Origin of the sequence: Caulobacter sp. Root343, assembly GCF_001425745.1 — a bacterium.
GTDB lineage: Bacteria > Pseudomonadota > Alphaproteobacteria > Caulobacterales > Caulobacteraceae > Caulobacter.
Genome location: NZ_LMDF01000006.1, coordinates 1,005,584 through 1,062,306 on the forward strand (window position 1 = coordinate 1,005,584; position 56,723 = coordinate 1,062,306).

General features: G+C 68.4%; 48 protein-coding genes and 1 riboswitch (2 of these 49 running past the window's edge). Of the genes, 28 read left to right on the forward strand and 20 right to left on the reverse strand.

The window, feature by feature from the left end:
- From ASC70_RS12105 to pyk, 3 genes are all read left to right on the forward strand, one after another.
- A protein-coding gene (locus tag ASC70_RS12105) for a LacI family DNA-binding transcriptional regulator (RefSeq protein WP_056050328.1) crosses the window boundary here: on the forward strand, positions 1–639 show its 3' portion. Its footprint begins 381 nt before the window's first position; only the last 639 of its 1,020 coding nucleotides appear in the window; the start codon falls outside the window, past its left edge; its stop codon occupies positions 637–639.
- A gap of 304 nt (positions 640–943) precedes the next feature.
- Positions 944–3,415 carry an exo 1,3/1,4-beta-D-glucan glucohydrolase gene (locus tag ASC70_RS12110; RefSeq protein ID WP_056050329.1) on the forward strand — a complete coding sequence of 824 codons (2,472 nt, stop codon included), beginning with the start codon at positions 944–946 and terminating at the stop codon, positions 3,413–3,415.
- A gap of 22 nt (positions 3,416–3,437) precedes the next feature.
- Positions 3,438–4,868: a pyruvate kinase gene (gene pyk / locus ASC70_RS12115; protein WP_047404313.1), complete on the forward strand. Its 1,431-nt coding sequence runs from the start codon at positions 3,438–3,440 to the stop codon at positions 4,866–4,868.
- 21 nt (positions 4,869–4,889) lie between these two features.
- Here pyk and ASC70_RS12120 read toward each other — a convergent pair whose 3' ends face one another.
- The 4 genes from ASC70_RS12120 to ASC70_RS12135 all read right to left on the reverse strand — a co-directional run bounded on the left by ASC70_RS12120 (position 4,890) and on the right by ASC70_RS12135 (position 8,883).
- Positions 4,890–5,609, reverse strand: coding sequence for a Crp/Fnr family transcriptional regulator (locus tag ASC70_RS12120; protein WP_056050331.1), 720 nt, complete (start codon positions 5,607–5,609; stop codon positions 4,890–4,892).
- Between the two features lie 304 nt (positions 5,610–5,913).
- The gene (locus ASC70_RS12125) at positions 5,914–7,062 is read right to left on the reverse strand and encodes an acyl-CoA dehydrogenase family protein (RefSeq protein ID WP_056050333.1); all 1,149 of its coding nucleotides are present in this window, start codon (positions 7,060–7,062) and stop codon (positions 5,914–5,916) included.
- Complete coding sequence (locus ASC70_RS12130; protein ID WP_056050335.1) at positions 7,062–7,673, reverse strand: 2-hydroxychromene-2-carboxylate isomerase; 612 nt, start codon at positions 7,671–7,673, stop codon at positions 7,062–7,064. The genes ASC70_RS12125 and ASC70_RS12130 overlap by 1 nt, the downstream gene beginning before the upstream one ends.
- 4 nt (positions 7,674–7,677) lie before the next feature.
- Positions 7,678–8,883: an acyl-CoA dehydrogenase family protein gene (locus tag ASC70_RS12135; protein ID WP_056050336.1), complete on the reverse strand. Its 1,206-nt coding sequence runs from the start codon at positions 8,881–8,883 to the stop codon at positions 7,678–7,680.
- A gap of 171 nt (positions 8,884–9,054) precedes the next feature.
- Here ASC70_RS12135 and ASC70_RS12140 point away from each other — a divergent pair, with 171 nt between their 5' ends.
- A complete protein-coding gene (locus tag ASC70_RS12140) occupies positions 9,055–10,707 on the forward strand; it encodes a bifunctional lysylphosphatidylglycerol flippase/synthetase MprF (RefSeq protein WP_056050338.1) in 1,653 nt (550 codons plus the stop codon).
- A gap of 7 nt (positions 10,708–10,714) precedes the next feature.
- On the opposite strand, the gene ASC70_RS12145 is transcribed toward ASC70_RS12140, so the two are convergent.
- Positions 10,715–10,930: a hypothetical protein gene (locus ASC70_RS12145; RefSeq protein WP_047404331.1), complete on the reverse strand. Its 216-nt coding sequence runs from the start codon at positions 10,928–10,930 to the stop codon at positions 10,715–10,717.
- Positions 10,931–11,139: 209 nt separating this feature from the next.
- Between ASC70_RS12145 and ASC70_RS12150 the strand changes: the two genes are divergently transcribed.
- The 5 genes from ASC70_RS12150 (at position 11,140) to ASC70_RS12170 (ending at position 16,836) form a co-directional block, all read left to right on the forward strand.
- Positions 11,140–14,070: an SEL1-like repeat protein gene (locus ASC70_RS12150; protein ID WP_056050340.1), complete on the forward strand. Its 2,931-nt coding sequence runs from the start codon at positions 11,140–11,142 to the stop codon at positions 14,068–14,070.
- A gap of 190 nt (positions 14,071–14,260) precedes the next feature.
- Complete coding sequence (locus ASC70_RS12155) at positions 14,261–15,184, forward strand: sulfite exporter TauE/SafE family protein (RefSeq protein ID WP_056050342.1); 924 nt, start codon at positions 14,261–14,263, stop codon at positions 15,182–15,184.
- A complete protein-coding gene (locus ASC70_RS12160; RefSeq protein WP_056050345.1) occupies positions 15,181–15,957 on the forward strand; it encodes a TIGR02186 family protein in 777 nt (258 codons plus the stop codon). The genes ASC70_RS12155 and ASC70_RS12160 overlap by 4 nt, the downstream gene beginning before the upstream one ends.
- Before the next feature lie 3 nt (positions 15,958–15,960).
- The gene (locus tag ASC70_RS12165) at positions 15,961–16,422 is read left to right on the forward strand and encodes a DUF3429 domain-containing protein (protein WP_047404342.1); all 462 of its coding nucleotides are present in this window, start codon (positions 15,961–15,963) and stop codon (positions 16,420–16,422) included.
- 72 nt (positions 16,423–16,494) lie between these two features.
- Complete coding sequence (locus ASC70_RS12170) at positions 16,495–16,836, forward strand: VOC family protein (RefSeq protein ID WP_056050347.1); 342 nt, start codon at positions 16,495–16,497, stop codon at positions 16,834–16,836.
- Here ASC70_RS12170 and pdeM read toward each other — a convergent pair.
- Positions 16,833–17,540 (reverse strand): ligase-associated DNA damage response endonuclease PdeM, encoded by a 708-nt coding sequence (gene pdeM / locus ASC70_RS12175; protein ID WP_056050349.1) that lies wholly within the window; start codon positions 17,538–17,540, stop codon positions 16,833–16,835. The two genes, ASC70_RS12170 and pdeM, sit on opposite strands and share 4 nt — an antisense overlap.
- Complete coding sequence (locus ASC70_RS12180; protein WP_056050350.1) at positions 17,537–20,092, reverse strand: ligase-associated DNA damage response DEXH box helicase; 2,556 nt, start codon at positions 20,090–20,092, stop codon at positions 17,537–17,539. The genes pdeM and ASC70_RS12180 overlap by 4 nt, the downstream gene beginning before the upstream one ends.
- Positions 20,093–20,254: 162 nt before the next feature.
- On the opposite strand from ASC70_RS12180, the gene ASC70_RS12185 reads away from it, so the two are divergent.
- The 4 genes from ASC70_RS12185 to ASC70_RS12200 all read left to right on the forward strand — a co-directional run bounded on the left by ASC70_RS12185 (position 20,255) and on the right by ASC70_RS12200 (position 24,957).
- Positions 20,255–21,232: a tetratricopeptide repeat protein gene (locus ASC70_RS12185; protein ID WP_056050352.1), complete on the forward strand. Its 978-nt coding sequence runs from the start codon at positions 20,255–20,257 to the stop codon at positions 21,230–21,232.
- A gap of 58 nt (positions 21,233–21,290) precedes the next feature.
- A complete protein-coding gene (locus ASC70_RS12190; protein WP_056050356.1) occupies positions 21,291–24,116 on the forward strand; it encodes an ATP-dependent DNA helicase in 2,826 nt (941 codons plus the stop codon).
- Between the two features lie 57 nt (positions 24,117–24,173).
- A complete protein-coding gene (locus ASC70_RS12195) occupies positions 24,174–24,614 on the forward strand; it encodes a hypothetical protein (RefSeq protein ID WP_047404354.1) in 441 nt (146 codons plus the stop codon).
- A gap of 79 nt (positions 24,615–24,693) precedes the next feature.
- Positions 24,694–24,957 (forward strand): DNA-binding transcriptional regulator, encoded by a 264-nt coding sequence (locus ASC70_RS12200; protein ID WP_235519354.1) that lies wholly within the window; start codon positions 24,694–24,696, stop codon positions 24,955–24,957.
- Between the two features lie 19 nt (positions 24,958–24,976).
- Here ASC70_RS12200 and ASC70_RS12205 read toward each other — a convergent pair whose 3' ends face one another.
- Complete coding sequence (locus ASC70_RS12205) at positions 24,977–26,605, reverse strand: pectate lyase (protein WP_056050617.1); 1,629 nt, start codon at positions 26,603–26,605, stop codon at positions 24,977–24,979.
- A gap of 549 nt (positions 26,606–27,154) precedes the next feature.
- On the opposite strand from ASC70_RS12205, the gene ASC70_RS12210 reads away from it, so the two are divergent.
- A complete protein-coding gene (locus ASC70_RS12210; RefSeq protein ID WP_056050358.1) occupies positions 27,155–27,337 on the forward strand; it encodes a hypothetical protein in 183 nt (60 codons plus the stop codon).
- On the opposite strand, the gene ASC70_RS12215 is transcribed toward ASC70_RS12210, so the two are convergent.
- From ASC70_RS12215 to ASC70_RS12225, 3 genes are all read right to left on the reverse strand, one after another.
- Positions 27,334–27,999, reverse strand: a complete 666-nt coding sequence (locus ASC70_RS12215; RefSeq protein WP_056050359.1) for an aspartate/glutamate racemase family protein — start codon at positions 27,997–27,999, stop codon at positions 27,334–27,336. The two genes, ASC70_RS12210 and ASC70_RS12215, sit on opposite strands and share 4 nt — an antisense overlap.
- A 10-nt stretch (positions 28,000–28,009) precedes the next feature.
- Complete coding sequence (locus ASC70_RS12220; RefSeq protein ID WP_056050362.1) at positions 28,010–29,011, reverse strand: D-cysteine desulfhydrase; 1,002 nt, start codon at positions 29,009–29,011, stop codon at positions 28,010–28,012.
- A 74-nt stretch (positions 29,012–29,085) separates the two neighbouring features.
- Complete coding sequence (locus ASC70_RS12225) at positions 29,086–29,577, reverse strand: hypothetical protein (RefSeq protein ID WP_056050363.1); 492 nt, start codon at positions 29,575–29,577, stop codon at positions 29,086–29,088.
- A gap of 178 nt (positions 29,578–29,755) precedes the next feature.
- On the opposite strand from ASC70_RS12225, the gene ASC70_RS12230 reads away from it, so the two are divergent.
- From ASC70_RS12230 to ASC70_RS12240, 3 genes are read left to right on the forward strand one after another with little or no spacing between them, the layout of a single operon-like run.
- Positions 29,756–30,316: a tetratricopeptide repeat protein gene (locus ASC70_RS12230; protein WP_056050365.1), complete on the forward strand. Its 561-nt coding sequence runs from the start codon at positions 29,756–29,758 to the stop codon at positions 30,314–30,316.
- A 42-nt stretch (positions 30,317–30,358) separates the two neighbouring features.
- Complete coding sequence (locus ASC70_RS12235; protein ID WP_056050367.1) at positions 30,359–30,772, forward strand: hypothetical protein; 414 nt, start codon at positions 30,359–30,361, stop codon at positions 30,770–30,772.
- Positions 30,773–30,779: 7 nt separating this feature from the next.
- On the forward strand, positions 30,780–31,628 hold the full coding sequence (locus ASC70_RS12240) for a neutral zinc metallopeptidase (protein ID WP_056050369.1): 849 nt from the start codon (positions 30,780–30,782) through the stop codon (positions 31,626–31,628).
- A 10-nt stretch (positions 31,629–31,638) separates the two neighbouring features.
- On the opposite strand, the gene ASC70_RS12245 is transcribed toward ASC70_RS12240, so the two are convergent.
- Positions 31,639–33,882 carry a hypothetical protein gene (locus ASC70_RS12245; RefSeq protein WP_056050370.1) on the reverse strand — a complete coding sequence of 748 codons (2,244 nt, stop codon included), beginning with the start codon at positions 33,880–33,882 and terminating at the stop codon, positions 31,639–31,641.
- A 134-nt stretch (positions 33,883–34,016) separates the two neighbouring features.
- A riboswitch (TPP riboswitch) is annotated at positions 34,017–34,122 on the forward strand.
- 73 nt (positions 34,123–34,195) lie between these two features.
- On the opposite strand from ASC70_RS12245, the gene thiC reads away from it, so the two are divergent.
- From thiC to ASC70_RS12280, 7 genes are all read left to right on the forward strand, one after another.
- Positions 34,196–36,034, forward strand: coding sequence for a phosphomethylpyrimidine synthase ThiC (thiC, locus tag ASC70_RS12250; RefSeq protein ID WP_056050372.1), 1,839 nt, complete (start codon positions 34,196–34,198; stop codon positions 36,032–36,034).
- 47 nt (positions 36,035–36,081) lie between these two features.
- The gene (locus tag ASC70_RS12255; RefSeq protein WP_056050375.1) at positions 36,082–37,479 is read left to right on the forward strand and encodes a S41 family peptidase; all 1,398 of its coding nucleotides are present in this window, start codon (positions 36,082–36,084) and stop codon (positions 37,477–37,479) included.
- A gap of 38 nt (positions 37,480–37,517) precedes the next feature.
- Entirely contained in the window at positions 37,518–37,871 is a 354-nt protein-coding gene (locus tag ASC70_RS12260) for a DUF1428 domain-containing protein (RefSeq protein WP_056050377.1), read from the forward strand.
- A gap of 329 nt (positions 37,872–38,200) precedes the next feature.
- The gene (locus ASC70_RS12265; protein WP_056050379.1) at positions 38,201–40,975 is read left to right on the forward strand and encodes a hypothetical protein; all 2,775 of its coding nucleotides are present in this window, start codon (positions 38,201–38,203) and stop codon (positions 40,973–40,975) included.
- 96 nt (positions 40,976–41,071) lie between these two features.
- Entirely contained in the window at positions 41,072–41,458 is a 387-nt protein-coding gene (locus ASC70_RS12270) for a hypothetical protein (protein ID WP_056050381.1), read from the forward strand.
- A gap of 78 nt (positions 41,459–41,536) precedes the next feature.
- A complete protein-coding gene (locus ASC70_RS12275; RefSeq protein ID WP_056050384.1) occupies positions 41,537–41,872 on the forward strand; it encodes a GIY-YIG nuclease family protein in 336 nt (111 codons plus the stop codon).
- Positions 41,872–42,477: a DUF2239 family protein gene (locus ASC70_RS12280; protein WP_056050386.1), complete on the forward strand. Its 606-nt coding sequence runs from the start codon at positions 41,872–41,874 to the stop codon at positions 42,475–42,477. The genes ASC70_RS12275 and ASC70_RS12280 overlap by 1 nt, the downstream gene beginning before the upstream one ends.
- Here the strand turns inward: ASC70_RS12280 and ASC70_RS12285 are convergent.
- The 3 genes from ASC70_RS12285 to ASC70_RS12295 form a co-directional block, all read right to left on the reverse strand.
- Positions 42,432–43,481 (reverse strand): ThuA domain-containing protein, encoded by a 1,050-nt coding sequence (locus ASC70_RS12285; protein WP_056050388.1) that lies wholly within the window; start codon positions 43,479–43,481, stop codon positions 42,432–42,434. The two genes, ASC70_RS12280 and ASC70_RS12285, sit on opposite strands and share 46 nt — an antisense overlap.
- A gap of 7 nt (positions 43,482–43,488) precedes the next feature.
- Complete coding sequence (locus ASC70_RS12290; protein ID WP_056050389.1) at positions 43,489–43,875, reverse strand: VOC family protein; 387 nt, start codon at positions 43,873–43,875, stop codon at positions 43,489–43,491.
- A 197-nt stretch (positions 43,876–44,072) separates the two neighbouring features.
- A complete protein-coding gene (locus ASC70_RS12295) occupies positions 44,073–45,095 on the reverse strand; it encodes an SDR family oxidoreductase (protein WP_056050391.1) in 1,023 nt (340 codons plus the stop codon).
- Between the two features lie 150 nt (positions 45,096–45,245).
- Between ASC70_RS12295 and ASC70_RS12300 the strand changes: the two genes are divergently transcribed.
- Entirely contained in the window at positions 45,246–46,658 is a 1,413-nt protein-coding gene (locus tag ASC70_RS12300) for an MATE family efflux transporter (protein WP_056050393.1), read from the forward strand.
- A 93-nt stretch (positions 46,659–46,751) separates the two neighbouring features.
- Here the strand turns inward: ASC70_RS12300 and ASC70_RS12305 are convergent, their stop codons facing one another.
- Positions 46,752–47,654 (reverse strand): hypothetical protein, encoded by a 903-nt coding sequence (locus tag ASC70_RS12305; RefSeq protein WP_056050396.1) that lies wholly within the window; start codon positions 47,652–47,654, stop codon positions 46,752–46,754.
- Positions 47,655–47,735: 81 nt separating this feature from the next.
- Positions 47,736–49,727, reverse strand: a complete 1,992-nt coding sequence (gene mdoH / locus ASC70_RS12310) for a glucans biosynthesis glucosyltransferase MdoH (protein ID WP_056050398.1) — start codon at positions 49,725–49,727, stop codon at positions 47,736–47,738.
- Positions 49,728–49,979: 252 nt separating this feature from the next.
- On the opposite strand from mdoH, the gene ASC70_RS12315 reads away from it, so the two are divergent.
- The gene (locus tag ASC70_RS12315) at positions 49,980–50,360 is read left to right on the forward strand and encodes a copper-binding protein (RefSeq protein WP_235519356.1); all 381 of its coding nucleotides are present in this window, start codon (positions 49,980–49,982) and stop codon (positions 50,358–50,360) included.
- A gap of 3 nt (positions 50,361–50,363) precedes the next feature.
- Here ASC70_RS12315 and ASC70_RS12320 read toward each other — a convergent pair whose 3' ends face one another.
- Positions 50,364–51,389: an NADP-dependent oxidoreductase gene (locus tag ASC70_RS12320; protein ID WP_047404401.1), complete on the reverse strand. Its 1,026-nt coding sequence runs from the start codon at positions 51,387–51,389 to the stop codon at positions 50,364–50,366.
- A gap of 114 nt (positions 51,390–51,503) precedes the next feature.
- Between ASC70_RS12320 and ASC70_RS12325 the strand changes: the two genes are divergently transcribed.
- Both ASC70_RS12325 and ilvD read left to right on the forward strand, forming a co-directional pair.
- Complete coding sequence (locus tag ASC70_RS12325) at positions 51,504–52,421, forward strand: Gfo/Idh/MocA family protein (protein ID WP_056050400.1); 918 nt, start codon at positions 51,504–51,506, stop codon at positions 52,419–52,421.
- 163 nt (positions 52,422–52,584) lie between these two features.
- Positions 52,585–54,315, forward strand: coding sequence for a dihydroxy-acid dehydratase (gene ilvD / locus ASC70_RS12330; RefSeq protein ID WP_056050402.1), 1,731 nt, complete (start codon positions 52,585–52,587; stop codon positions 54,313–54,315).
- Positions 54,316–54,439: 124 nt separating this feature from the next.
- Here the strand turns inward: ilvD and ASC70_RS12335 are convergent, their stop codons facing one another.
- Together ASC70_RS12335 and ASC70_RS12340 are read right to left on the reverse strand one after the other, a co-directional pair.
- Positions 54,440–56,407: a potassium transporter Kup gene (locus ASC70_RS12335; protein ID WP_056050404.1), complete on the reverse strand. Its 1,968-nt coding sequence runs from the start codon at positions 56,405–56,407 to the stop codon at positions 54,440–54,442.
- A 128-nt stretch (positions 56,408–56,535) separates the two neighbouring features.
- Positions 56,536–56,723 carry the final stretch of a hypothetical protein gene (locus ASC70_RS12340; RefSeq protein ID WP_056050406.1) on the reverse strand. The gene runs 772 nt beyond the window's last position, so the window shows 188 of its 960 coding nt (coding positions 773–960); the start codon falls outside the window, past its right edge — the gene reads right to left on this strand; it ends in the stop codon at positions 56,536–56,538.

A 56,723-nucleotide genomic window follows, 5' to 3' on the forward strand; every position in this document is an offset into this window, starting at 1 on the left:
CTCAGTGACCATCCGCTGGTTCTGGCCGCGCTGGAGCAGGAGGGCGTGCCTTACGTCCGCATCGCGCCGGGTGGCGACATCGATCGCGCGCCGTGGGTCAGCATGGACGATCGCTTGGCTGCCTTCGAGATGACCAAGCACCTGATCGGCCTGGGCCACAAGGACATCGGCTTCATCATCGGCCATCCTGATCACGGCGCGTCGCATCGCCGCCACCAGGGCTTCATCGACGCGATGCGCGACGCGGGCCTGCCCATTCGCGACGACCGGATGGAGCAGGGCTGGTTCTCGTTCCGCTCGGGCTTCGAGGCGGCCGAGCGGCTGCTGGGCGGCGCCGATCGGCCGACCGCGATCTTCGCCTCGAACGACGACATGGCGCTGGGTGTGATGGCCGTGGCCAACCGGATGCGCCTGGACGTGCCCCAGACCCTAGCCGTCGCCGGCTTCGACGACACGCCCGGCGCCAAGATCACCTGGCCGCAGCTGACCACCGTGCGCCAGCCCATTTTCGCCATGGCCGGCGCCGCCGCCGACATGCTGATGCATGGCGTCGAGCAGGAAGAGGGGGCGCCGCCGCCGTCCCGCCTGCTGGATTTCGAGCTGGTGGTTCGAGAATCCACCGCGCAGCCGGCCGATTAGACGCTTTTCGGGTCGCCGGGACGTGTTACCGCAATCATAATGTTCTTGACAGCGCTGTCCGATCTACGTGACATCAAGGCGATCAAGACGGTCGCCCACGGAAAGGCGGCGTCAGGAGGAAACGCCATGACCTCGCCTGGCCTGACCAGCGCCCGTCGCACCTTGTGTGCACGATCACTCCCCTCCAAGCGGACCTGACCGCTTTTCTTTCGCTCGGCGCGGTAACCCCGCAAGCGCCGCGCCGAGCGCCTTTCTCGACATTTCGCGAGGTCCGCCGGGGGGCGGGCGTATCCTGGGAAACATCATGTCCGTATCTGGTCGTCTCGTCCGCGCCTCCGCGGTGGCCCTTATCCTTGCCGGCGGCCTGGCGGGGACCGCTTCGGCCCAAACCAATCCGGCCGCCGTCGCGCATCCCGAGATCTGGCCCAAGGCCGCCAGCCCGGCGGCGATCACCGACGCCAAGACCGAGGCCTTCATCACCCAGCTGATGAGCAAGATGAGTGTCGAGGAGAAGGTCGCCCAGACCATCCAGGCCGACGGCGCCTCGATCACCCCGGAGGAGCTGAAAAAGTACCGCCTGGGCTCGGTGCTGGTGGGCGGCAACAGCGCGCCCGACGGCAACGACCGCGCCACGCCGCAGCGCTGGGTCGAGTGGATCCGCGCCTTCCGCGCCGCGGCGCTGGAAAAGCGCGGCGGTCACCAAGAGATCCCGATCATCTTCGGCGTCGACGCCGTACACGGGCACAACAACGTCGTCGGCTCGACGATCTTCCCGCACAATATCGGCCTGGGCGCGGCGCGCGATCCCGACCTGATCCGCCGGATCGGCGAGGCGACCGCCCAGGAAATGGCCGCCTCGGGCGCCGACTGGACCTTCGGCCCCACCGTGGCCGTGCCGCGCGACGAGCGCTGGGGCCGCGCCTACGAGGGCTATGCCGAGGACCCGGAGGTCGTGAAGACCTACTCCGGCCCGATGACCCTGGGCCTGCAAGGCGCGCTGGTCGCCGGCAAGCCGCTGGCGGCGGGCCACGTGGCCGGGTCGGCCAAGCACTTCCTGGCCGACGGCGGCACCGAGAACGGCAAGGATCAGGGCGACGCCAAGATCTCCGAGGCTGATCTGGTCCGGCTGCATGCCGCGGGGTATCCGCCGGCCATCGACGCCGGCATTCTGTCGGTGATGGTCTCGTTCTCCAGCTGGAACGGGGTCAAGCACACCGGCAACAAGAGCCTGGTGACCGACGTGCTGAAGGGGCGGCTGGGCTTTCAGGGCTTCGTGGTCGGCGACTGGAACGCCCATGGCCAGGTCGAGGGCTGCACCAACACCAACTGCGCCCAGGCCTACAACGCCGGCATGGACATGATGATGGCCCCCGACAGCTGGAAGGGGCTCTATGACAACACCCTGGCCCAGGTGAAGGCCGGCCAGATCTCGATGGCGCGGATCGACGACGCGGTGCGCCGCATCCTGCGCGTGAAGGTCAAGGCGGGGCTGTTTGAGGACAAGCGCCCGCTGGAAGGCAAGTACGAACTGCTGGGCGCGCCCGCGCACCGCGCCGTGGCCCGCGAGGCCGTCCGCAAGTCGCTGGTCTTGCTGAAGAACCAAGGCGTGCTGCCGCTGAAGAGCTCGGCCCACGTGCTGGTGGCCGGCGACGGCGCCGACGACATCGGCAAGGCCGCTGGCGGCTGGACCCTGACCTGGCAAGGCACGGGCAACAAGAACAGCGACTTCCCGCACAGCCAATCGATCTATGGCGGCGTCGCCGAAGCCGTGAAGGCCGGCGGCGGCAGCGCCGAGCTGTCGGTCTCGGGCGACTTCAAGACCAAGCCCGACGTGGCCATCGTGGTGTTCGGCGAGAACCCCTACGCCGAGTTCCAGGGCGACATCGCAACGGCCGAGTACCAGCCTGGCGACAAGACCGATCTGGCCTTGCTGAAGAAGCTGAAGGCCGCCGGAATCCCGGTGGTTTCGGTGTTCCTCAGCGGCCGCCCGTTGTGGACAAATCCCGAGATCAACGCCTCCGACGCCTTCGTCGCGGCCTGGCTGCCGGGCTCGGAAGGCGGCGGCGTCGCCGACGTGCTGGTGGGCGACAAGGCCGGCAAGCCGCGCCACGACTTCCAGGGCAAGCTGTCGTTCAGCTGGCCCAAGCGCGCCGACCAGGAGCCGATCAATGTCGGCGACAAGAACTATGACCCGCTGTTCGCCTACGGCTACGGCCTCAGCTACGCCAAGCCAGGCAAGGTTGCGGCGCTGTCGGAAGATCCGGGAACGGCCTCGGCGGCGGTCAATGTCGACCGTTACTTCGTCGCCGGCCGGGCGCCCGCGCCGTGGACGATGAACGCCGCCGGGACCGTCTCGCTGAAGACGGTGGACGCCGGCGCGCAGGAGAACGCCCGCCAGGCGACGTGGAGCGGGGAGGGCTCGGGCGCCTTGACCGTCATGGGTCAGCCCGTCGATCTTTCGCGCCAAACGACCGGCGACATGGCCGTGATGATCCGCTACCGCGTCGACGCACTCCCAGAGAAACCCGTTTCCCTTGGGATAGTCTGTGGCGAATCCTGCGGGGCGGCTGTAGACCTGACGTCCACGTTATCAGGTGCGAAAATCGGCGAATGGCGTACGGCCAAGATCAAACTTTCCTGCTTCATGGCCAAGGGCGCCAGGATGGAGCATGTTTCATCCCCGTTCGCCTTGTCGACCATGGGGCGCCTGACGCTGTCGTTCACGGAAATCAGGCTGGCGTCCAACGAGGGCGACGCCTTCTGTCCGCCAAGCTAAATCATCAAGAAGGAGCGACGGCATGATCCGCGCCCGTCGCTCCCGCATCGTCGCCACGCTCGGCCCCGCCTCCAGCTCGCGCGACATGATCGTCACCCTGGCCAAGGCCGGGGCGGACGTGTTTCGCTTGAACTTCAGCCACGGGGCCCACGAGACCCACGCGGCCGTCTATGCGGCGATCCGCGAGGCCGAGGCGATCGTCGACCGCCCGCTGGGCATCCTGGCCGACCTGCAGGGCCCCAAGCTGCGCGTCGGCAAGTTCGCCAACGGCCCCGTCATTCTGAAGGCCGGCCAGGCGTTCCGCTTCGACAGCGATGCGACCCCCGGCGACGAGACGCGCGTGCACCTGCCGCATCCGGAAATCCTGACCGCCATGCGGCCCGGCGCGACCCTGCTGCTGGATGACGGCAAGCTGCGCATGACGGTGACCGACGCCGGTCCCGGCTACGCCAACACCACGGTCGTCAACGGCGGCAAGCTGTCCGAGCGCAAGGGCGTGGCGGTGCCGGACGTCGTCATCCCGATGTCGCCCCTGACCGCCAAGGACCGCGAGGACCTGGCCTTCGCCCTGCGCCTGGGCGTCGACTGGATCGCCCTGTCGTTCGTGCAGGCCCCGGAAGACATGGCCGAGCTGCGCCGCATCGTCGAAGGCCGCGCCGCCGTGCTGGCCAAGATCGAAAAGCCCCAAGCCCTGAAAGTGCTGGGTCCGATCCTCGACCTCTGCGACGGCGTCATGGTGGCCCGTGGCGACCTCGGCGTCGAAATGGCCCCGGAAGAGGTGCCGGTGGCGCAGAAGGTCATCCTGCGGGCGGCGCGCGAACGCGGCATCCCGGTGATCGTCGCCACCCAGATGCTGGAATCGATGATCAGCTCGCCCACGCCAACCCGCGCCGAGGCTTCGGACGTGGCCAACGCGGTCTACGAGGGCGCGGACGCGGTGATGCTGTCGGCGGAATCGGCGGCCGGCGAATATCCGGAAGAATCCGTTTCGATGATGAACCGCATCATCGAACGCGTCGAACGCGACCCGCGCTGGCCCGAGCTGATGCAGGCCGAGCAGCGGCACGACGACGACGACGCCGACGTGCTGGTGGTCGCCGCCGCCGGCGCGGCCAAGGCCGGCTCGACCAAGTGCCTGGTGGCCTTCACCACCACGGGGGCGACCGCGCGCCGCCTGGCTCGCGAACGGCCGCTGCAGCCGGTGCTGGCGCTGTCGCCCGACATCAACGCCGTGCGTCGCATGGCCCTGGTCTGGGGTGTCGAGCCGCGGGTCAGCGCCCAGCCCGACAGCCTGGAGGTCGTCACCACCGACGCCTCGAGCAAGGCCCTGGAACTGGGTCTGGTCGCGCCGGGCGAACGCCTGCTGGTCGTGGCCGGGACGCCGTTCGGGGCTCCGGGCGCCGCCAACCTGCTACGCCTGGCCCATGCGCCCGCGCCGGCTCGCCGGCGCTAGCTTAGGGAAAAAGGAGGCCGGCTAGTCGATGAACGAGGCCGGCAGCAGCCGCTCGTAGCCGCGCCGCACCGCGCCGTAACACTCGCAGGCCACGGTCTCGAGGCCGGCGCGGTCCATGATGTCGACCACGCCGCGCCGATAGCGGATCAGGCCCTTGGCCTGCAGCGAGCCGGCGACGGCGGTGACGGTCGTGCGCTGGACGCCCAGCATGTCGGCCAGGAATTCCTGCGTCAGGTTGACGGTGTGAGTGTCGATGCGATCGTGGCACGACAGCAGCCAGCGGCAGAACCGAGCCTCGACGGCGTGCAAGGCGTTGCAGGCCACCGATTGGATGGCGTGACCGAACAGGGCCTCGTTGTGGCGATCGACGAGATCGCGAAGCGGCGCGCTGCGCGTCCAGACATCGTGCAGAGGGCCGGCGGCGATCCGCAGCGCCGAGCCTGGCGCCTGAACGATGGCGCGCGACAGCGACTGGCGCGGGGCCACGGCGGCCATCAGACCCAATGCTCCTTCGCGACCGATGGCGGCGGACTCGATCGCCGCGCCGCTCTCCATCAGGGTCATCAGCGAGATGACACAGTCGTTCGGAAAATAGATCTGATCGATCAAATCTCCCGGATCGTAGAGCAGGCGGCCCTTATCGAGGTCCACCGCGGCCAGATGAGGCGTGAGTAAGGCCCTGTCTTCGGGCGGCAAAGCGGAGAGCAGGCGGTTCTTCAAGGTCGCTAACGGCCCAGTCATGCGGAATCGAACGCCGTCTCGCGGCAAGGGTTGCAAGCTATAGGTGGGTCAGCTGGGCCGCGCCGTCGCTTAGCCGACACAATCCAGTCAGGGACGTCGCGAAAATATAAGAGTCCGCGAAACCTTCTATTTTCCACCATCATTTGACAGAATGCCGCTTAGTCGGGTTCCCGACATAACTACTCAATGAAGATCGCCTGCAACCTACGATAATCTGTATGGGCAAAAGAAAAGCCGCCAGAACGGCGGCTTATAAGGTCGACCAGTTTGTCCGCGAGAAGCTGACGGGGTTTTCCGCTTGGCGTCAGAACCCCATCAGCCTTGCGTAGCGGTCCCGGTGGAAGCTGGCGCCGCCGAACAGGGTCTCGGTGACGCGCGCGCGCTTCATGTAGAGGCCGGCGTCGTGAGCGTCGGTCATGCCGATGCCGCCATGCATCTGGACCATCTCGTTGCTGGCCAGGTGGACCAGATCGCTGGCCTTGGCCTTGGCCAGGGAGGCGAGGGCCCGGGTGTCTCCGCCCCCTGTCGCGTTTTGGGCGTCAATGGCCTCCAGCGCGGCCTCGACACAGGAGCGGGTGGTTTCCAGGTCGGTGAACCACTTGGCGGCGCGGTGCTGCAGGGCCTGGAACGTGCCGATCACCTGGCCGAACTGGGTGCGGGTCTTCAGATAGTCCAGGGTGATGTCGAAGGCGGCGCTGGCGCTGCCCAGCATCTCGGCGGCCAGGCCCGCATAGGCGCGGTCGAGGGTCGGCTCCAGCACGGTCCAGCCCTTGTCGACCTCGCCCAGCACGGCGTCCGCGCCGACCTCGACGCCGTCGAAGGTGATCCGCGCCGCGCCGCGCGAGTCCACCAGCATCAGGTGCGTGCGGGTGACGCCGGGAGCGTCGCCGGCCACCAGGAACAGGGTCAGGCCCTCGGTTTCGCCCGCCTTGCCGCCGGTGCGGGCGGCGACGATCAGCAGATCGGCGGCCTCGCCATCCAACACGAAGGTCTTGGTTCCGTTCAGGACATAGCCAGCGCCGCTCTTGGTGGCGGTAAGGGCCGTACGCGCCGGGGCGTGGTGCGAGCCCTCGTCGACCGCCAGGGTGACGACGGCCTCACCGGCGGCGATCCTCGGCAGCCAAGCCTGCTTTTGCGCGTCCGAACCGCCCAGTTGCAGGGCCGAGGCGGCGATCAGGGCGGTGGAGAGCAGGGGGGAGGCGGCCAGGGTCCGGCCGGTCTCCTCCAGGATCAGGCCCAGGCCCAGATAGCCAAACGCCGAGCCGTCATAGGCCTCGGGCACGACCACCCCGGCCCAGCCCATCTCGCCCATGTCCTTCCAGGCGGCGGGATCGAAGCTCTGGCCGGTCTTGCCGTCGCGCAGCTTGCGCAGGGCGGCGACGGGCGCGCTGTCGGCGACCCAGCCCTTGGCGGCGTCGCGCAGCATCGTCTGTTCTTCGGTCAGGACGGCCATCAGGCGTGCTCCCTGGATTGATGACGGGCGGCCCAGTCGAGGGCCTGTTCCAGACGGTCGTTGCCCCAGAAGAGCTCGCCGTCGGCGGTGAGAAAGCTGGGCGCGCCGAATAGGCCGCGTTCCTTGGCTTGGCGAACGTGGTCCTTCAGCCGGGCCTTCACCGGATCGGATTGGGCGGCGGCCAGCACGTGCTCCGGCCCCGCGCCGACTCCGGCGATAAGGGGCGCGAGAACCTCGGGGCTGCCGATGTCCTGGTCGTCGACGAAATTGGCCTGGTAGACCGCGCGACTAAAGGCCGGGGTCCAGCCGTCCTCCAGGCCCACGATCGCCACACGGGCCGCCAGCAGGCTGTTGCGCGGGAACTGGCTGGGATGACGAAGCGGCAGGCCCGAGTCCTCGCAGACCCGCTCCAGGTCGCGCCACATGTAGTCGCCTTTCACGGGGAAGGCGTTGAAAGGACTGTCGTTCAGCCCCTGCTGTTCATGGAACAGCGGACCCAGCAGGAAGGGCCGCCAAGCCACCGCCACACCCTTGTCCGCCGCCAGGCGTTCAACGCGCATGGCCGCCGGATAGGAGTAGCTCGAAGCGAACTCGTACCAGAACTCGATCATCGGGCTACTGGTGGTCCAGGAGGCCGAGGACGCGCTTGGCCACGACGTTGAGGTTCACCTCGCTGGTGCCGCCCTCGATCGAGTTGCCCTTGGCGCGCAGCATGGCGCGCGGCGCGGCCAGTTCCTCGGCGCTGAAGCCTTCGCCCTGCCAGCCCAGGCCTTGCAGGCCCAGGGCCTCGACCAGCAGTTCGGTGCGATCCTGGTTCATCTTGGCGGCCGCGTACTTGATGATCGAGACGGCGGCGCTGGGTCCCGAGCCCTGCTTGGACTCCGCCTCGGCCCGGCGCACGGTCAGCATGAAGGCGTGGGCGTCCATCGAATGGGCGGCGAGGCGCGCCCGGAAGTCGCCGTCGGCGATCCGGCCTTCGCTGTCGACGCCGATCTCCGTCTTGGCCGCCTCGACCGGGCTGAGGCCGCCCCCGCCGCCGAAGCCCGAAGCGCTGATGTTCTGGCGTTCGTACTGGAGCAGGCGCTTGGCGATGTCCCAGCCGCCGTTCAGCTTGCCGACCAGCTGGTCCTTGGGAACCTTCACATTGTCGAAGAAGGTCTCGCAGAAGGGCGACGAGCCGCTGATCAGCTTGATCGGCCGCGCCTCGACGCCGGGCGAGGTCATGTCGAACAGCACGAACGAGATGCCTTCGTGCTTCTTCGCGGTATCGGTGCGCACCAGGCAGAAGATCCAGTCGGCTTGGTCGGCGTAGCTGGTCCAGACCTTCTGGCCGTTGATCAGGTAGTGGTCGCCCTTATCCTCACACTTGGTCTGCAAGGCGGCGAGGTCGGAGCCCGCGCCCGGTTCGCTGTAGCCCTGGCACCAGCGGGTCTCGCCGCGCACGATGGCGGGCAGGAAGCGCTGCTTCTGTTCCTCGGTGGCGTATTCCAGCAGCACGGGACCCAGCATCCAGATCCCGAAGCTCATCAGGGCCGGGCGAGCCTTCAGCCGGCGCAGCTCTTGCTCCAGCACCTTGTTCTGGGCCTTGGAAAGGCCGCCGCCGCCGTATTCCGCGGGCCACATCGGCGCGGTCCAGCCCTTCTGCGCCATCCGGTCCAGCCACAGCTTGGCGTCGGGGTTCTTCCAGACCATCTTGCGGCCGCCCCACGGCGCCTCGTCCTCGCCCATGGGCGCGTTCAGAGATGGCGGATAGTTGGCCTCGAGCCAGGCGCGGGTCTCGGCGCGAAAGGCGTCGAGTTCGGAAGCCCCGAAGTCGGCCATCGTCTCATCTCCCTAACGGACGGTCTTTCAGGGCACAGTACGCCAGGCGGCGGCGTCGGCAAGTCGATTCAAACGGACGTTCGCTTCTTGGCCCGCGACCACTTGGGGGTTTGCGCGGTATAGGGGGACCGCTGCTGGATCCCGCGAGGGATTCGTCCTTTCGGGATCTGGATGTCCTCGACAGTTTTCAGGCCCGCGGCCCTGGCCATCGCCCCGACCTTGGCGGCGATCCTGGCCGCTTCGGCCGGAGTGATGCTGCTGGCCTCGGGCGCGACTCCCTCCGAGCCGACCCGCTTCCTGCTGTTGCTGGCCTTCGCGCCGGACCTGCTGATCGAGATCAGCCACTTCTTCTCGTCAATCCTGGGCCTGGTTCTGCTGCTGCTGGCCTTTGGTCTGCGCGCGCGGCTGGGCGCGGCCTGGTGGGCGGCGCTGATCGTGCTGGCCGCCTCGGCCGTGCTGGCGATCTTCAAGGGCCTGAACTGGGAGGAGACGGCGATGCTGTCGGTCTGCTTCCTGGGCATCGTTCCGTTCCACGAGGCGTTCCCGCGCAAGGCGGCCCTGACCAAGATGGAGATCACGCCCGGCTGGCTGCTGTCGGCGGGAGCGGCGGTGGCCGGAGCGGGCCTGCTGGGCTGGTGGTCGTTCAACCACACCGAATTCGCCGACAAGTCCTGGATCCGGGTGCTGCAGGACCATGACGAGGCCGCCCGCGCCATCCGCTCGTCGGTGGCCGCGGCCATCGTCCTGCTGGCCGTCGGCGTCTGGCGCCTGGTCGCCACCGCGGCGACCCCGCCCGTGGTCGACGACACCGATCCGGACTTCGACCGCGTCCGGGCCATCCTGGCCAAGGCCGAGGACGCCGAGCCCAGCGCCAACCTGGCCCTGCTGGGCGACAAGCGCTTCCTGTTCTCGGCCTCGGGCGAGAGCTTTCTGATGTTCGGCGTGCGCGGTCGCTCGTGGATCGCGCTCGGGCCGCCGGTCGGTCGGCACGACGAGCGGATGGAGCTGTTCTGGCGCTTCCGCGAGCTGGCTGACGCCCACGCGGCCCGCGCGGCCTTCTACGGCCTGGGTCCCGAGGATCTGCCCGATACGGTCGACCTGGGTCTGGCCATCCAGAAGACCGGCGAGAGCGCCGCCGTGCCGCTGGAGGCCTTCAGCCTGGTCGGCCGCCGTCGCGAGGTCCTGCGTCGCAACTGGCGCAAGGCCGGGGAGGGCGGGGCGGCTTTCGAGGTCCTGCCCGTCGGGGCGGCCGTGGCGATCATGAACGAGTTGAAGGCGATCTCCGACTCCTGGCTGGGCCACCACGCCGGCGGCGAGAAGAGCTTCTCGATGGGCGGCTTCGACCCGCGCTATGTGGCGGAGTTCCCGGTCGCGGTGGTGCGGGGCGACGAAGGCAAGATCGTCGCCTTCGCCACGCTGTGGACCACGTCCTCGAAGACGGCGTTCTCGATGGACCTGATGCGCTATTCCGACGAGGCCCCCAAGAACGTCATGGACTACCTGTTCGTCGAACTCCTGCAGTGGGGCAAGGACGAGGGTTATCAGGCGTTCGAGTTCGGCGTCGCGCCGCTGGCCGGCCTGCAGGACCGTCCCCTGGCTCCCATCATGTCGCGGGTGGGCCGGCTGCTCTACGAGCGCGGCGAGGAAATCTACAATTTCCAGGGCGTGAGGCGGTACAAGGACAAGTACGACCCCGTTTGGCAGCCGCGCTACATTGCCGCGCCCCAGAAGTGGGCCATCCCTTTTCTGCTCGCCGACATCGGTCTGCTGTCCTCCGGCGGGGTCTCGGGGCTCGCGAAACGGCCGAAGAAGGCCTCCAGCTAGCCGCGACCTAGTAGCGCGGCTGACCGCCGGTCTCGACACCCAGGAGGTTGATCAGGTGCACGATCATCAGCATCAGTCCGACCACGCAGACCATCATCAGCGGGCGCCACGGAACCATGCGCGGGCCCTTTAAGACATTGATCGGGCGCGCGCCGAACCAGCCGCAGACGACGGCGAGGATTAGAAACGTGACCGTCAGGGCGATGGTGAAGGCAAGGTCCATGCCGGCTTCTAGGCCTGCGACAATCCGCCTGGCAAATGGTTAACCCGCGTTAACCCTCTTGCTTTTGAAGCGCGCTACAGAATCTTGGGACTCCGTTCCGATTCCTCCACAGTGAATCGTACAGGCGCTACATCTAGCGTTTTGGTCGCGTTTACACCCCAGGAATCGGTGACTAGCGTTTTCCTCAGATGCGAGGAGATCGATTCGCAATGACTGCGGCGTCGCCATGGAGCGTAAAGGGGATCGACCCCAAGGCACGGGAGGTCGCCAAGGACCTCGCGCGTCGCTCCGGCATGACTCTGGGCGAATGGCTCAATCGAATGATCATCGAAGGCGATGGTCTGGGTTCGGACCAGCAAACTGGCTCCGAGGGCGCGCCGAACCGCGCCTATCTCGAGATCGTCAAGGACGATGCTCCCCCGCGTATAGAAATCGCCGAACATCCGGCGGACGAGGTTGGCCGCGTGGCCGTGGCCCTGGACCGCCTGACCCAACGCATCGAGGCCGCCGAGGGCCGCAGCGCCGCCGCCATTTCGGGCATCGACCACTCGGTCCGCGACGCGCTCACGCGATTGGGACAATCGGAGCGTGAACAGATCGCCGTCGCCGCTCGTTTCGAAGGCGCTGTGGACGAGCTTAAGACTGAGCAGGCCCGCGCCATCGAGCGTGTGCGCCGCATCGAGACCGAAGCGGCTGGGCCGCGTTCGGCGGAAGCTCTGCGCGCCCTGGAAGGCGCCTTGGGCAAGGTCGCCAGCCACCTCTATGACGGCGAGGCCCGCACCCGCGAGGCGATCGCCGCGCTGGAAGCCCGCATCAACGAACAATCGGCGACCCCGGCGGCCGCCCCGCAGGATCCCGCCGCCCTGGTCGACGCCGTCGTGGCGCGGCTAGGCGAACGCCTCGAAGCCGCCGAGACCCGCACCAGCGAGGCCCTGCGCGAGCTCGGCTCGTCGTTCTCGGCCCTGGACCAGCGCCTGGGCGCCGTCGAAGGCGCCAATCCCGCCGCCGGCGTGCAGGAACGCCTGGACAGCCTGGCCGCCGACCTGGCCCAGCGCATGGAAGCCGCGCGCGTCGAGATGGCCGCCAAACTGCGCGAAAGCGCCGATGGCCGCTTCGACCGCATGGAGCGCAAGCTCGGCGAAATGGCCGCCCACGTTCAGGCCGCCGAGCAACGCTCGGCCCAGGCCATCGAGCGCATGGGCCGCGAGGTCGTCGGCGTCGCCGACGCCTTCAATCGTCGAGTCCACGCCGCCGAGAGCCGCAACGCCGCCGCCATCGAGCAGGTCGGGGGAGAGGTCGCCCGCATCGCCGCCACCGTCGAGCACAAGCTGAACCGCGCCGACAGCGTCCAGGCTCAGGCTCTGGAAAAACTGGGCGGCGAGATCGCCCGCATCACCGAGAAGCTGGCCGAACGCATCGGCAGCGCCGAGCGCCGCAACGCCCTGGCCATCGATGATGTCGGCGAGCAGGTGGCTCGCGTCACCGAACGCCTGAACCAGCGCCACGAACGCTCCAGCCAGGAGCTGGTCGACCGCATCCGCCAAAGTGAGGAGCGCACGCTCCGCATGCTGGAGGAAGCGCGCGAGAAGATCGACACCCGCCTGCACGACGCCCAGCGCAAGCTGGAGACGCCGCCGGCGGCTGCTCCGGCTCCCGCGCCGGTCCGCGCCGCGCCGCCGCCCGTTTCGCCGTTCGAAGACAGCTATTTCGGCCAATCCGCATCGTTCAGCGGTCACGACGCGCACGACGAGGACGATGTCTTCGACGCGCCGCCGCCGGCGCCGTCGCGCGCCCCGGCCTTCGAGGTCGCCGAGTTCCCGGCCGAAGAGCCGGAAGAGCCTGGCTTCGCCCATGACGACTACGCGATCGCCGACGGCTTCGAGCCGGAAGCGCCGCGCTACGAGGTCGAGCCCGAGGTTTCCGACTTCGCCCCGGCCGAACCGCCGCGCCCGCTGTCGACCCGCGACATCATCGAACAGGCCCGCGCCGCCGCGCGCGCCGCCGCCGCCGCCGACGCCAAGGGCGTTGGCAAGGCCAAGCCGGAAAAGAAGGCCAAGGGCGAGAAGTCCGGTTCGCTGTTCAGCGGCTTCGGCGGTTTCTCCGCCAAGAAGCAAAAGCGCCGTCTAGGCGCGACCGTGGCCACCGCCATCACCGTGTTCGGCGCCGCCGGTGCCCTGGGCGCGGGCGTGGGCGGCCTGCTGCTGCTCAACACCGATGGTTCGGGCGCCGCGCCCAGCCGCGTGGCCGCCGCCATCGCCGGTCGCAAGGCCGACGTCGAGGTCTCCCGTCCCGAAGCCGACACCACCCCGGGCTTGCCGCGCGCCGCCGTCGCCCTGACGGCCGGCCAGGCGACGCCAGTCGATGCCGTGACCCCGGCCCAGCCCGCCGACAACGCCAAGGCGCTGTTCGAGGACGGCGTCCGCAAGATCGAGACCGGCGACCGCTCGGGCCTCGACGCTTTGAAACAAGCCGCCAACGGGGGCTATCCCGCCGCTCAATTCTATCTCTCGAAGATGTACGAGAGCGGCAAGGGCGTGAAGCAGGACATGCCCGAGGCCCGCCGCTGGAGTGAGCGCGCGGCCAATGGCGGCGACGCCCGCGCCATGCACAACCTGGCGCTCTACTATTTCAAGGGCGAGGGCGGTCCGCGCAACGTGACCACCGCCGCCACCTGGTTCCGCAAGGCCGCCGACCTCGGCCTGGTCGACAGTCAGTTCAACCTGGCCCAGCTCTATGAAGGCGGCTTCGGCGTCAGCCAGAACCCGGCCGAGGCCTACAAGTGGTACGTGATCGCCGGCCGGGCCGGTGACGCCACCGCGCGCGGTCGCGCCCAGGCCCTGCGCGCCCAACTGACCGCCGAGGCCCAGCAGACCGCCGACCGCTCGGCCCTGGCCTTCCGTCCGCAGACCCAGGTCCAGACGGCCAGCCTGTCGACCTCGGCCGCCCCGGCCGTCAACGCCAATCTGGGCCTGGCCCAAAAGGTGCTGTCGCAACTGGGCTATTACCAAGGTCCGCGCGACGGCGTCGCTTCGCCGGCCCTGCGGATGGCCATCGCCGCCTACCAACGCGACCAGGGCCTGCCGGCCTCGGGCGCCATGGACGGCGAGACTCTGAACAAGCTTTCGGTCTACGCGCGGTAAACTTTCTCCTCCCCTTCGGGGGGAGGTGGCCCAGAGGGCCGGGAGGGGGTAGCACGGCGCTGGCCGAGAAACCCCCTCAGTCGCTCCGCGACAGCTCCCCCGCGACGCGGTGGAGCATCTACCGCGTTGACCCCCGGGGTCTCACCCGGCAATCAGGGATATCCCTGACGCCGCGAAGGCCGCGCGAGCTTTGCACTTCTACCTTCCCATCGCCGAGGTGTCGGTGAACGCGCTGGTGCTGGTCGCGCTGGGCGGGCTCGTGGGCTTTATTTCGGGGCTGTTCGGCATCGGCGGAGGCTTCCTGATGACGCCGGTGCTGGTGTTCATGGGCATCCCGCCGGTCGTGGCCGTGGCCAGCGAGGCCAATCACGTCGCCGCGTCGTCGGTCTCCAGCGTCATCGCCTATAGCAAGAAGCGCGTGGTCGACTTCCGCATGGGCGCGGTCCTGGCCAGCGGCGGGGCGATCGGCTCGTTCGCCGGCGTCGAGGTGTTCCGCTGGCTGCGCCTGATCGGCCAGGCCGATTTCGCCGTCTCGGTCTCGTACCTGGTGTTCCTGGGCGTGATCGGCGGGTTGATGCTGACGGAATCGGTCGGAGCGATCCTGCGCCGTCGCAGCGGTCAGCCGCCCAAGCCCCGCCGCGACCGCCGGCCGCTGCTGCTGTACGCCCTGCCGCTCAAGGTGCGGTTTCCGCGTTCACGCCTCTATATCAGCGTCATTCCCCCGATCCTGCTGGGCGTTTTCGTCGGGATCCTGTCGGCGGTGATGGGCGTAGGCGGCGGCTTCATCCTGGTGCCGGCCATGATCTATCTGCTGCGGATGCCCGCGCCGGTGGTGGTGGGCACCAGCCTGTTCCAGATCGTCATCACCACCTCGCTGACCAGCGTGCTGCAGGCCGGCCGCAACCAGACGGTCGACATCGTGCTGGCGACCCTGCTGCTGATCGGCGGCGTGATCGGGGCCCAGCTGGGCGCGCGCGCCTCGGGCCGCTTCCGCGCCGAGGAGCTGCGGGCGCTGCTGGCCCTGCTGGTGCTGCTCGTCGGTCTGCGCATGGGCGCGGGCCTGTTCCTGAAACCCGAGGAAGCGTTCGTGCTGATGACGGGGACGGTGCGATGACCCCGCCCGAGCAAATCCCCGTGGTCCAGGCCCCGCCCGCGCCGGCGATCTCGGCCGCCCTGACCGACACCGAGATCCGGGTCAGCTCCGGCTTCCGAGGCGCGCGGATCGTGCTGTACGGCGCGGTCTTCGATCCCAAGGACCGGCCCAGTGACATCGTCGTCATCGTACGAGGCCCCGAGACCCCGATCCGCATCGCCCGCAAGACCCAGGTCGCGGGCCTGTGGCTGAACAGCCGGCCGGTGGTGTTCCGGGGCGCGCCAGGCTTCTACCGCGTGGCCTCGACTCGGCCGCTGACCGACATCGCCGGCTTCGCCCCGCTGCGCCACCTGGGCGCGGGCCTGGAGCACCTGGCCATCGCCGCGCCGCTGGAGCAACGGGTCGAGACGACCTATGGCGTGCGCGATGTCGTGGTCAGCCGCCTGGGCGCCGATTACCTCGACTGGCGGCGCGCCGTGCTGCGCCTGAAGGAGAGGGCGGGTCTCTACGCGTCCGATCCGCGCGGCGTCCGCTTCGTCGACAAAGGCCTGTTCCGCGCCCAGCTGGACCTGCCCGCCGAGGCCCCGATCGGCCATTACACCGCTCGCATCGTGCTGTTCCAGGATGGTAAGCCGGTGTCGATCCGCGACCGCGCCTTGGTGGTCGAGAAGGCGGGCGCCGAGCGGGCGCTCTACCTGTTCGCGAAAGATCGTCCGTGGACCTATGGGCTCGTGTCGGTAATAGTCGCGCTCGGGGCAGGGTGGGCGGCTTCGGTCGCCTTCCGAAGGAGTTGAGTCATGAACGAGTCCGCGGCGGGGCGGACGCCGGTGCCACCGGCGGTATGGGTCTTTGGTCTATCGACCCTCATTCCCTTTTTCATCGCATCGGGGCTGTTCTGCTACGGCCCGGTCGCCATCCAGAAGTCGTCGCTGCTGGGCCTGCTGGCCTATTCGGCCGCGATGGTCTCGTATTTCGGCGGCGTGCGCACCGGGTTGGAGATCGAGCATCCCAGCCCGCGCTGGTCGGTGCTGGGCATATCGCTGCTATTCCCGCTGGCTGGATTCGGCCTGCTGCTGGGCGAGCTGAAGTTCGAACCGGCCTGGCAGCTGTCGGGCTTCCTGCTGGTCTTCCTGCTGCAGTGGGTCTGGGACGTGACCGACCACGACGGCCCGACCTGGCGTCCGCGCATGCGCACCCTGATGACGGCCGGCGCGGCCATCTCCCTGGCGTTCTCGCTGGAACAAGCGCTGCACATGTGACCGGCCCGTCGGGCTTGTTAAAATAAATGCGACCCGCTCTGTGAGGTCCAGGCACCCCTTATCGGAGCGGACATGGACCTCATTCTCAAGCGCATCACCCTCTTTTCCGCCGACGTGACTCGGTTGGCGGCCTTCTATCGCGACGTGATCGGCTTGCCGGTCGTGGGAACGGAGGAGGGCTGGGTCGAGCTGAACGCGGGAGGCTGCAACATCGCCATCCACGCCGGCGCGTCCAAGGTCGGCAACCGGCCACCGAAGATCGTCTTCCAGGCGGCCGATGTCGGGACGGCGCGGGTCAATCTGATCCTGCGCGGCTTCAAGGGTCTTGGTCCGGTCAAGTCCACGCCGGTCTTCGACATGTGCGACGGCCGCGATCCCGACGGCAACGCCATCCAGATCTCCAGCCGACCCTAGTCCGGCCGCAGCGACTTCCGACCCACCGCGTGCACCCGCTTGGGGCCTAAGGCGCCCGCTAGCAGCGGCCCGGCGAACAGGTTCGAGAACGCCTCGTCCAGGACGTTCAACCCGCCCGTGAAGGCGCCGAATGCCGGCAGCACCAGCCGCTGGCCATCGGTGACGAAGCAGCGGCGGCGGATGGTGGCGCGGCCGCTGGTGACCTTGGCGGCCGGGTGCAGGTGACCCGCGACCTCGCCGAACTGGACGCCGGGCAGGGGCTCGTGGCGCAGGGTCAGGCCGGCGATCACGGCCTCGTCGATGATCTCGCCGGGCAGAACCTTCGGGCCGTCGGCGTCGTGGTTGCCGACCGCCCAGACTAGCTCGCGGCCCAGGGCTAGGCCCTCCAGCCGCCTCGCGTCGTCATGCGCCAGCCGCGCCTCGCCGTCGCCGTCGTGGAAGCTGTCGCCCAGGAAGATCAGGCGATCGGGCGTGAGCAGGGCGATTTCGCGGTCCAGCCGGTCCAGGGTCTCGCGGGTGTCGTAGGGCGGCAGCATCTGGCCGAAGCGCGCGGCGTAGCTGCTACCCTTCTCGAAGTGCAGGTCGGCGACCACCAGGGTGCGCTCGGCCTCCAGCCACATCGCGCCGGACCAGCGCAGCATGACCTCGACGTTGGACAGGGCGATCCGCAGACCGCCGCAGGATGAAGGGGAGAAACGCGTCACGACATGGCCTCGGCGATCAGGTCTTCCTCGGCCTCGGCCAGGATCATCTCGCCGGCGGCGTCGCCCGGCGCGCGCTCGCGGCCGATCTCCAGCATGATCGGCACGGCGAGCGGCGAGACGCGGTCCAGCGGCATGTGGCGAATGTTCCCGTGCACGCGGGTCAGCATGTCGCCCAGCCGGGCGATGTCGAGCATGCCGGTGGCCGCGTCGTGGCGGGCGCAGCGCAGCATCAGGTGGTCGGGTTGGTGTTTGCGCAGCACGTCGTAGATCAGGTCGGTCGAGAAGGTCACCTGCCGCCCGGACTTCTCGGCGCCGGGGTGGCGACGCTCGATCAGGCCGGCGATCAGGGCGCAATGCTTGAAGGCCCGCTTCATCATGAAGCTCTCGTCGAGCCAAGCCTCCAAGTCATCGCCGAGCATGTCCTGGGCGAACAGTTCGTCCAGATCCAGGCCGTCCATCGGCCGCAGCGACCACAGGTTCAGGGCGTAGTCGTTGCAGACGAACCCCAGCGGCCCGACACCAAGCCGGTCAAGCCGCCGAGTCAGCAGCATGGCCAGGGTGGTGTGGGCCAGGCGGCCCTCGAACGGATAGCAGACCATGTGGAAGCGCTTTCCGTTCGGAAAGGTCTCCAGCAGCATTTCGCCATCGCCCGGAATGGCCGAGCGGATCTTCTGCCAGGCCAGCCATTCCTGGACGTCCGGGGGCAGGGCGGTCCATTCACGCTCGTCGTGCATCATCTGGCGCACGCGGCTGGCCAGATAGGTCGACAGCGGGAACTTCGAGCCGCCCCAACTGGGCATCTTGGGATCGTCGTTCGGCGCGGGGGACACGAAGGCGTCAGCGCCGACCATGCTGTTGTAGCGCCAGACCTGGCCGGCGAAGATGAAGGTGTCGCCCGGCGTCAGCTGCTCGAAATAGCCTTCCTCGGCCTCGCCGATCTTGCGACCGCCCATGGGGCGACGGCCGCCGCCGATACGGATGTTGATCATGCCTGGCGAGACGATGGCTCCGACGTTCATCCGGTGCTGCAGGCGCGCCTGGGCGTTGCGGGCGGTCCACAGGCCTTCGGGCGTCTGCACGATGCGGCGGAACTTGTCGTAGGTGCGCAGCGCGTAGCCGCCGGTCGAGACGAAGTCGACGACGGTCTCGAAGTCCTCCCACGAGAGCTCGGCATAGGGACCGGCCGAACGGACCTCCTCAAAGAGGGCCATCAGGTCGAACGGCTCGGAGCAGGCGCAGCCCATCACGTGCTGGGCCAGGGTGTCCAGCGTGCCGATGCGCGGCGGGTCGCCGTCGAGGTGGTTCTCCAGGATGGCGTCGGCGGCGGCCCGGCACTCCAGCATCTCGAAGCGGCTGGCCGGCACGAACAGGGCGCGGCTGGGCTCGTCCAGCCGGTGGTTGGCGCGGCCGATCCGCTGGACCATCCGCGAGGCCCCCTTGGGCGCGGCCAGCTGGATGACCAGGTCGACGTCGCCCCAGTCGATGCCCATGTCTAGGGTCGAGGTGCAGACCACGGCTCGCAGCGCGCCCTTGGCCATGGCCGCCTCGACCTTGCGGCGCTGCTCGGCCGACAGGCTGCCGTGGTGCAGGGCGATCGGCAGGCCCTCGTCGTTCAGCTCCCACAGGCGCTGGAACGCGAACTCGGCCTGGAAGCGGGTGTTGACGAAGATCAGCGCGGTCTGGGACGACTTGATGATCTCGTAGACCTCGGCCATGGCGTGCTCGGCCGTATGGCCGGCCCACGGCACGCGGCCGCCGGAGACGAGGACTTCCACCACGGGCTGGGCGCCGCCGGAGCCGAGGACGAGGTCGATGTTATGCGAAGTCGGGCCCCTCCCCCCTGCGGGGAGGGGTTGGGGTGGGGGAGTTAGCTCTGATAGGGCCGCACTGACACCCCCACCCCCTACCCCCTCCCCGCAAGGGGGAGGGGAGTTCACCCCCAGCCATTTCCGCACCAGGTCGGGGTCATCCACCGTCGCCGACAGACCCACCCGCCGCAGCGTTGGCGCGAACCGCTGCAGTCTCGCCAGGCCCAGCGCCAGCAGGTCGCCCCGCTTGCTCGGCCAGATCGCGTGGGCCTCGTCGATGATCACGCAGCGCAGGTCGGCGAAATACTCGCGCGCGCCTTCCCAGGCGCAGAACAGGGCCAACTGCTCGGGGGTCGTCAGCAGGATGTCCGGCGGGCGGATGCGCTGGCGGGCCTTGCGGGCTTCGCCGGTGTCGCCGGTTCGGCTCTCGGCCACGATCGGCAGGCCCATCTCGCGGATGGGGGTCAGCAGGTTGCGCTCGACGTCGACGGCCAGGGCCTTCAGCGGCGAGATGTAGAGGGTGTGGACGCCCGCCGGCGTGTTGCGCGGCGGCCGCTCGGTCAGTTCGATCAGGCTGGGCAGGAAGCCGGCCAGGGTCTTGCCACCGCCGGTCGGGGCGATCAGCAGCGCGCCGCGCCCTTGGCGGGCCTTCTCCAGCATGGCCAGCTGATGTTCGCGCGGGCTCCAGCCGCGGGCGGCGAACCAGTTTCGGAACTTGGGGGGGAGGGCGTCAGCCGCGAGCATTGTTCGCGATATAGCATGTTCCCCTTCTGTTTCACCTGTCTTTTGCGCGCTGGTCCCTTTCGCTAGCGCCTGCGGGGCGAGTTCGGTTGCGCGTGGTCAGGCTTGAGGTTGTCTGCCTTGACGCCCCGCCCGTCGAGCCGACGATCGAGGGGCGGTGGGGACATGATGAGAAGCAGGGTGCTGCCTGTGCTGGTGGGCTTGGCGCTGTCGATGGGCGGCGCGGCTGGCGCGTGGGAGGACACCGGCGCCGGTGAGGCGCGGGCGGCCTTTGAGGTCGCGCTCAGCCAGGCCAGGCGCGGCGACGCCACCCGCTATGTCGACCTCGCCATGCTGTACCTGGAGGGCGACGGCGTCGGCCGCGACGTGCCCCAGGCGCTGTTCTGGCTGCGCAAGGGGGTGGCCGGCGGCGACACCGACGCCATGGTCGAGCTGGGCAACGTCTACTTCGACGGTACGGACGGCGTGAAGGCCGACCACCGCGCGGCGTTGAAGCTCTATGCCAGGGCGGCCCAGCTGGGCGATCCGAATGGCATGTACAATGTCGGCGTGACCCACGAAGGCGGCGGGGGGATCCGCGAGACCCCGAGCTTGGCGCTGGCCTGGTATCTGAAGGCCGCCGCCGCGGGTTCGGCCCGGGGCGCCTATAGCGCGGGCGAAGCCTATCTCGACGGCTACGGGACCAAGGTTGATACGGCCAAGGGCGTCCTGATGCTGGGCCGGGCGATCGAGATGGGTTCGGCCGAGGCCATGAACGCCATGGGCCGCCTGCGCTCGGAAGGCCGCGCCGTGCGGGGCGATGACGCCGAGGCGCTGCGCCTGTACGCCGCCGCCGCCAGCAACGACCTGCCCGCCGGCATGTCGAACCTGGGCGTCGTGCACCACAATGGCGAGGGCGTGCCGGTCAACTATGTCGAGGCGATGCGCTGGTTCCAGATGGCGGCCGACCGGGGCTATCTCGAGGCTTGGTACGACCTTGGCGTCATGTGCGAGCGTGGCCAGGGCATCAAGGCCGACGACGATCTCGCCTTGCTGATGTATCGCCGGGCCGCCGAGAGCGAGGACGCCGACCTGCGCCAGAAGGCCCAGAAGGCGATCAACCGGCTGGAAGGCTTCGACGACGACGAAAGCCCGATCGGCTGATCTTGGAAAGCTGGTTGTTCCCATTCTGTTTCGCTGCGGTTTTTGCTAACAGACTCGCGTGACCGCTTTCCCGCCGACTCTGGACCTAGCTCCCGCCCTGGTCGTCCTGCCCGGGCCGCGCGCCGGCATGGCCGACGGCGGCGGCGAAGGCCGGATGCTGCGGGCGCCCGACGCCCGCGACCTGTTCGAACACGGCCCGGTGCTGGTGGCCCACGCGGCCATGACCGCCCGGCGGCTGAACCTGTCGCCGCCCTCACGCGGCCCGCGCCTGTTCGACGTGCTGGAACTGCACGCCTTTGTCCGTCCGGCCGCCTTCTGCGCGCCGTCGGCGGTGGGCCTGGCCATGGCGTTGGGCCTGGCCGAGCCGCACGGGGCGGCGGAGCAGGCTCAGAGCTTGCGCGAGAGCGCCGACGCCCTGCTGCGCGAACTCGCCCTGACGCCGGTCCCGTCGCGCGAGGAGGCCTTGGCCGTCGCCGAAACCTTGGCCAAGGCCGGCTGGTCGTGGGGGCCGGCCGTGATCGGCGCTCTACGCTCGGTCCAGGCCGGCAACCAGTTCCGGGGCTCGGGGCTCGACGTCTGGGCCCGACTGCCGGAGTGGGAGGACCAGGCGCCGCCCGGCGAGGCCGGCTCGCGACCGATCGATCCGGAACGGGTCGGCGAGCGCCTGGCCGAGCTGCTGCAGCGCTCGGGCCTGGAAGAGGTGCGCGAGGCGCAGATGACCTTCGCCAAGGAGGCCGCCTACGCCTTCCAGCCGCGCGAGCGGGAGGGCGAGCCGCGCATGATGCTGGCCGAGGCGGGAACCGGCGTCGGCAAGACCCTGGGATACCTCGCGCCAGCCTCGCTGTGGGCCGAGGCCAATGGGCCCGCGGTCTGGGTCAGCACCTATACCCGCGCCCTGCAGCGCCAGATCGAACGCGAGAGCCGTTCGATCTATCCGGACCTCAAGGAGCGGGCCCGCAAGGCGGTCGTGCGCAAGGGCCGCGAAAACTATCTGTGCCTGCTGAACTTCCAGGAGCAGATCAACGGCGCCCAGCTGGGCAATGGCGACCTGATCGGCCTGGCCCTGACCGCTCGCTGGGCCCGGGCCACGCGTGACGGCGACATGACCGGCGGCGATTTCCCGGCCTGGTTGCCGACCTTGTCCGCCGTGCCGCCTTCGGCCCAGGCCAGTCCTTCGAACTTGGTCGACCGGCGGGGCGAGTGCATCCACGCCGGCTGCCAGCATTATCGCATCTGCTACATCGAGAAGGCGGTGCGGGCGTCCAAGCGCGCCGACATCGTCATCGCCAACCACGCCCTCGTCCTGACCCAGGCCGCCTTCGACGGCGCGCGGACGGCGCGGGGGTTAAAGGGCGACAACGAGACCACCAGCCTCAAGCGCATCGTCTTCGACGAAGGCCACCACCTTTTCGAGGCGGCCGACAGCGCCTTCTCGGCGGCTCTGTCAGGCGCGGAGGCCGCCGAATTGCGCCGCTGGATCCGGGGACCCGAAGGCCGTGGCCGGCGGGGGCGCGGCCTGGAGGCGCGCCTGCTCGACATCCTGGGCGACCGCGAAGGCGCGCGGGGGGCCATGACCCAGGCCATCCACGCTGCCGCCGCCCTGCCAGGCGAGGGCTGGTCGGGCCGTGTCGCGCCGCCCGACGGCCAGATCAATCCGATCGGTCCGATCGAGAACTTCCTGGTCGCGGTCATCGAGCAACTGCGGGCTCGCACCAGCGATCGCGGCGGGGCGGACCTGGGCCTGCAATGCGACGCCCGGCCGGCCACCGACCTGGTTCGCGAACGCGCGCCCGAGGCCGCCAAGGCCCTGGCCGCCATCGAGGCGCCGCTGCTGGCCCTGGCCCGCGCTCTCGAGGATACTCTGGACGAGGAGGCCGAGCACCTGGCCCCGTCCGAACGCGCCCGGATCGAAGGCGCGCTGCGCGGCCTGGACCGCCGCGCCCGCATGACCTTGCCGGCCTGGCGCTCGATCCTGAAGGCCGTCGAGGATGACGACGTCGATCCGACCGCCACCGATCCGGACTTCGTCGACTGGTTCGAGGCGACCTTCCTCTATGGCCGGGTCGTCGACGCCGCTTGCCGTCGCCACTGGGTGGATCCGACCGAGCCGTTGCGCGCGGCGGTGCTGTCGCCGGCCCACGGAGTGCTGGTGACCAGCGCCACTCTGGTCGATCCCGCCCTGGAGGACCCCTTCGCCCTGGCCGAGATGCGTACGGGCGCCGCGCGCCTGCCGACCGCGCCCAAGGTGCTGCGGCTGGTGTCGCCGTTCGACTACGCGAACCACGCCAAGGCCTATGTCGTCACCGACGTGAACAAGGAAGACCCTCGCCAGGTGTCAGCCGCCATGCGCGAGCTGTTCCTGGCCGCCGGCGGCGGGGGGCTAGGCCTGTTCACCGCCATCCGCCGGCTGAAGGCGGTGCACGAGCGGATCGCCGCGCCGCTGGCCGACCAGGGCCTGGCGCTCTACGCCCAGCATGTCGATCCGCTGGAGGTCGGCGCGCTGGTCGACATCTTCCGAGCCGAGGAAGACGCCTGCCTGCTGGGCACCGACGCCATCCGTGACGGCGTGGACGTGCCGGGCCGCAGCTTGCGCCTGCTGGTCTTCGACCGCGTGCCGTGGCCGCGGCCGGACGTGCTGCACAAGGCCCGGCGCCTGCGCTTCGGCGGCAAGGGCTATGACGACGCCGTGGCCCGCGCCCGTATCAGCCAGGCCTTCGGTCGCCTGATCCGCCGCGCGGACGACCAGGGCGTCTTTGTCATGCTGGACGCGGCCGCCCCGACGCGGCTGTTCTCCAGTCTGCCCGAAGGCGTGACCATCGAGCGGGTGGGGCTTGTCGACGCCATCGAGGCCACCGCCGCATTTTTGTCGAAGACGCGGACTTAACAACGCTTCCGTTCGTCTGGAGAAGCCTTGTTGGTTCGTCTCGCCAAATCCGTTCCTATGGCGCCAATCCTCGCTGCGACCTTGCTGGTCGCCGGCGCCGCCAACGCCCGGGAGTTTGTCCGTGACGACTGCCGGGCGTTTGTCATGCCGAGCGAGGGCATGACCTATGACACGCCCCTCCATGCTCGCTGGTACAGGCGCTTCTGGACCGGAACCTGCGACCACCTGCCGTTCTGTTTCGCGGGATCGCCGAACTGGAACGACATCGTCGGCAAGCTGCTGATCAAGGGCGGCGCCAAGGAGCAGCCGGCCCTGCTGCCCAAGGCGTGCCGGCTGGGCCAGCTGATCGGCCTGGAATGGTCGCGCGACAAGAAGATCCGCCACATCACGACCAACGACCTTCGGACCTTCAACCGCATGCTGGAGGCGTCGGGTGATCCGTTGCGGGGTGTCGAGGAGGTCGAGGCCAAGGCGCGGGCGATGACGACGCAACGCTGACTCAAAGCCGTCGAATTTCTGCAATCGAGGCGCTCTAGAAGACCCTCCAGGGGAGGCCCCAGTGCCCAGGAGCGTACCGATGATGACCCGACCCGCCGACCCCGCGATCGATGAGGCCGCCACGCCCGCTCGCTCGCGATCCGCTCGCGCCCTGGTCCAGGCGGTCCGCTGGCGCACCGGCCTTTCCCAGGCCGAGTTCGCCGACGCTTTCCGCATCGACCTGACGCTGCTGGAGGACCTGGAGCACGGCGACGCCCGACCGGACGCCGCCCTGACCGCCTATCTGCGGGTCATCGATCATGCGCCCGAAGTGGTGCGCGCGGCGCTGGGGCGGGCGTCCTAGAAGGCGGTCGCCGGATCTCCTACGCCGTCACGTACTTGATCAACGCCGACATGTTCTCGACGAAGGCGCCGGTCGAGATGCCGATCTTGGGCGTGTCGGTGATGTAGGGCGAGGTGTCGGTCGCATCGCCGACCCGGGTCTGGCTGAAGTCTCCCGGCGCGGGCGTGGGCGAACCGTCACCGATATAGGGGTTGCTGGTCGCCTTCAGCTCGGTCGGCCACCAGCCTTCGGCGTTCAGGGCCGCGATCAGGCCGGCGGCCTTGTCGGGCGCGGCCTGGCCGGCGTCGGCCTTCAGCACGCCGACGTTCAGGTCCGAGACCGAGATGTCGCCGGTGGTGAAGTACTTGGGCAGCGCCTTGCGGCCGCCCTTCAGCGGCGAGTCCTTGCTGGCGACCTCGGGCGGCGTGGCCTTCAGCTTGGCCAGGCGCTTGCGCAGGCCTTCGACGTTCACCGCGCGGAACGACGAGTAGTGGATGACCGTCTTCTCGGGGTTCTGGTCGTTGTAGTACGCGCCGTTGACGACGTTGCTGCCGCGGCGGTGGATATAGAGCGGCTTGCCCGTGCCGATCTCGATGAAGGTCGGGTAGGGGCGGCCCTTCTGGATCTCGGGCGTCACCTTGATGCTGTCCAGCCAGTCGAGGGCCTCGCCCAGGCGCGCCAGGTACTTCAGGTCGCCGGTCAGCTCGTAGAAGTCCATGCAGGCGGCGATGTTGGCGCCGGTGGTGTGCGAGGCGAAGGCTTCCGGTTCGTAGGTGCGGGCGCCGGCCGGCTTCAGGGTGTCGACATGGTGCTGCAGGCCCCAGGCCGGTTGCGGCTGGGGCTGCTGACAAACCACGAAACAGTCCATGGCCTTCCTGATCGCGGGCAGGGCGCGCGGATCGCCCAGGGCCTGCCAGACCATGATCAGGAACTTGACGTTCTCACCGGCCACGTCGTCGTTGAAGGTGATGAAGCCGGTGTAGTCCTCGTGACCGTGGTGGTGGAACTCGTTCTTCAGCGGGAAGCGCTGCGGCCAGCCACCGACCGGATACTGGCTGTCGAGGACGAACTGCAGGGCCTTATCCAGGGCCGGCTTGAAGCGCTTGTCCTTCTTCTCGACGTATAGGCGCAGCAGGAACTGCGAGCTCTCGGCCGTGCCGGCGTCGTCGAAGGTGGCGTTGCCGTAGTAGTGCTGGAATTCCTCGAGCCGCCAGCCGTTCTTGCCGATGGTGTCGTACCACTTGCGGATCGAGGCCTCGCCGGCCAGGTCGCCCAGATAGTTCCAGCCGCCGGCCGGGTGCTGGATGGCGATCAAGGCCTCGGCGGCCTTGCAGGCGGCGTCGTAATAATAGTCGTCGCCGGTGGCGTGATAGGCGTCCAGGAACAGGTGGCCCATGGTGCCGGTGCCGGGCGGCTGCACCCAGATCATGGTCGGATAGGCTTCCATCTCACCCCAGCGGCGCGAGAAGTCGGGCAGGTAGCTCCAGACATAGCCACCCTTATAGGCCGCCTTTTCCACCATGAAGCGGGCGGCTTTCTTCATCGTGTCCAGCGCCTGCGCCTTGCTGGGGGCGGCTAGGGCCTGCAGCGGGGTCAAGGCGCCGGCAGCGGCGAAAGCGGCGGCCGAGGTGGCCATCAGACGGCGGCGGGAGATCGGGCTGAGCGGCATGGAGGACTCCGGGCGACGCGAGGCCGTCATCGAGCCGGAAGGGGCGTATCTTGGTTCCTCCCGAGCTTGTGAGAGCCCCGTCGTCTTGCAGTGACGATTTCGTCCAGCTTGCTACCGGTGTCATCGTTTTGGCCATCCATTTTTGCGACCGGTCCCATTCCCGGGCCGACCGCCTGCGGCCGCTCGTCGCGGGTCGTGCGGTCTCTCGGCGTGAGTTCCTTGATCGCAAACGTTTTCTAGCTTGGCCTTGTCCCCGAAATGGGGCCTGCGACAGGCGGACGCGTTGCTTGTCGATCTCCGTTCGGCGAAAGGAGGTTCATAAGTTTTGAGGCGACGCCGCCGCGCTCGAGTTTCAGCGCCGCCGACGCCGTCCTGTTGGGGAACAGGACGACACCCCCGGGCCATCAGGTCTGGGGGTGTTTTCATTTGTCGCTATACTCAGACTTTAACAATCCGTGACAATCGGGCGCACGCTATTCCTCGAACAACGTGCGTGTGCGTCCAGCGGTCACATGGCGGGCCCGTTCATCTCCTGTAAACGTTTGCGCCATGGGCAGCCGCAACGACCATATTTATGAAGCGGAGCATCTCGAGCGCCAGGCCGAGATCGCTGACAACGCGCATGCGCGCGCGGCGCTATTGCGCATGGCCCAGGCGTCACGGAGCGCGGCGGCCCTGATGGGCATGTTCGACGCCTGCCACGACGAAGCGCGGCCGACGCTGAGCCGTTAGGCTAGGCAGACGGCTACGCAACGCCGGGCCAGCTCTTCCGTCGCGTCCAGGAACGGAACCGACAGGTCCATCGCGTCCAGCACTAGCGGCACTTCCGTACAGCCCGCCACCACGCTCTGCGCGCCCTTGCCGACCAGGCGATGGGCCAGGGCGGCCATGACCTCGCGCGAGGCCTCGCCGACCTCGCCCTGCTTGATGCGATAGAGCAGGGCCATGAACTCGACCTGCTCATGGTCGTCCAGCGTCACCACCTCCAGCCTCATGGACGAGAAGCGGTCGCGATAGAGGCCCAGAGCCAGGCTGGTGCCCAGCACGCCGACGACCGTCGCGCCCTTGGCCCGGGCGGCCAGGCCCGCCGTCTCCAGCATGTCGACCAGGGGCAGGCCGCTAGCCCGAACGTCCTCCGCATAGGCATGGGCGGTGTTGCAGGCGATGGCCAGAACCTGCGCCCCGCCGTCGCGCAGGCCGGCCGCCATGGCCGCCAGCACGGGGCCGGGATCCGAGTCGTCGAGGTTCCGGTCGGGAACCTTGGGATTGATGTCGACCAGCACCCGCAGGTGGTCCTGCTCGCGCTTGACCGGCGTCGCCGCCTGCAGCTTGGCCAGGAAGTCGAGAGTGGCGGCAGGGCCCATGCCGCCGAGGACGCCGAGAACCTTGCTCATCACCGCTCCTTCAGGCCAGGGCCGGTTCCAGCACGCTCTGATAGCCGAACAGGCCCTGGGCGCCGCCGGTGTGCAGGAAGACGACCCGCTGACCCTTGAAGGCGCCTTTGCGCGCTTGGTCGATCAGACCCTTCATCGCCTTGCCCGAATAGACCGGGTCCAGCAGCAGGCCTTCGGTGCGGGCGGCCAGGGCCAGGGCGTCGATGACGCCCTGATCGACCAGGCCATAGCCCTCGCCGACATAGTCGCAGTCGGCCACGACCATCTCGCGCTTCACGCGGCCGGCCGCGCCGATCGTCTCGGCGGTGGCGACGGCCAGGTTGAAGACGTTCTCTTCCTGCTTGGCCTTGGGCGCGCGCACCCCGAAGCCGAGGATGGGAACATCCACGGAAAGAGCCGCGAAGCCGGCGACCAGGCCGGCGTGGGTGCCGGCGCTGCCGGTGGTGGTCACCAGGCGGTCGATCTTCAGGTCCATCTGATCGACCTGGACCATCAGCTCGCGGGCGCAGTCGACATAGCCAAGCGCCCCGACCGTGTTCGAGCCGCCGCCGGGAATGACATAGGGCTTGCCGCCGCGCTGGCGGACGCTTTCGGCCGTGGCCTCCAGCTCGGCGACCATGTCGCTGCCGCCGGGCGCGAAGCGGATCGCCGCGCCCATCAGCTTGTCGAGCAGCACATTGCCGTTGCCCATGTAGTCGGAGGCTTTCGAGCCGGTGCGCTCCTCCAGGACCACCTCGGTCTTCAGGCCGAAGCGGGCGCCGGCGGCGATGGTCTGGCGTACGTGATTGGACTGCACCGCGCCTTGGGTCACCAGGGTGTCCGCGCCCTGCGCCAGAGCCTCGCCGAGCAGGAATTCCAGTTTGCGCGTCTTGTTGCCGCCGCCGGCCAGGCCGGTGCAGTCGTCACGCTTGACCCAGAGGTCGATGCCCAGCTCGGCGCCCAGGCGGGGCAAGGGCTCCAGCGGCGTCGGCAGGTGGGCGAAGCGGGCGCGGGGAAAGCGGGCGAGGTGCATTGGCGACGGTCCCTGACAGAGTCGCCGCCTCTGTTAGCACGGTCAGCGTCCGTCGCGATCGGGAAGGCGTGTGTCTACGGGTTCGAGGTAAGCGGGTCCGCTGGCGAGCGCGCGGGGGCAAGGCGTGTCTTGGCTCGCTGAGCGGCTTGGGCGCGGGCTGCGGGGCTGCGATAACGGTCCTTGATCATCTCGATCAGTTCGTAGGGCGCGGCCCTGACCCTGGCGCCGACCTCGTCGCCGCCGCGCGGATTGTGCTTCAGCGCGGCGATGACGTCACGGACCTGGCCCTCCTTGCCTCGGCCGGTTTCGAAATCGTACCAGCCGCGCAAGGTCTTGCAGGCCTCATGCGGCAGCCGCGAGCCCTCTCGGACAAGGCGGACGCAGATCACCTTCTCCGGCTGGTCCTTCAGCATAAGGTCAAGCTGCCGTTCGATCTCCAGGTCCGAGGGAACGACGCCGCCCCGGCCCTTGCGCGGCTGGATGATCGCCGGGGCAACCTCGTTGGTCTGGGAGGTCTCCTGCGGCGTCGCCGCGACGGCCAGAGCAAATACGGCGAACAGGATCATGGGTCACATCCAAAATGTGAAGCTGTCGGAATGTTGAGGGTGGTCGCCTTGCTCTGCAACCTTGAATTTCGCGACTAGGTGATCGCGCGCCGGCCGTCTGCGCGCGTGAGCATTGGAGGCGGTGGTGGTATGATGGCCGCAGAGGGCCGGCGGATATGATCGGTCCAGGGAGGAAGACATGACCCGAACCATCCCGCTCGCCGCCCTTTGCGCGGCGGCTCTCCTCGGCGCCGCCGGAACGGCCGGCGCCTCGACCCTGGTGATTGGCAGCGGCTCGGCCCAGGAATGCTCCGACGCCGCCTTGAAGGGCCGCACCGACGATCGCGCCGTGCTGGCCTGCACGACGGCGCTGGAGGTCGAGAACCTGAACTTCCGCGACCGCGCCCGCACCTATGTGAACCGCGGCGTCCTGCAGCTTCGGCAGCGACAATTCTCGGCCGCGCGCGCCGATTTCGACCAGGCCGCCAATATCGACCCGAACCTGGGCGAAGCCTATGTGAACCGCGGCGCGACCCTGGTCGGCGAGGAGCGCTACCAGGAAGGCGTCGAGCAGATCGACAAGGGCTTGTCCCTGGGGGTCAAGGACCCGGAAAAGGCCTGGTTCAACCGAGGCCTGGCCAATGAAGGCCTGGGGGACGTGAAGTCGGCCTACAAGGACTATTCGAAGGCCGCCGAGCTGAAGCCCGACTGGCCGGCGCCGAAGACCGAGCTCGCGCGTTTCACGATCAAGCGGCCCTAGGCGCCTTGCGCGTCATCGGTCGTTCCTGCTGAGGAGTTTCCGATGACGCGCGCGGTTCTTCTGCTGTCGGTCAGCCTGGCGGCGCTGGGCGTCGCCGGCGCGCGCGCCCAGGATCTGCGCGACATCCAGGCCCGCAACGCGGCCGCCCACGCCCTGGAGGACGCCCGGCGCGACCTGCTGTCCAGCCAGATCGAGGCCTCCAACGCCAATGAGCGGGCGCGGACCCAGACGGCCTTGCGCGATCTCGACGCCCAGCGCGCCGGGGCGCCGAATTTGCGGCCGCTGACCGCGCCGCCAGCCCGGCCACTCGACGAGCCGGCCCGGCGAGAGGCCGAGCTCTCGAGGTCCATGGACCGGATGGAGCGCTTGACGCAGGATGCGCTGGCGCAAAGCAACGCCCGCATGCTGGCCATCAGGCCCGCTAGCGAACCCAAACAGGTCGGCAAGAAGGATTGAGGATCTCATGGAGTGGGAAGGCGGTCGCCGGTCCGGCAACATCGAGGATCGGCGCGGTCTGGGACCGGTCGGCATCGCCGGCGGCGGCGTCGGCGCGGTGGTGCTGGCCGCCATCGGCTATTTCGTGTTCGGCATCGATCCGCGCACCACGATGGAGGCGACTCAAGGGTTGCAGCAGCCGGCCCAGCAGGAGGGCGCGCGCGGCGAGGTCTCCGACAAGGAAGGCCAGTTCGTCGACGTGATCGAAACCTCCAACCGCGAGGTCTGGGGGCCGATCTTCCAGCGCGAAGGCGTCGACTACCGTCCGCCCCAGGCGATCGTGCTGTACAAGCAGGCCACCGGCACGGGCTGCGGCACGGGCCAATCGGCGATGGGGCCGTTCTATTGTCCGGCCGACCAGAAGGTCTATCTGGACCTGTCCTTCTGGAGCGAGCTGGAAGGCCGCTTCGGGGCTCAGGGCGAGTTCGCCCGCGCCTATGTGATCAGCCACGAGATCGGCCACCACGTGCAGCACCTGCTGAGCGCCGACCAGCAAGCTCGCCGTCTGGGTGCGCGGGGTGAGGAGAGCGGTTCGGTGCGGCTGGAGCTGCAGGCCGACTGCTACGCCGGCGTCTGGGCCTCGCACGCCAACGAGGCCTCGGGCGGCCGGATCGTCATCAACCGTGATGACATCAAGGACGGGCTGGGCGCGGCAGCGGCGGTCGGCGACGACACCATCCAGAAGCAGACGCAAGGGCAGGTGGTGCCCGACAGCTTCACCCATGGCAGCAGCGCCCAGCGCATGCGCTGGTTTACGCGCGGCTACGACCAGGGCAATCCGTCGGCCTGCGACACCTTCTCGGCGGGGCGGCTTTAAATGCGGCGCGTTAAGGCGGCGAGGCTGGCGTCGTGCGTTTGACCACCGCGTCGCTGACAGCGCGCCATATATTCTCGGCAAAGACCGCGCCCACGAAGCAGGCTAGCAACAAGCCTGTCGGACTGGTGCGGCCGCCCTCGGTGAAGATCTGCACGCCGGCCTTGCCCGCCAGGAAAACCGTGAAGGCCGCGCCGAGACCCGAAACGAATACCTTTGCCGGTGCGCCTGAAATAACATACTCCCGCTTGCCGTCCTCGATCCGCTCGACGACGAAGTTGCTGTGGCCCTCTGCGGCGCGACGATCCAGGGTAGCGAGCGCGATGTCGGCCTTCGACGCGACGGCTCTCGCGTCGTTCTCTTCATTCTGAGCGGCCTCCACCTCGACCTGGGCCGCATCGCGTTTCTTCGCGAGCGCTTCGAGTACTGCCGCGGTCTTCGCATCGCTAGAATCTAGCGTTTTGGAATCCTCATCGTACTTGGCCTTCGATGCCTCGTACTTGGCCGTTGCGTCCAGCTTGGCTTGACCTTTTTCCTTCAGCCGTACGTGTTCGGCATCTCTTTGCATACGCGCCAGGGTGAAGTCGGCCTCGGTAACCAAGGTTTCGTCCGGCCTGCCCAGCATGCGTATTGACGCGCCGAATAGGCCAAAGCCGATCAACCCGACGATCAGCACCGCGGAATCGGAGATATCCGCCATCCAGCCGTAGAGGACATTATTCATCGCGCCGCCCTGGCACGCCAGGCAACCGGCGTCGGTCTTAAGACCGGCTGACTTGGCGGTGATCGAGCAAGTCTCGCTGCAAATCACTGGCACCGGTGGCCATGGGGCTTTCTCGACACTTGCCCTCGCCTTCTCGCACCTGCCCATGACGTCGGTCGCAAGGTCTGGCTGGATGACGCCCAGCGTCTTGTCGCCGAAACCGGCTTCGAGATCTGACAAGCCGATCATGCAGGCGCGGATGTCCGAGCGCGTCCTAAGAATGTCCGAGCGATACTGCGCCGAGACGGCGCTGACGTGATCTGAGAACTGATCGGCGGTCGCGACGCGTTTGAAACTCGTGGCCTGCCGCAGGGCGGCCGCTTCGTATCCCGCTCGCCAAGCTTCGAGGCCCGTGGTCAGCGCTCTCGCGTCGGTTACCGCGGCGTCTGCGTTCCTTAGCGTGTCGGCATAGTGATCGGGGACCGATGGCGCAGTTGGCGTCGCCTTATCTTTTTCCAAGGGCGGGGAGGCTGCGGCGAGGCTGTACCGCTTGAGTTTTCCAGCAACCTTGTCCAGGTCGACCTGCGAGCCCGGCGAGGCTTCCATGGCCGCCGCGCCGGCTTCCCGCAACTGCGTCTGGACGGCTGAGACTTCTGTGCCCTTCGAATCTAAGCCCAGCTTGAGCAGGGCGCCGAGCGAGAAGTAAGTCGCCGGAACCAGGATTGACGCATAGAGGCACAGCGCAAGCCACTTGGGATAGTTCATCAAGGGGGGGCGGTTGGACGGTTTCGGCGCGCTTTTCGCGGGGGCATCGGGCTTCGCGTCCGGAACGGAGGCGGAGGGAGTGTCCTCCTTCACCTCCTTGGGCTCTCCGGGCGACATGGCGTCGTAGGATTGGACCAGTGCGCGCGCCAAGAACAGGATCGCCGCGAACACGAAGAAGAACCAGATCCATGCGGCGCTGTCGGCTTTGCTGTCTTTGGTCGCGTCATAGATGAGCAGCGAAAGATTGGCGAACAGCTCGGCATTGGCCTGGTTTCCGTAGATGTCGACGGCGACGCTTCTGGATTTAGCAGCAACGCGCGTGATGATTTCCTCGCCAGCCTTCTTCCCCTTAGTCCGCATCAGGCCCACGACGGCGTCTTCGGCCAAGGCGTTCTTCGCCGCCGCCAACTGGGGCGTGTAGACCGTGGCGGTGTAGACGGACGTCACCAACGTCTTTGCCGTCGAGGACACCACCTCGGGCGAGGCCAGCGCTGCCAGCAGTAGGGCCAAGACAACAGAAGCGGATCGCGCGCCGGCTTTATTGCCGTCTGGTTGCCCGATCAGGTTCTTGGCGAAGTCGAACAGCACCAGGACGACGACCGAGACGCCGGATAGCAGCATCATCCAGACGCCCAGCAGGCGCGCGCCCACGTCCCATCCAAAGAAGGCCAGCAAGGCGCCCAGGAAGAACAGGATGCCAAGCAGGACGAGCCGCCATCGCTCGGACGCGCCGTTAGCAATAGCTTCCGAAAGGCTCTTGGCCGTCTTCCGTAGATTGTCGCCGCTCATTTCAGCCCCCCGACTGAATTCGCATATCGTCGTTATATCTATAGTAACTTTCGCCTGTGGTCCATAGAATTAACCGCGATGGTTGTTTTTCATGCGTGCCCTTGACCTGTCCGTCAACCGGCCTAGTGTCCGCCTTCTGTTCACCGGGGGGTCGCTCGCGCGGCTGAGATTGGGCTTTCGCCCTGACCCGTAGAACCTGATCCGGGTCATGCCGGCGAAGGGAGGGAACGCGGACGGAGCCTGGTTTTCCGTCCGTCAGACCGATCCAAGCACGACACGTCCGGGTCTCCTTATCGCTTGAGGAGCGCCCGATATGAACGTCCAGACCACCATCAAGGCCGTCGCCGAGACCATCTCGACCGGCCCCGTCCCCGGCTCGCGCAAGGTCTATCAGGCCGGTGAGCTGTTCCCCGAGCTGCGCGTTCCGTTCCGCGAGGTGGCCGTCCACCCGTCGGCCAACGAGCCGCCGGTGACCATCTACGACCCGTCGGGCCCCTATACCGACCCGTCGGTGGCCATCGACATCGAGAAGGGCCTGCCGCGCACCCGCGAGGCCTTCGTCGTGGCGCGCGGCGACGTCGAGATTGTCACCGATCCCCGCCAGGTGAAGCCCGAGGACAACGGCTTCGCCCAGGGCAAGCACCTGGCTCCCCAATTCCCGGACACCAGCCGCACGATCTACCGGTCCAAGCCGGGCAAGCTGGTCACCCAGCTGGAATACGCCCGCGCCGGCATCATCACGGCCGAAATGGAATATGTCGCCATCCGCGAGAACCTGCGCCGCGAGCAGGACCGCCCGTGCGTCCGCGACGGCGAGGACTTCGGCGCCTCGATCCCGGACTTCGTGACGCCTGAGTTCGTGCGCCAGGAAGTGGCCCGCGGTCGCGCCATCATCCCGGCCAACATCAACCACGGCGAGCTGGAGCCGATGGCGATCGGCCGCAACTTCCTGGTCAAGATCAACGCCAACATCGGCAATTCGGCGGTGCTGTCGACGGTCGCCGACGAGGTCGACAAGCTGGTCTGGGCCACGCGCTGGGGCGCCGACACGGTCATGGACCTGTCGACCGGCCGCAACATCCACAACATCCGCGACTGGATCATCCGCAACTCGAGCGTCCCGATCGGCACCGTGCCGATCTACCAGGCGCTGGAGAAGGTCAACGGCGTGGCCGAGGACCTGAACTGGGAAGTGTTCCGCGACACCCTGATCGAGCAATGCGAGCAGGGCGTCGACTACTTCACGATCCACGCCGGCGTGCGCCTGCCGTTCATCCCGATGACCGCCAAGCGGGTCACCGGAATCGTCTCGCGCGGCGGCTCGATCATGGCCAAGTGGTGCCTGGCGCACCACAAGGAGAACTTCCTCTACGAGCGCTTCGAGGACATCTGCGAGATCATGCGCGCCTACGACGTGTCGTTCAGCCTCGGCGACGGCCTGCGCCCAGGCTCGACCGCCGACGCCAATGACGAGGCGCAGTTCTCGGAGCTGCGCACCCTGGGCGAACTGACCAAGGTGGCCTGGAAGCACGGCGTCCAGGTGATGATCGAAGGGCCCGGCCACGTGGCCATGCACAAGATCAAGGCCAACATGGACGAGCAGCTGAAGCACTGCCACGAGGCCCCGTTCTACACCCTCGGCCCGTTGACCACGGACATCGCGCCTGGCTACGACCACATCACCTCGGCGATCGGCGCGGCGATGATCGGCTGGTTCGGCACGGCCATGCTCTGCTACGTCACGCCCAAGGAGCACCTGGGCCTGCCGGACCGCGACGACGTCAAGACCGGCGTCATCACCTACAAGCTGGCCGCCCACGCCGCCGACCTCGCCAAGGGCCATCCCGGCGCGGCGATGTGGGACGACGCCATCAGCCGCGCGCGGTTCGAATTCCGCTGGGAGGACCAGTTCAACCTGGGCCTCGACCCGGAAACCGCCCGCAAGTTCCACGACGAGACCCTGCCGAAGGAGGCGCACAAGACCGCCCACTTCTGCTCGATGTGCGGTCCCAAGTTCTGCTCGATGAAGATCAGCCACGAGGTCCGTGACTTCGCGGCGGGTCTCGCGCCGAACAACGCCGAACTGGGCATGGCCGAGATGAGCGAGAAGTTCCGCGAACAGGGCTCGGAGATCTACCTGAAGACCGAGTAGCGGTGATTTCACTGGCGCGGCGGTGGGGAGCGCTTCACCGTCGCGCCATGAAACGCTTGAGTCTCCTGGCGGCGGTCGCCGTTCTCGCCGTCGCCACGCCGGTCCTGGCCGAAAGTCCGTTCTGGCCTGTCCAGGCCAAGGGCGGCGCGGTGGCGACGGAGTTGCGCGGCGCCTGGAAGTCGCGCGGCTACGGCTGGATCGTGCAGTTCGGTTCGGACGGCTCGCAGCTGTTCCACACCGCTGGCGAGGCCTGCTATCCAGACCCGCGGCAGCAGTCCGATCCCGACGAGATCCTGAAGGTCTGGCGCTCCGAGGGGCAGGGGACGATCACCCTGGCTGGCGATGCATCGGGCGCCCGCTACCTGTTCGACCGCCTGCCCAACCTCCCCACCGCCTGTATCGGCGCGGCCGCCTGGACGCCCGACCGCATCGTCGCGTTCGCCGCCGACACCTTCGCCGAGCTCTACCCGCGTTCGGCCGAGCGTGGCCTGGACTGGAAGGCGCGAAAGACCGCGGCCCTGGCCCAGGTTGGGCCAACCGCAACCGACTTCCAGCTGTGGTCGGCGCTGTCGGGCCTGATCGCCGGCCTGGATGATCCCCACGTCGAGCTGCATGGCATGGTCGATGGCGCGCAGCGCGACCTCGAGCCTGGCGCTTCGCCCACCCTGACCCGCGTCACCGCCGCCGATCCGACCGGCGGCGAAAAGGTCTGGTTACAGGCCTATCGCGAGGGGATCCTGACCCAGATCCTGGCGGGGCGAGGTCGCCAGGCGGCCAACAACCGGGTCTTCTGGGGCCGGGCCGAGGACATCGGCTACCTGAACTTCATGACCATGGGCGGCTTCGCTCGCAACGCCGCGCCGGACGATCCCCGGCCGCTCGACGCGGTGCTGGACGAGGCGATGGCGGCCTTCGCCGGCGCGCGGGCGGTGATCGTCGACGTCAGCAACAACCGCGGCGGTTACGACACCATCAGCCAGGCCGTCGCCAGCCGCTTCGCCGACCAGTCGGTCCTGGCCTATTCGAAGATCGGCGTCGGGGCCAAGGCGCCGCTTCAACCGGTTCGGGTCGAGCCGGCCAGCGGGGAGCGCTTCACCGGCCCGGTCTATCTGGTCACCAGCGACGTGACCGTCAGCGCCGGCGAGACCTTCACCCTGATGATGAAGGCCCTGCCGAATGTGAAGCAAGTGGGCGGGACCACCCATGGGGCGTTCTCGGACCAGCTGCCCAAGCCCCTGCCGAACGGCTGGGCCTTGGCCTTGCCCGCCGAACTCTACAAGGGGCCGAAGGGCGAGGACCTGGAGGGCCGGGGTCTCGCGCCCGACGTCCCTCTGGCGGTCTTTCCGGACGGCGACCTGGCCGGCGGCCACGCCAAGGCCATTCTGGAGCTGATGAAAGAAATTCGCGCCGGCGCGGTCCCGGCTGTCGGAACAGCGGGCCGCTGAGCGTCCTTGTGTCGTCAACGACGAACAAGGAGGACGTCATGGCCTATGTCGATGGTTTCGTGGTTCCCGTGCCCAAGGACAAGCTGGAGGCCTACAAGGCCCTGGCCCAGAAGGGCTGCGACATCTGGTTGGAGCACGGGGCGCTGTCCTATGTGGAGTGCGTCGCCGACGACGTGCCCTACGGTGAGCTGACCTCATTCCCCCGCGCGGTGCAGGCGACCGACGACGAGATCGTGATCTTCTCGTGGATCACCTATGCCGACCGCGCCAGCCGCGACGCGGTGATGGCCAAGGTGATGGCCGACGAGCGCCTGAAGGCCGACACGGCCAGCATGCCGTTCGACGGTAAGCGGATGATCTTCGGCGGCTTCCAGGCCTTCATCGAGCGCTGACGCGCTAAGGTTGCGCCGCTCGCGCGGGCGACCGCCGAGCGGCGCGTAATCCCGTCATCTGGGATGAGCGGCGGAACGCTCGCGGGCTTTGTTTCTTGCTTGCAACATCGTTTCCGGCGTCACACGTCCACGTCGAAAATGTGACGTTATTTCAACGCTTGAGCGGCTGAAAGGCGCTCAAGCGCACACCCGTGTGCGGTTTATGCCGCATTGCCTTTTCTTAATTCCGGGGAGCGTTGCGGTGAAGCTCGCGGGCCCGTAAGGAGGATCAACCCAGCGTTGGCGCCGCGAAGCGTCGGCGTCCTCGCCACCCGCTTCCGTGGGCCTGTATGACCCTTTCGACCCTGCTTTTTTACGGTCTGGCCGCCGTCGCGTTCGATCCGGTGACGGGGGGCGCGAACGCGCTGCTCGCGGCGCCGACCGAGGCGTTCGCCGAGGACGACCAGAAGAAGCCCCAGGTCAAGGACGACGGTCCGACCGAGGTCGATGGCCTCACCATCGAGGCTCAGAAGCGCGGCAAGGTCGACAGCGACATCCCGCCGGATCTGGAACTGAACGCCGAGGAGATCCAGAGCCTCGGCGCGGCGAATATCGTCGAGCTGCTGACCATCCTGGCTCCCCAGACCACCAGCACGCGCGGCCGCGACGGCGGCGGCGGGCCGGTGATGCTGATCAACGGTCGCCGCATCTCGGGCTTCCAGGAAATGCAGGGCATCCCGCCCGAGGCGATCGAGAGGTGGCAGGTGTTCCCTGAGGAGGTCGCGCTCAGCTACGGCTACAAGGCCGACCAGCGGGTCGTGAACATCATCCTCAAGAAGAACTACAACGCCCTGATGGCCCAGGCGGCGGCCACGGTCGCCACCGACGGCGGCCGGGTGGTGCCCAACCTCAACGGCAATCGCCTGAACATCAACGGCGACAAGCGCTGGAACGTCGACGTCTCGCTGCAGCATGACCCCTACCTGCTGGAGACCGATCGCGACATTATCCGTACGCCCAACGGCCAGCCGTTCGACCGGGTCGGCAATATCAGCGGCGTGGCTGGCGCGGAAATCGACCCGGCGCTGTCCGCCTTGGCGGGGAGCACGGTCACCTTCGCTGGCGCGCCGAGCTCCGCCCTGGTCGGACGGGCCAGCCTGGCCGACTTCGCGTCCGGCGCGGGACGCTACAACACCGGCGACCTGACCGCGTCGCGCACGCTGATGAACAAGGTCGACCGCGGCACGCTGCGCGGCTCGGTGACCCGCGACATCAACAAGAAGATCCAGCTGACCCTGACCGGCAATCTCGAGGACACCAGCAGCCGCGCGCTGCTGGGGTTGCCGGGCGTGACCTTCACCCTGCCGGCGGGCAGTCCGTTTTCACCGTTCTCGAGGGCCGTGACCGGCTATCGCTACATCGACGCGCCGGGCGCCATGGTGCGCGACGTCGACACCCTGCGCACCCAGGCCAGCATGGCGGCCAATGGCCGGATCAGCGACTGGCGCTGGAACTTCACGGGCGACGTCGACCGAATCAAGACCGACACGACGACGGGGCGCGGCCTGGACGCCTCGGCCTTCCAAGCGGCGGTGGCGGCCGGCGATCCGGCCGTCAATCCGTTCGGGGTGATCCCGGCCAACCTCTACAAGTACGCCGCGGCCGACACGGCCCATTCGGTCTCGACCTCGGCCAGCGCCGAGGTCGTCCTGAGCGGCAACCTGTTCCAGCTGCCCGCCGGCGGCCTGCAGACGACGCTGAAGGTTGGGGCCGATACCCGCGCGCTCGACTCCAGGACCGTCCGCTCGGGCGTGACCACGACGCGCGACATAACCCGCAACCGCGAAAGCGTTCAGACCAGCTTCAACCTGCCGATCACCAGCACGCGGCAGAACTTCCTGGCCAAGGCGGGCGACCTCTCGGCCAACGTCAATCTCGGCTACGAGGACCTGTCCGACCTGGGCGGGCTGACCACCGTGGGCGGCGGGCTCAACTGGTCGCCGTTCAAGCCGATCAGCTTCGTCGCCAGCTACACCGAGGAAGAGGGCGCGCCCTCGACCAACCAGATCAACGATCCGGTGGTGGTGACCCCGAACGTCTCGGTGTTCGACTTCACGACCGGCCAGACGGTGATCATCTCCCGCACCGACGGCGGCAACGCCGCCCTTCGCAACGACAACCGCCAGGTCCAGAAGCTGGGCGTGAACTACAAGCCGTTCGAGAAGGTCGAGCTGACGTTCAACGCCACCTACACGCGGGCCCAGACCAAGAACATGATCGCCTCGTTCCCGTCGATCACGCCGGACCTGGAGGCCGCGTTCCCGGATCGCTTCACGCGCGACGCCACCGGACGCCTGCTGTCGATCGACGCGCGGCCGGTCAATTTCGCCAGCGCGGAGTCCGAGAACATTCGCTGGGGCTTTAACCTGTTCAAGCCGGTCGGTCAGCCGACCCCCGGCGCGGCGGGCGGTCCCGGCGGCGGTCCCGGCGGCGGTCGCGTCGGCGGCGGCCCGGGTGGGGGTGGTCCGGGCGGCGGCGGCGGGATGATGCGCTTCGGCGGACCGGGCGGCGGCCCAGGTGGCGGCGGGCCCGGCGGGTCCGGCGGCGGAGCTCCGTCCTTCAGGGTCCAGCCCGGTCAGGGCATATTGCAGCTGTCGGTCTATCACACCTGGCGCCTGACCGACGAGATCACCGTCCGCAAGGGCCTGCCGGTCCTCGACCAGCTGGACGGCTCGGCGATCGGCGCGCGCGGCGGCCAGGCGCGCCACGAGGTGCAGGTCAACGGCAGCTACTTCAAGAACGGCCTCGGGGCCCGCTTCAACGCCGCCTGGAAGGCCTCGACCTGGGTCAACGGCGGGGCGACCGGTGGTCAGACCCTCTACTTCTCGGACCTGGCCGTCGTCGGCGTGAACGTCTTCGCCAATTTCGGCGTCCCGGCTCGCAAGAAGGCGGTCGAGCGGTTCCCGATCCTGAAGGGCGCGCAGGTGTCGCTGAACTTCGACAACCTGCTCGACGCCAAGCAGACGGTCCGCGACCAGAACGGCGCGACGCCCCAGGCCTATCAGCGCGACTACCTCGACCCGCTGGGCCGCACGGTGCGCTTCAGCTTCCGCAAGCTGATGTAGGGCTCAGCTTCTCGCTGCATCGTCCTAAACCCGCCCTTAAGCTGTGAGGCGCACGCTCCTTCTCGAACGGCGCTATCGGCCGGATCGGAGGCCGTCATGGCGATCATGACTTCCAGCACCCGCCGCACCGGCGACCATTTCGAGCCCAACGACGGTGATCCCCAGGTTCAGCGCCGGTTGCGCGGCTATCTGGAGCAGATCGACTACACCGCCTTCGCCTCGAACAAGGCGGTGCTGGGCGCGACCGCGCCCTACGTCGATGGTGAGCGGTTCCAGCGCCTGGCCGTCGCGGTCGCCACCGCGCGCGCCAAGTGGGTGGCCGAGGCGGCATCGATCGCCGATGCGGGCGCCAGCCTCTCCGAGGCCCAGGTCGCGCAGTTGACCCATCTGCGTTCGGCCTTCGAGGAGCTGTCGGCGGCCTATGAGGCCACGCGGCGGATGGTCGAGCGCGGCTACGTCGCCTACCGACCCAGTCAAGGGTAATTTACCCGGATATTATTGACTTCAGATTTCGTCCGGGTAAAAGGCGCGCCACGAGGTTCGCTTCCCGAGGAGATTTGCATGTCCGAACGCAAGGCGCTGCTGCGCGCCTACAAGGAACGCAAGGTCGAGGCCGGGATCTACGCCGTGCGTTGCGTCGCGACGGGCGAGGTGTGGATCGGCGCGACGCCGGACCTCTCCACCCGTCAGAACGGCGTCTGGTTCTCGTTGCGCCGGGACTCGCACCGGGAGCCGACGCTGCAGGCCGCCTGGAATGCGCACGGGCCCGACGCCTTCGCCTTCGAGCCGGTCGAGACGATCGACGCCGAGGGGCTGGACCGCTTCGGCCGCGCCGCGCGGTTGAAGGATCGCCGTGACCACTGGATCGAGACCCTGAACGCCAAGGGGCTGAACTGATGGCGGGCGACGAAGGCGAGGGGCGCTACGTGGTCTTCCACGGTACCACGCGCGTGGCGGCGGGATCGCGGCTCGACGCGGCCTTGGCGGCTCAAGCGCTGACAGGCGAGGGCGGGGTGCTGATCTTCGGTCCCGACGGTCGCTCGGTCGATTTCGACCTCAGCGGCGGACCCGACGCGCTGGCCAGGCGCCTGTCGCCGCCGACCGAGGCCCCGCGCGGTCGCGGCCGGCCCAAGCTGGGCGTGGTGGCGCGCGAGGTCACCCTGCTGCCGCGCCACTGGGACTGGCTGGCCAGCCAGCCGGGCGGCGCGTCGGTGGCGCTGCGCAAGCTGGTCGAGGCCGCCCGCCGGGCCAGCGAAGGGCCGGACCGCATCCGCGCGGCCCGCGAGGCGGCCTACCGGTTCGCCTCGGCGATCGGCGGTGATCTGCCGGGCTTCGAGGAGGCCATGCGAGCCCTGTTCGCCGGCGACGACGCCGGCTTCGAGACGCGGATCCAGGCTTGGCCGGACGACATCGCCGCCCAGTTGCGGACCTACGCGGCCGAGGCCTTCGGTCCGGATCAGCCGTCGGATTTGGCTACGACGTCGGCCAGCACCGCCTTGTAGGCCGCCTCGAACGGCGCCTTGTCGCTGTCGGGCTTGGCGGGCCACAGCGGACGCAGGGCGGCGGTGCGGGCGGCGGCGTCGCGTAGCCACGCGGAGTCGGCCTTGGCCAGCTTGGCGAGGCGAGCCTCGACCTCGGCCTTGGGGCGACCGTCATAGGCCAGCAGCGAGCGCAGCGCCCACAAGGCCTGCTCGTCCGGATTGGGCTTGGCCGCGCCCGGCGCGCGATGGGCGGTCCAGCGCACCGCCTCGACGATCTGGGCGCGATAGCGCGGGTCGTCCCAGGTGCTGGGCGTGTGGCCCAGATTGGTGAAGAACACCCGGCCCCGGCCGATCTGCCGCGTCCAGGTGATCGGCACGAACCACGGGCGCTTCAAGGCCATGTCGGTGAAGTCCAGGGCCTGGAGCACGCGGACCTTGGTCGGATCGTAGTCCGAATACTGATAGATCTCCTCGGCATAGGCGAACCGGGCGGGCCAGGCCGTATTCACAGGGTCCTTGCCGCCCAGCGCCTGCACCGTGATCGGCGTGCCCTGGGTCCACGGATGGCCGGCGAACTTGCCGTTGATGAAGGCGGTGTAGGTCTGGCCGGGGCCTGTATAGTCCCAGTGGGTGTCGGTGGCGCTGTGCAGGCCGACGAAGCCGCCCTTGCCGCTTTCGATCCATTTCTGGATCGCCGCCCAGGTCTCGGCCGGGATCGGCAGCTCGCCGGTCGTGTAGAAGGCCAGGACGTCGATGTCCTTCAGCTTTTCGGGCGTGATCGTACGGGCGTCCTGAGTGGACTCGACGGTGAAGCCGGACTTCGCGCCGATCTCGGCCAGGGCGAGCTCGGATTGCGTCGGACCGTTGCTGTTCTTGGGCCGGGTGACCGGCGCGTGCCGCCAGCCGACCGACTGATCCAGATAGAGCACCCGGATCCTGGCCGGCGCCGCCTCCGCGGCAGGCGGGGCCAGGGTGGCGAGGCAGAGCGCGGTCACGGCCGCGATGAAGGTCAGCAGGCGGGCCATGTCGGTCTCAGCTCTTGGGTTGCAGCAGGTCCCAGCGATTGCCGGAGAGATCCTCGAACACCGCCACGGTTCCGTAGGCTTCGTGGCGCGGCGCTTCCAGGAAGGTCACCCCGGCGGCGGTCATGCGCGCGTGGTCGCCCTCGAAGTCGTCCGTGTACAGAAACAGCCAGACGCGACCGCCGCCCTGGCGGCCGATGGCTTCGGCCTGGTCGCCCGTCGCGCGGGCCAGCAGGAAGTTGGTCCCCTCGGTCCCTGGCGAGACCACGACCCAGCGCTTGCCGCCGCCCATGTCGGTGTCCTCGACCAGGGCGAAGCCCAGCTTGCCGACATAGAAGGTGATCGCCTCGTCATAGTCGGCGACCAGCAGGGAGACGAGCGCGACGCGGCGGGCCATGGGCGACTCCTTTGGCGGAGGCGATTGCATAGCACGCGTCAGGCCGTTGTCAGCGTCGGGGTTCTAGAACCTGGCTCGCGATCCGCCGCTTCAGGAGCTGGCCGAGGTGTGGCCGCTCCAGGTCCAGAAAAAGTTTGTCATCCCGGACAAGCGCGCAGCGCGCCGATCCGGGATGACAAGAAAAAGCGAAGAGGCGTTCACCCCCCGCTATAACCCCCGATAATCGGCAGGATCTCGCCGGTGATGTAGCTGGACGTCTGCGGCGAGGCCAAGAACACATAGGCGGGCGCGATCTCCTCGGGTTGGGCCGCCCGCTTCATCGGGGTCTTGGCGCCGAACTCGGCGACCTGCGGCCCGAGCTTGTCGGCCGGGTTCAGGGGCGTCCAGACCGGGCCCGGCGCGACGGCGTTCACCCGGATGCCTTTCTCGACCAGATGGGTGGCCAGCGAGCGGGTGAAGGCGTGGATGCCGCCCTTGGTCATCGAATAGTCCAGCAGGTCCTTGTTGCCGAGCATGCCGGTGACCGAGCCGGTATTGATGATCGCGCCGCCGTTCGGCAGGTGCTTCACCGCCGCCTTGGCCATGTGGAAATAGCCATAGAGATTGGTCCGCAGCGTCCGGTCGAAATGCTCCTCGGTCAGGTCCTCGAAGTCGGTGACGTGCTCCTGGAAGGCGGCGTTGTTGACCAGGATGTCGAGCCGACCCAGCTCGGCGACGGTCTTTTCGACCGCCGCCTTGGCGTAGGCGGGATCGGCGACGTCGCCGGGCAGCAGGATGGCCCGGCGGCCTTCCAGCTCGACGGCCAGCCGCGTCTCCTCGGCGTCTCGGTCTTCCGACAGATAGCCGATGGCCACGTCCGCGCCTTCGCGGGCGAACAGCACGGCCACGGCCCGGCCGATGCCGCTGTCGGCGCCGGTGATCAGGGCCACCTTGTGCTCAAGCTTGCCCGAGCCCTTGTAGAACGGTGCGTCGTACATCGGGGCGGGGTCGAGTTTGTATTCTTCACCGGGCTTGGCCTGGTGCTGCTCGGGGAAGGGCGGGGCCGGGTAGGGGCGGGCGCCGGCCTGCATGGCCTGGCTCTTCTTCTCGTCCTTCGGCGGGCCCTCCTGGGACTTGAATGATCGCTCCTCCTTGGCGTCTAGCGGCGCCTGGATATCGCGTTCGGCGTCGGCCGCGCGGTCGCCGCCCTTCTCGAATTGCGGGGTCTGGGTCTCGGCCATGGGCTTGCTCCTGGGCTGAGCCCCCAAAACCGCTGGGGCGGAGCGATGTTCCAACCGTGACTGAATGCGGGTTGCCGGAAAAACCGGCATGGGCCACCTTGCCGGCCTTCTTTGACCCCCCTTCTTTTTAAGTCTTTTGAGGTGACGACCATGCCGCGCGACGCGGCCGGAACGGCGCTTCCTCCGAAGCGGCCGCGCGGCCCCATCATGACCGATCTGATCGAGCTGCTCCGCCTGTCGGGGCCGGTCGTGCTGTCGCGCCTAGGCATCATGGTCATGGGCCTGACCGACGCCATCGTCGTCGGCCACTTCTCGGCCCGCCAGCTGGGCTTCCACGCCATGGCCTGGGCGCCGTCGTCGGTGTTCGTGACCATGACGGTGGGCCTGCTGGTCGGAGTGCAGGTCATGACGGCCCGCGCCATGGGCGGCGGGCGACCGCACGAGACCGGCGCGGTCCTGCGGCGCGGGCTGGTCTATGCCAGCTGGATCGGCGTGACGACGGCCGTGCTCCTGGCCGCGCTCGGGCCGTTGTTCCTGCACAGCCTGGGCTTGAAGGACGGCCTGGCCGACGGCGCGACCGCGCCGCTGATCGTCTTCTCGCTGTCGCTGCCGCTGTACGCGGTCTCGGTGGCCCTGACCTTCTGGCTCGAGGGCTTGTCGCGGCCCGGCCCGGTGACGATCATCATGTGGCTGGCCAATCTGGTGAACCTGCTGGCCAACCTGGTGCTGGTGCCGGGGACCTTCGGCCTGCCGGCCCTCGGCGCGGTGGGCGGGGCCTGGTCGACCTTCATCGCCCGCAGCTTCATGACCGTGGCGATGGCGGTCTTCGTGCTGCGCATGAAGGAGGCCCGTACGCTCGGCGTGTTCGACAAACCCGCGCCGGACAAGGCGGCCGAGATCGAGCAGCGCCGCATCGGTTACGGCGCCGGCGCGTCCAACTTCTTCGAGGTCTCGGCCTTCGCCGGCATGAACCTGGTGGCCGGCTGGATCGGCGGCCTGGCGGTCGCCGCCTGGGCCGTGGTGCTGAACGTGGCCGCGGTGATCTTCATGATCCCGCTGGGCGTCGCCTCGGCCACGGCCGTCCAGGTCGGGCGAGCCTATGGCGCGCGCGACCCGGCGGGCATGACCCGCGCGGGTTGGATCGCCTTCGCGGTGATCGGTGTCGTGGGGCTCCTGGCCGCCCTGCTGCTCTATCCGACCCGGCACTGGGTCGCCCTGGCCTACACCACCGACCCGGCAGCGCTGAGCCTGATCCTGCCGGCCCTGGTGCTGACCTGCTTCTTTCTGGCCCCCGACGCGGTGCAGGTGGTGACGGCCCAAGCTTTGCGTGCACGGGGGGAGGTGTGGGTGCCGACCATCACCCACCTGATCAGCTACGCCCTGGTCATGGGACCGCTGGCCTGGTGGCTGGCCATCCCGCGCGGCATGGGCCTGAACGGGGTGGTGACGTCGGTGATCGTCACCAGCTTCCTGGCGGCGGGCTTCCTGCTGGCGCGGTTCCGGATCTTGGATCGGCGGGATCGGAAGCTGGCGGAAGACCAACACCTGTCATCCCGGGCGTAGCGCAGCGAAGACCCGGGACCGCAAAAGGCTCAGCGCTTGCGGCGGTCCCGGATCGGCGCGCTGCGCGCTTGTCCGGGATGACAGCTTTTTTGGCTAGGCCCCCAGGATCCAGCCTTCCTCAGTCGCTGCCGCCTCCAGCACCTCCTCCGGCACGCCCTTCGGCGCGGCGAAGGCGGCGGCCAGCTTGCCGGTTTCGTCCAGCTTGGCGAAGTGCTCGGCCAGGTTCCGCACCTGGGCCAGGTCCTTGATCTCGCCGGCGGCCGGCGCGGTTTTGAGCATCGAGGGATAGACCTCGGCCACCACCACCGCGACGCCGTCCAGGTCGGCCTCGGTCAGGGCCTTGAAGCCAGTCTCGAACGGCCAGACCCGCACGGCCTCGCCGCGTGCGTCCTTCAGGCGGCGCACGGCCGGAATGCCGACGATCGCCTGACCGCCGACCGAGCCGTTGTAATAGAGCTTCCAGATCGAGTGCGCGCCCTTGGCGTTGGCGGCCTCGTCGGCGTGGCGGTACTCGGGCAGGTCGTCCGGACCATGCTCGCGCGGCCGCTTGGGCTGCAGGGTGGTCAGGGCGTCCTTGGGCGGGCAGCCCCAGAAGGGGAACGGACCGCCGGTCAGGCGCCGGTTGATCTCCGAGCCGACGCCGAAGCGGTTGTTGGTGTTGTCGGCCTTGTCCTTGACCATCTTGGCCAACTGGTCCCAGACCGCGCGCCAGGGCGTCTCGCCGGGCAGGGACAGGGCCTTGGCCAGGCCGCGCGGAAAGCCCAGCGGGAAGTCGAAGCCGACCAGGGCCCGCTCGCCGCGCTTCTTCAGGTCGTCGAGCACGGCCGCCAGCTTCGCCTCGGCCTCGCCTCGGGTCGCGGGGTTGTAGCTCTCGAAGGTCAGCCGGAAGCGCACGTCGCGCTTCAGCACGCCGATCCAGATGGAATCCGCGCCCGTGGTCGGCTTGGCCGCGGCGCTCCAGTCGACGATCACATAGGCGCTGAACAGACGCGACACGGCACGCGGCTCCTTGGCGGATAAGGAAGCCGCGCTTCTACTCCCGTCCGGCGCGAGGGGCCAGACGGTAGCGGGAAGATATCAGGCCGCGTCGCGGATCTTGGTCGTCGGGCCGATCGGGCGGCCGTTGCGGGCGAACCAGCGGATCGGCGGTTCGCACGATTGGCCGAGCGCGGCGCGGACGATGGCCGGCGGACGGCGCTCTTCCGGGGTCATGAACAGGCCGTTGGTCTTCAGCTTCAGGCCGGCGACCTTGTGCGCGCCCAGCATGGTCAGCGGCACGGCCAGGATCAGGCCCAGCAGGATCGGAGCGGTCGAGGTGAACAGGTCCGGCGTGAACCAGAAGGTCGCGCCCAGGACCAGGCCGGTGGCGCTGATCCAGCCCATGGCGGCCGAGGCCTCCTTGAAGTCGACCTTGTCGGCGTCGCGGCGCTGGGTGGCCCAGCCGCCGACCTTGCCGGCCAGGATCTCGACGATGGCCCGGGTCTGGGTGAACATCAGCATCGGGGCGACCAGGGCCGAGAGCAGCATCTCGACGGCCAGGCCGGCGGCGACGCGGCGCTTGCCGCCAAAGCCCTTGATCTCGCTCTTGCGCGAGAAGACCAGGATCGAGCCCAGGATCTTGGGGCCGAAAAGCAGGACGAAGGTGATGATCATGGCCCAGGCGGTGGCCTGGATCTCGCGCCAGTCGATCAGGGCGTGAGCGGCGGCCTGCAGGTCGGCCATGGTGAAGGCGGCCTTCTTCAGCTCGGGCATCAGGGCGCGCGAGGTGATGCCGGCCGACAGGGCGATGAACCACAGCGGCGACAGGGCGTAGCTCAGCACGCCGATCACCAGGTGCAGGCGGCTCATCCAGTGCAGGCCGGGCAGGGCGATCAGCGGCACGTGCTGGACGTTGCCCCGGCACCAGCGGCGGTCACGGGTGGCGAAGTCCAGCAGGTTCGAGGGGCTCTCTTCGTACGAGCCTTCCAGATAGGGGGCCAGGTGGACGCTCCAGCCGCCGCGGCGCAGCAGGGCGCTTTCCAGGGCGTCGTGGCTCATCACCTCGCCGCCGAACGGCTTGGGGCCGGCCAGGTGCGGCAGGCCGCAGGTCTCGGCGAAGGCGCGGGTGCGGACGATGGCGTTGTGACCCCAGAACGAGCTCTCCGAGCCCGACCACCAGGCCAGGCCCGTCCAGGCGACGCGGCCGTACAGGCGCGTGGCGAACTGCAGGGTGCGGGCGAAGATCGTCTGGCCGTTGATGATCGTCGGCATGGTCTGGATCAGACCCGCGCCGGGGTGACGCTCCATGGCGTCGGCCAGGCGGACCATGGCCTCGCCGGTCATCAGGCTGTCGGCGTCCAGGATCAGCATGTGCTCGTAGGCGCTGCCCCAGCGGCTGACCCAGTCGGCGACGTTGCCGGCCTTGCGGCCGGTGTTTTCCTTGCGGACCCGGTAGTAGACGTTGCTGTGGGCTTCGCGGCGGAAGCGGGCGAAGCAGGCCTGCTCGGCCAGGGCCACCTGGGCGTCGCGGGTGTCGCTGAGCACGAAGATGTCGAAGTGGCGGCTCATGCCGGTCTCGGCGATCGAGGCGTCCATGGCGCGCAGGCGGGCGAAGACGGCGGCGGCGTCCTCGTTGTGCACCGGCATCAGGATGGCGGTGCGGGTGTGCAGCTTGGGCATCGGGGCCTCGCCGTCGATGCCGAGCGGATCCTTGGGCTTGCCCAGCAGGATCACGAAGCCGGCCACGGCGGTGCAGAACCATAGCGACAGGGCCAGGAACAGCGGGGCCAGCAGGACGAGCACCACCGCTTCCAGGCGGGTCACGCCGCCGAGCGCGACGGTGTCGAAGGTGGCCTTCCAGCCGGCGAAACCCATGACGATGGTCGACAGGGCCACCAGCCAGCGGCGCATGGTCATGTTGGCCACCAGAGCGGTGGCGCGGCGCGGGCCGCCTTGCCAGAAGCCCAGCGGCTGGACCGGCATGGCCAGCGGAACCTCGGCCGGGATCTCGACCGTGTCACGCCGAACGACCTGATCGAGGGCCACGCTCGTGGAAGAGCGCACGTCGAAGAGGGCGGAGCGATCGCTCATATCGTCAGATCTCGGACTTTTCCGGCGGGCCGGGCTCTCTCCGCGCATTTCGACCCCGGAGCCTCTTTCCGCCCCGCCGTGCGTCCGCTAGGGAACGGCCTCGGGGAAGTGTGACGGCGTCATGACGGTCGAAACCGGCGTGGAGAGCCGCCGGTAGAGCCTACAGTAAAACTTCGATCACAAATTCGCTACCGGAAATCACGCGGATTTCGCAGTTGCGAGAAAAAACTTGAAGAACGTGTGAGGCGAGCGGTGCTCGCCGATCCGGGGAATTTCGGTAAGATCATGAAATTACGTAACTTTGCCGCGATTGTCGCCGTGCTGAGCTTGGCCGCTTGCGGAAAAGCTTCACAGGAAGGACGTTCAATTCCGGGTGTCGTGGAGGCTGTTCCATCGACGGAATCGCTGCCGACCTATGACGCGCAGGGCGTGATTTCGAGCCTGGACGGCCAGATTCTCACGCTCGATCACGACGGCGCGAGCGCGGCGGGCCTGAAGCCCGGCCGCGACAAGTTCAAGGTCTATGCGGACGTGATCGCCGAGGCCCCGATCGCGCCGGGCTCGCGGGTCAAGTTCCAGTTCAAGAAGACGCCCGCGGGACTCGAAGTGTCTAAGCTCGAGCCCCGCGAGTAGGGCCTACCCCAGCTTCACCAGCATCTTCCCGAGGTTCTCGCCCGAGAACAGCTTCAGGAACGCGTCCGGCGCGCGCTCGACGCCGTCCTCGACCGTCTCCTTCCAGGTGATCTGGCCGGCCTTGATCCACGCGCTCATGTCCTTGGCGAACTGCGGATAGAGGTCGTAGTGGTTGGAGACGATGAAGCCCTCCAGCCGCAGGCTCTTGCCGACCGCCAGGATGATGTTGGACGGGCCTTCGGGTTTACCGGTCTCGTTATACTGCGAGATCATCCCGCACAGGGCGAAGCGGGCGAACGGGCGGGCCGAGTTCAGGGCCGCCTCCAGGTGCACGCCGCCGACGTTCTCGAAATAGACGTCGATGCCCTTGGGCGCGACCTTGGCCAGTTCGGCGACCACGTCGGGCGTGGCCTTGTAATCGATGACGTGATCGACGCCGATCGACTTCAGGAACGCGACCTTCTCGGGTCCGCCGGCTGAGCCGATCACGGTGTGGCCCTTCAGCTTGGCGATCTGGCAGACGATCGAGCCCACCGCACCGGCGGCGGCCGAGACGAAGACCACGTCGCCGTCCTTCAGCGCGGCCACCCGCAGCAGACCCGCATAGGCGGTCATGCCGGGCATGCCCACGACGCTCAGGAAGGCCTGGGGCGGGACGCCCTGGGTGTCGATCTTGGTGATCGCGCCCATGCCGGCGGCGGCCAGGGACTTGGGATGGGCGTTGAACGCCTCGCGCCAGCCGAACATCGAGTTGACGACGTCGCCCGGCTTGAAGTCCGGATCGTTGGAGGCGACGACCTCGCCGATCGCGCCGCCCTGCAGGGCCTGGCCGATCTGGAACGGCGGCACGTAGCTGGGCCGGTCATACATGCGGCCGCGCATATAGGGATCGACCGACATCCACAGGTTCTTGACCTGGACCTCGCCGTCGCCCGGCGCGGGCAGGTCGACCGTGGCCAGCTCGAAGTCCGAGGCCTTGGGCAGGCCCACGGGACGGCTCTTCAGGCGGATCTCGCGCGAGGTGGTCATGGTGTTCCTCCCAAGCTCTTATCGAGCGTTGCTAATTTAAACGAACGTTTAGCGCGTCCGGGGCGAAGGCTCCAGTGCTTCTAAGCGGCGGCGAAGCGGGGTAGACAGCCCGCCATGACCCAAGTGCTCAAAGCGGGCGTCGTCGGCGCCGGAGTGTTCGGCGGCTATCACGCCAAGAAGTACGCCGAGCTGGACGGCGTGACCCTGGTCGGGGTGTTCGACATCGATCTAGCGCGCGCCCAGGCCCTGGCCGAGCCGCTGGGCGCGACGGCCTTCGACGACATGGCCGCCTTCCTGGCCGCCGTCGACGTGGTCACGGTCGCCACGCCCGCCGTCCACCACGCCGGCGCGGCCCTGGCGGCGCTGAAGGCGGGCAAGCCGGTCTATTCGGAAAAGCCGCTGGCCGTGGCGCCCGAGGACGCCGACCGGATGGTCGCCGTCGCCGCCTGGGCGGGCCTGCCCCTGGCCTGCGGCCATCAGGAGCGGGTCGTGTTCCAGGCCATGGGCCTGCTCGACATCCCCGAGCAGCCGCTGCGCCTGGAAGCGGTGCGACGCGGCACGCCTTCGGACCGCAATCTCGACGTCTCGGTGGTGCTGGACCTGATGATCCACGACATCGACCTGGCCCTGGCGCTCTGCGACGGCGCGCCGTTGGCGGTGGAAGGCGAGGGGGCGATCACCCGCTCGACGTCGCTGGACTGGGTCAAGGCCGAAGCCACCTTCGACAACGGCTTCGTCGCCGTGTTCGACAGCTCGCGCGTCGCCGAGGCCCGCGAGCGGACCATGAAGGTCGTCTATCCCTCGGGCGAGGTCGAGATCGACTTCCTGACCCGCGCCTTCCGCAACACCACGCCCTATCCGCTGATCGAGAACTTCACCGAGACCCCCGCCGGCAAGGACCCGCTGGGCCTGTCGGTCGCCGGCTTCCTGGCCGCCGTGCGCGGCGAGACGCCCCGGCCGGTGGTGACGGGGGAGGAGGCGGCTCGGGCTCTGGACCTGGCGCTGGCGGTGGAGCAGGCGGCGGAGAGCTGAACGCCGCACGGATTATGCGCCGCGAGGGGGCTTTCTGCGAGATGATCGCAATGAAAGTCGCCGCGATGGGGGCTTCCCGGGCAAAAACTAAGCGCCGAACCCTTCCGCCACGCTTCGCCTTGGGCTAACCACGGCGCTCGTTATCGGACCAAGGCGTTCTACCATGACCAAGAAACCCGACGGCACCTGGGACAAGTCTAACCTGCCCAGCCGCCATGTAACCGAGGGGCCGGCCCGCGCGCCGCACCGTTCGTATTACTACGCCATGGGCCTTGGCACGCGTGAGATCGCCCAGCCGTTCGTCGGCGTGGCCTCGTGCTGGAACGAAGCCGCCCCTTGCAACACCGCCCTGAACCGCCAGGCCGAGGCCGTGGTCGTGGGCGTCAAGAAGGCCGGCGGCACGCCGCGCCAGTTCAACACCATCACCGTGACCGACGGCATCGCCATGGGCCACGAGGGCATGCGCAGCTCGCTGGTCAGCCGCGACGTGATCGCGGACTCGGTCGAGCTGTCGATGCGCGGCCATGGCTATGACGCCCTGGTCGGCGTGGCCGGCTGCGACAAGAGCCTGCCGGGCATGATGATGGCCATGCTGCGCCTGAACGTGCCCAGCGTGTTCCTGTACGGCGGTTCGATCCTGCCCGGCCGCCTGGACGGCAAGGACCTGACCGTCCAGGACGTGTTTGAGGCCGTCGGCCAGTTCTCGGCCGGCGTCATCGACGAGGAGCGCCTGTGCAAGGTCGAGCGCGCCGCCTGTCCGTCGGACGGCGCCTGCGGCGGCCAGTTCACCGCCAACACCATGGCCTGCGTCTCGGAAGCCATCGGCCTGGCCCTGCCGCTGTCGTCGGCCCTGCCGGCCCCCTACACCGACCGCGACGCCTATGCCGTGGCCTCGGGCGAGGCGGTCATGCGCCTGATCGAGACCAATCTGCGCCCGCGCGACATCTGCACCCGCAAGGCGTTCGAGAACGCCGCGGTGGTGGTGGCCGCGACCGGCGGCTCGACCAACGGCGCCCTGCACCTGCCGGCCATGGCCCACGAGTGCGGCATCGAGTTCACTCTGAAGGACGTGGCCGAGATCGCCGCCCGCACGCCCTATATCGCCGACCTGAAGCCCGGCGGCCGCTACGTGGCCAAGGACATGGGCGAGGCCGGCGGCGTGCCGATGCTGCTGAGGACCCTGCTGGACGCCGGCCTGCTGCACGGCGACTGCATGACCGTCACCGGCAAGACCCTGGCCGAGAACCTGGCCGACGTGGTCTGGCGCGACGACCAGGACGTCATCCGCCCGGTCTCGGCCCCGCTGTCGCCGACCGGCGGCGTGGTGGGCCTGTGGGGCTCGCTGGCCCCCGACGGCTGCATCGTCAAGGTCGCGGGCCTCAAGCACCAGGTCCACCGCGGCCCGGCCCGGGTGTTCAACGGCGAGCAGGCCTGTTTCGAGGCCGTCGAGCGCCGCGACTACAAGGAAGGCGACGTCCTGGTGATCCGCTACGAGGGGCCCAAGGGCGGTCCGGGCATGCGGGAGATGCTGTCGACCACGGCGGCGCTGTACGGCCAGGGCGTGGAGAACATCGCCCTGATCACCGACGGCCGCTTCTCGGGCGCCACGCGCGGCCTGTGCATCGGTCACGTCGGTCCGGAGGCCCAGGAGGGTGGTCCGATCGCGCTCGTTAAGGACGGCGACATCATCTCGATCGACGCTCACAAGGGCACGATCGAGCTGGAGGTCGAGGCCGACGAGCTGGCCCGCCGCAAGGCCGACTGGAAGCCGATCAAGACCAACTACAACAGCGGCGCGATCTGGAAGTTCGCCCAGCTGGTCGGTCCGGCCCACCTGGGCGCGACCACCCATCCCGGCGCGGCCGAGGAAACCCACATCTACGTGGATCTCTAGCCTTAGAGAACTGTCATCCCGGACAAGCGCGTAGCGCGCCGATCCGGGACCGCAACAAGCTCCGAGCTTCCGGCGGTCCCGGCTCTCCGCTGCGCTGCGGCCGGGATGACAGGTTCTTTGGCGCCTACAGGCTGACCTGCGTCCCCAGCTCGACCACCCGCCCAGGCGGCAGGTGGAAGAAGGTGGTCGGGTCGGTGGCGTTGCGGGTCAGGAAGGTGAACAGCTTGCGCTTCCAGCCGGGCAGGGCGTCGCCGGCCGTCGAGGGCACGATGGTGCGGCGGCTGACGAAGAACGACGTGCTCATGATGTCGAACTTCAGGCCCTGCTTGCGACACAGCGCCAAGGCCTTGGGGATGTTCGGGCTTTCCATGTAGCCGTAGCGCAGGGTGACCAGCGAGAAGCGGTCGTCCAGCACCCGGGTCTCGACCCGCTCGGCGTCGGAGACGTAGGGCGTGGTCTCGCTGACCACCTTCAGCAGCACGTTGCGCTCATGCAGCACCTTGTAGTGCTTGAGGCTGTGCATCAGGGCCGGCGGGGTGGTGTCCGGGTCCGAGGTCAGGAACACCGCCGTGCCGGGCGTGGCGGCGGCCGGGCGGCGCAGGATCATCTCGCGGAAATCGGCGAACGGCAGGCCGTCCTTGCTGAGCTTGCCGCGCAGCCGTTCGGAAGCGCTGACGAAGATCGCCATCAACAGGCAGAGACCCGCGCCCAGGGCCAGCGGGGCCCAGCCGCCGGTCAGGACCTTGAGCAGGTTGGCGACGAAGAAGGTCAGGTCCAGGGCGAACAGCGGCACGATCAGGGCCAGGGCCGCGGCCAGGCGCCATTTCCACACGTGGCGGACGACGATGTAGGCCAGCATAGTGGTGACCACCATCGTGCCGGTCACCGAGATCCCGTAGGCGTGGGCCAGCGAACTGGACGAGCGGAACGAAAGCACCACCAGCACGACGCCGACGAACAGCAGCCAGTTGATCGGGGCGACATAGATCTGGCCGGCCTCGGTCGACGAGGTGATCTTGATATCCATGCGCGGCAGCAGGCCCAGCTGGATCGCTTGCTGGGTCAGGGAGAAGGCGCCGGTGATCACCGCCTGGCTGGCGATGACCGTCGCCACGCCCGAGAACAGCACCAGACCCAGCCGCCACTGGTGCGGGGCCATCAGGAAGAACCAGTCGGCGTTGGGCAGGGCCGTTCCGGCGGCCTCGGCGGCGGTCAGGGCCTTGGACGCCAGCGCCGCCTGGCCGAAATAGTTCAGGGCCAGCATCGGCAGAGCCAGTGTGAACCAAGAGAACTGGATGGGGCCGCGGCCGAAATGGCCCATATCGGCCGTCAGGGCCTCGGCCCCGGTCACGGTCAGGAACACCGCGCCCATCACCAGGAAACCGGTCAGGCCGTGATGGGCCAGGAAATAGATCGCGTAGGTCGGCGAGATCGCGCCCAGCACACTGGGATCGTCCTTGATGTGCCAGACGCCCAAGGCGCCCAGGCATAGGAACCAGCACACCATGATCGGGCCGAAGATCCCGGCCACCTTGGCCGTGCCCTTGGCCTGGAAGGTGAACAGGGCGGTCAGGATCACCAGGGCGGTGACGATCACCTCCTGGGTCCCGAACCAATGCTCGAAGCCCTTGACCGACTTCAGGCCCTCGACCGCCGACAGCACCGAGATGGCCGGCGTGATGACGCCGTCGCCATAGAACAGGGCCGCGCCAATGGCGCCGAGGGCGAAGATCAGGCCGGTCCGGCCCTTGGCGCCCTGCTGGGCCAGGGCCATCAGCGACAGCACCCCGCCTTCGCCCTTGTTGGAGGCGCGCATCAGGAAGAGGACGTATTTGACGCTGACCACCAGGATCAGCGCCCAGAGCGCCAGGGACAGCACGCCCATGATCTCGGGGCGGACCAGGCCATCGTGCGCGGCTTCCTCCAGCGCGTCACGGAAGGCGTAGAGGGGACTGGTGCCGATGTCGCCAAACACGACGCCCACGCTGCCCAGAGCCAGCGGCCAGAAACGCGACGTCGCGTGGCCGTGGGAGGGAGTTTGAATTGTCGGGGTGTCGGAAGAAGCGGCGGCGAGGGGATCTTTACCCGCCATGTAAGCTCGAGGCTCCTAGCGTCGGCTCACGTCCGACCGCGGCGCTTTACGCTCGCCTGTGCGTCGCAGCAAACGAAAAGGCGCTGCTCTCGAAACCGTGATGTGGGTTCATCTTGGAGCGCACGATCCTAATCGTCGAGGTCGAACGGCAGCTCGTCCTGGTCCGCGGCGGGCTCGCGTTTGGCCTTGGAAACGGGCTTGTACGAAGGCTCTGGCGGCGGAGGCGGCGCGTCGTCGATCTCGTCGTCCCAGGGGGGCGCGTCGTCGAACATGTCCGGCTCGGGGGCTGGCCGGGGCGCGGGCGCGGCCGCCGGTG

Coding starts and splice junctions, on each gene's coding strand:
- ASC70_RS12255 (WP_056050375.1), top strand. CDS start 36,082: ATGAAACGCTTGAGTCTCCTGGCGGCGGTCGCCGTTCTCGCCGTCGCC.
- ASC70_RS12125 (WP_056050333.1), bottom strand. CDS start 7,062: ATGGCCGTCCTGACCGAAGAACAGACGATGCTGCGCGACGCCGCCAAG.
- ASC70_RS12180 (WP_056050350.1), bottom strand. CDS start 20,092: ATGCTCGCGGCTGACGCCCTCCCCCCCAAGTTCCGAAACTGGTTCGCC.
- ASC70_RS12275 (WP_056050384.1), top strand. CDS start 41,537: ATGTCCGAACGCAAGGCGCTGCTGCGCGCCTACAAGGAACGCAAGGTC.
- ASC70_RS12235 (WP_056050367.1), top strand. CDS start 30,359: ATGACGCGCGCGGTTCTTCTGCTGTCGGTCAGCCTGGCGGCGCTGGGC.
- ASC70_RS12160 (WP_056050345.1), top strand. CDS start 15,181: ATGACCCCGCCCGAGCAAATCCCCGTGGTCCAGGCCCCGCCCGCGCCG.
- ASC70_RS12285 (WP_056050388.1), bottom strand. CDS start 43,481: ATGGCCCGCCTGCTGACCTTCATCGCGGCCGTGACCGCGCTCTGCCTC.
- ASC70_RS12260 (WP_056050377.1), top strand. CDS start 37,518: ATGGCCTATGTCGATGGTTTCGTGGTTCCCGTGCCCAAGGACAAGCTG.
- ASC70_RS12150 (WP_056050340.1), top strand. CDS start 11,140: ATGACTGCGGCGTCGCCATGGAGCGTAAAGGGGATCGACCCCAAGGCA.
- ASC70_RS12270 (WP_056050381.1), top strand. CDS start 41,072: ATGGCGATCATGACTTCCAGCACCCGCCGCACCGGCGACCATTTCGAG.
- pyk (WP_047404313.1), top strand. CDS start 3,438: ATGATCCGCGCCCGTCGCTCCCGCATCGTCGCCACGCTCGGCCCCGCC.
- ASC70_RS12120 (WP_056050331.1), bottom strand. CDS start 5,609: ATGACTGGGCCGTTAGCGACCTTGAAGAACCGCCTGCTCTCCGCTTTG.
- ASC70_RS12245 (WP_056050370.1), bottom strand. CDS start 33,882: ATGAGCGGCGACAATCTACGGAAGACGGCCAAGAGCCTTTCGGAAGCT.
- ASC70_RS12210 (WP_056050358.1), top strand. CDS start 27,155: ATGGGCAGCCGCAACGACCATATTTATGAAGCGGAGCATCTCGAGCGC.
- ASC70_RS12230 (WP_056050365.1), top strand. CDS start 29,756: ATGACCCGAACCATCCCGCTCGCCGCCCTTTGCGCGGCGGCTCTCCTC.
- ilvD (WP_056050402.1), top strand. CDS start 52,585: ATGACCAAGAAACCCGACGGCACCTGGGACAAGTCTAACCTGCCCAGC.
- ASC70_RS12215 (WP_056050359.1), bottom strand. CDS start 27,999: ATGAGCAAGGTTCTCGGCGTCCTCGGCGGCATGGGCCCTGCCGCCACT.
- thiC (WP_056050372.1), top strand. CDS start 34,196: ATGAACGTCCAGACCACCATCAAGGCCGTCGCCGAGACCATCTCGACC.
- mdoH (WP_056050398.1), bottom strand. CDS start 49,727: ATGAGCGATCGCTCCGCCCTCTTCGACGTGCGCTCTTCCACGAGCGTG.
- ASC70_RS12165 (WP_047404342.1), top strand. CDS start 15,961: ATGAACGAGTCCGCGGCGGGGCGGACGCCGGTGCCACCGGCGGTATGG.
- ASC70_RS12295 (WP_056050391.1), bottom strand. CDS start 45,095: ATGGCCGAGACCCAGACCCCGCAATTCGAGAAGGGCGGCGACCGCGCG.
- ASC70_RS12280 (WP_056050386.1), top strand. CDS start 41,872: ATGGCGGGCGACGAAGGCGAGGGGCGCTACGTGGTCTTCCACGGTACC.
- ASC70_RS12300 (WP_056050393.1), top strand. CDS start 45,246: ATGCCGCGCGACGCGGCCGGAACGGCGCTTCCTCCGAAGCGGCCGCGC.
- ASC70_RS12140 (WP_056050338.1), top strand. CDS start 9,055: ATGTCCTCGACAGTTTTCAGGCCCGCGGCCCTGGCCATCGCCCCGACC.
- ASC70_RS12240 (WP_056050369.1), top strand. CDS start 30,780: ATGGAGTGGGAAGGCGGTCGCCGGTCCGGCAACATCGAGGATCGGCGC.
- ASC70_RS12335 (WP_056050404.1), bottom strand. CDS start 56,407: ATGGCGGGTAAAGATCCCCTCGCCGCCGCTTCTTCCGACACCCCGACA.
- ASC70_RS12205 (WP_056050617.1), bottom strand. CDS start 26,605: ATGCCGCTCAGCCCGATCTCCCGCCGCCGTCTGATGGCCACCTCGGCC.
- ASC70_RS12170 (WP_056050347.1), top strand. CDS start 16,495: ATGGACCTCATTCTCAAGCGCATCACCCTCTTTTCCGCCGACGTGACT.
- ASC70_RS12185 (WP_056050352.1), top strand. CDS start 20,255: ATGATGAGAAGCAGGGTGCTGCCTGTGCTGGTGGGCTTGGCGCTGTCG.
- ASC70_RS12325 (WP_056050400.1), top strand. CDS start 51,504: ATGACCCAAGTGCTCAAAGCGGGCGTCGTCGGCGCCGGAGTGTTCGGC.
- ASC70_RS12200 (WP_235519354.1), top strand. CDS start 24,694: ATGATGACCCGACCCGCCGACCCCGCGATCGATGAGGCCGCCACGCCC.
- ASC70_RS12225 (WP_056050363.1), bottom strand. CDS start 29,577: ATGATCCTGTTCGCCGTATTTGCTCTGGCCGTCGCGGCGACGCCGCAG.
- ASC70_RS12135 (WP_056050336.1), bottom strand. CDS start 8,883: ATGGCCGACTTCGGGGCTTCCGAACTCGACGCCTTTCGCGCCGAGACC.
- ASC70_RS12110 (WP_056050329.1), top strand. CDS start 944: ATGTCCGTATCTGGTCGTCTCGTCCGCGCCTCCGCGGTGGCCCTTATC.
- ASC70_RS12220 (WP_056050362.1), bottom strand. CDS start 29,011: ATGCACCTCGCCCGCTTTCCCCGCGCCCGCTTCGCCCACCTGCCGACG.
- ASC70_RS12145 (WP_047404331.1), bottom strand. CDS start 10,930: ATGGACCTTGCCTTCACCATCGCCCTGACGGTCACGTTTCTAATCCTC.
- ASC70_RS12320 (WP_047404401.1), bottom strand. CDS start 51,389: ATGACCACCTCGCGCGAGATCCGCCTGAAGAGCCGTCCCGTGGGCCTG.
- ASC70_RS12265 (WP_056050379.1), top strand. CDS start 38,201: ATGACCCTTTCGACCCTGCTTTTTTACGGTCTGGCCGCCGTCGCGTTC.
- ASC70_RS12195 (WP_047404354.1), top strand. CDS start 24,174: ATGGCGCCAATCCTCGCTGCGACCTTGCTGGTCGCCGGCGCCGCCAAC.
- ASC70_RS12290 (WP_056050389.1), bottom strand. CDS start 43,875: ATGGCCCGCCGCGTCGCGCTCGTCTCCCTGCTGGTCGCCGACTATGAC.
- ASC70_RS12130 (WP_056050335.1), bottom strand. CDS start 7,673: ATGATCGAGTTCTGGTACGAGTTCGCTTCGAGCTACTCCTATCCGGCG.